Genomic DNA, 57,671 nt, shown 5'->3' with positions numbered 1-57,671 from the left:
GCGCAATATAATACCAACAAATTCATTGCATCCGGGAATAAATCCATCTCCATTGGCCAGGGCCAGGTCAACTAATTCATTGGCCCTAACAGCACTCCATTCCCCTAATCCGCAATCGGCACAAGCCTCTGACGGATCACGGAGATCATCTACCAATTTCCAAATTGCAAATTGAAGGTCTCCATAAGTATAAATTTCGGCACTAACCGGACTTTCAGATCCTACTATCTCTTGATTTAACAACCAGTTTACGGTATCAAAATTTTCAGGATATTCAAAGGCATCTGCTGGTAAGGAAGATGTGCTTAATAATACATCAACATTGTCATAACATCGCGTAGCGGCAATGCTAAGATCATCATCTATACACCATGCTTCATGACTTCCAGCCAAAAATCCTTCTGCAATATCTACATTTAAATAAGAATCCGGACCCTGCCCGGTGGTACAGAAAGAAATAGTTTCTGGCAGTGAAGCTTCAATAATATTAAGTGAATTAGTACAGGAAGGATTTTCTGATTCTTTCGAGCTTTTATGAAAAACTCCATCTAATTGTTGACTATCCTTATTTAGTTCTTCTATCTGGCAGGAAAACATTAATAGGACTACTCCTAGTAAAAGGTAAATCTTTTTCATTCTGTGGGATTTAAATGTTGGTTATATAATTAAAAGGGAAGATAAGAATTCCTAATTTTCATTAGACCAACACTTTAGGTCAATTCGATAAAGTGCAAATAATAATTGATAAATGGATAAGAAAAACCATTTATGTAGGAAATTTCGTAGTCATAATTGTATTCTGAATTTTCTAGGCTTTTCTAATTCTTCAACATCACCAGCGTTGTGACTATTTCTCTTCATTCAGGCCAATCGCAGGGTTGAATATCCCTGCCATAGTTCTGTTAGGTCTGGGGGATTCTGGGAATCATCGGACTAGTCAAATTGGAATATGTATACCATCTACAATGCAATGATGGCGGGGAATGGTAAATAACCTAATTATTTTTTGACCAGATCATTTATTTCCTGATTTCAAAACGAATAAAATCATATCAATTTAAAGCAGGCATTTGAAATACAACCTAAATGGTAATAAGCGATTGATAACTTTGTATTATAGATTCTTCCTTAATTCAGATATCGGTATTTAAATTTGTGATAGATGGTGTCTAATTTAAGGGACCTAAAAATTTCTTTAACTTTAAATACTACCATAAGCATATTTGCTAGTGCAGTACTGACGAAACTCTTTTTATTATATACAATGTGGTATTCAAAAATATATGAGAGATTACTCCATCTTTTTTTGTAATCGAAATGGCCTTTTGAAAAATCATAAAAATCAATATTGTTGGCAAAACACCATTCGAGGCTAAGGTAGGTGGTATAGTGACCAATTTTATAGTCACTGTAGTCAATATCAAAGACGGGATAAGCAAGTATTAACGAATCAGGTGTCAGGTAATTGATGTGTATGGAAACGGGTTTCTGATCGGCATAAAGAATGAATATCATTGCTTTTTTTTCTCTGACAAGTTCAAAAATAACTTCATTCAAATATTCCCAATAGAGGGGTTTTAACAGGTGATATGTCTCTTTTTTAGATTCAAAACGTTTTACAAGTAATTCTCGAAAACAATTTAAAACTTCATTGTATTTCTCTATGTCAACATCATTCCCGGTTAAAACTTCACTGGTGATTTCAAAGTGATTTTTGAGCTTGAGGAAAGACTTTTTAAAATTCCTTTTACTCTTGGAGCGAAAACGATAATTCAAGTAATCGGAAGCGCTGTTAAAAGGATTCAATTCTATGGCGTAGGCGTCATACTGTCTGATTTTTTTTAAGCCGAATGTAGAATTTTCAATGAAACCAGTTTTATGGTACGAAGGCACATCGTATATCAGATAGACTGCGTTTTTGAAAAGACTCAAATCTTCTGAGGGCTGAAAAACGTAAAACATCCCCTGGGATATTCTTTTACCAACATTAACATAAACACCAAATCGCATTTTAATAAATGTAATATTGGAAAACTCAGAAAAAGTAAAGGTTGCACCGCTATTGTTGAAATGCTTGTTCCAGGTTGAAACAAATTTTGGGCAATTAAATGGGTTATTTTCTATAGCCATTTAGGACAGTCACAAATTTTAAAGACTAAATTAGTTTTAATGTGGATAGGACCACTGCATTCGATCCGGATTTTCACGATGATATACAAAATTGTATCCACCTTCCTGCATAGGTTTTTGAAGGTCTCTTCAATCTCCGTTGTTTTAGCATAACTGCATAATATTTAACATAAAGAAACAGACCTAAACAAGAACTTATAAAGCGTTTTAATATACTATTTTCCGGATAGACTATATGGGTCCTATATTTGAATACAGCATTGGAAAATTTGATCTTATAATCAAAACTTCCCCAACCCAAATCTATCAATTGATAATCGTTCATAAAACACCATTCTATCTGCTTTACAAACATTTGCTTCCCTGGACTATAAGAAAAGAAATCCTTGTTGAAGGAGATAATTGCAGCGACAAAGATATTTTGGTAATGATAGTTAAGAGAAATACAAATAGGAACACCATTATTAAAATGGGCAAAAATAGAAGCCTTTTTTTCCAGAATCATTTGGTAAGCAGATTTCTCATATTGCTCCCACTTTTGCAGAGCACTATGCTTATGAGCTCTTCCTTTGAATCGCTCCTGAATGTATTCCTTTAACGTTTGCATCAGTGTATTGTATGTAGGAAGGTCAATTGATCCATAATACGTCTTAAAGGTTATTTGATAATCTCTTTCCAAACGTTGTATGTCCTGTCTCAGGTTCTTATATGGTTTTTTGCCCAATTGCTTACGAAGGAAAATATTGGAATCTCCATGATTCGGTAAATGAATTGCAAAACCCATCCAAAAAGAACGTTCTACACAGCTGTAACCTTTTTTAAGATCTTTTTTTGTGTAATTCAGGTATGGCGGAATCAACAAAACGACACCAACAGAGGAAGTATTGGTTTTTTTTTCACTTTGATCAATCTCTTCCTGATCCCTTGTTTTTCGAGCATAATATGGAGGGAGATTTCTGTTTTCGTAATAAGTGTAGTGAAAATTATAGGTAGTGAACATTGGTTGATGGAGAGAAATGATAGAGATTATTACGCTCGATGTTAAAATTAATAAAATAAAAAGGGCGAAAATATTTTCGCCCTTTAATATTAATATTTGATTCTAATTTCTAGTTATCAGAATATTCAAAATACATAGCCCAATTGCTGCCTGGGAAACTACAGCCGTCAGCCCAGATCGTCTCATCACAAGGAGAACATTCTAATGGGTAGGGTATGATAAGAGGTTGATTACCCGCTTTGTTCACAATAATACCCAAAATCTGCCCGCACTCTGGCTCAAAACCTTCACCGGCTTCTGCCATGGCAAGGATTTCATCGACACAGGCGTTCGAATACGCTCCCAGGCCGGCGATACTACCGGTTGAAATATCATCTAACAGTTTCCATATTGCCAGCTGTAGATCACCATAGGTAAAGACACCGCCCGCAGTACAGGGCTGCCCTACGATAGACTGATTCAACAAATAATTAACCTTGTCAAAATTCTCAGGATATTCAAAAGTTCCATCCGGCAAACTGCCTGTGCTTGAATATATATCTGCACCATCATAGCAGGTATTAATTTCTATACCCTTATCATTATCGACGCACCATGCTTCAAAGTCACCAGCCAGAGGACCTTCCGTAATAGAAATATTTAAATATGAGTTCGGACCTTGAACAGTGGTACAAAAATCTGCGATTTCTGGTAAATTATCCACAACAGACTCCACAGAATTGGTTGCACATACCACCACTCCATGTACAGCCAGCCATGGTCCGGTATTAGCTACTATAACCGTGTAGTTCTGATTACATTCTACCCCGTCATTTACATAGTCGAAGTTTCCAATTTTTGGATTTCCACTTTTGGTCATTTGAAAATATTCGGGAAGTGTTGCGACATCAACATGGGCTTCAGTTAAGCAATAGCCGTCTTCAGTAATGTTGTAAGTGATTACATAATCTTCGCCAACTTCATCTACAGATACGGTTCCTACAACCATATTCTGGCCAGCGATTAGGTCGCGTTCCGAACCAGAGCACCCATCCATTTCAAAAGTCAAACTTGATGCAGAAACGTTTCCTTTTTTAGAAGCTTTACCATCGACGGATGTCAATTCCTGTCCATCGAATTGCTCCACTTCACAGGAAACCAAAAGCAAGGAAGCAATAAACATAAAAGAGAGTAGTTTTTTCATAATATTATAGTTTTAATTTTTAGGTTGGTAATTCTTTTTCCAGATGTTCTCGTAACTATTAGAATCCCAATTCAGAGTAAAGGATCTTAATCTTCACAGTACCATCAAAAATATGTTAAAAAGGAGAAATATTGCTTAGTTATACCGACTTAATCGACTAACAACCAAATATTCAGACGAAAGAATCTTCCTGAACGTGAAAGGTAAGATATCAACTAAAAACCGCCGTTAATCACCCAAGTTTCTGGATCAATTATTCAACATCACCGGCATCACAAGCATGGTGACCTCTTCCCCTTCATCCAGGCCATCCACAGGGGTAAGTATCCCGGCTCTGTTAGGGAGGCTTAGTTCAAGGGCTACTTCCTCTGAGGATAGATTCCCCAGCATTTCCACCAGGAAGCGGGAATTAAACCCGATCTGCATGTCATCGCCCTGATAAGAGCAGGTGAGGCGTTCCTCGGCCTTATTGCTGTAGTCGATATCCTCTGCGCTAATATTCAGTTCGGCCCCGGCGATACGCAACCTGATCTGATGCGTAGTCCTGTTAGAGAAAATGGAAACCCTGCGAACTGAGCTCAGGAAATGGTTTCTGGCAATAGTGAGTTTGTTCGGGTTTTCTTTTGGGATAACTGCCTCATAATTGGGGTATTTCCCATCGATGAGTCGGCAGATCAATTCAATATTATCAAAACTGAATTTAGCATTACTGTCGTTGTATTCCACCTTCACCTGCTCTTCGCTTCCTGAAAGGATGCCTTTTAGCAGGTTCAGGGGTTTTTTAGGCATGATAAACTCGGCAACTTCAGATGCTTTTACATCATTCCGCCTGTATTTTACAAGCTTATGAGCATCGGTGGCCACAAAAGTCAGGTGTTCCGAAGAAAACTGGAAGAAAACCCCGCTCATTACTGGCCGGAGATCATCATTACCTGCTGCAAAAATGGTTTTGGTAATTGCCGTAGCCAGGATATCTCCCATAATCGAAGTTGAACTGGGACTACCCAACTCCACTGCTTTGGGAAACTCTGCTCCATCTGCATAAGCCAGAGCGTATTTTCCGTAATTGGAACTGATCTCTACCGTATTATTATCTTCAACAACAAAGGTCAGGGGTTGTTCAGGGAAGGTCTTTAAAGTATCCAGTAGCAGCCTGGCAGGAACAGCAATGGTTCCCTCGTTATCCGATTCTACCTCCAGCACTGCACTCATCGTAGTTTCCAGGTCCGACGCAGAAACTGTTAGCTCTCGCTTTTTTAATTCAAAGAGAAAATTATCCAGAATGGGCAGTGTATTGCTGCTATTGATCACTCCACCCAATACCTGTAGTTGTTTTAAAAGATATGTACTTGAAACAATAAATTTCACAAGTTTAGTTTTTTAGTTGTTTAAGAGGTCTGACTTATTTGATATCACTTTAAAAAAGACAAGAATCGACAGATTCCGATAGGCAATATTTACGACTAAATCACAATATAAGACCCAAAACAAATATATCCCAATTGAATTTTTCAGTAAAACTTACTTATCAACAGCTATCTTCCAAATTGCCTCTTTCTCCAGATCGAAAAAAGCAGAGAAACCAGGAGTACATAAAGCAAGGGAATACCAATGTTTATAAGCTGCCAGCGACTTTTATCCGTTACGATTTTTTCCCCGTCCAGCATCGGAATGAGAACACTGCGATTGCGAATGTTTATAAGTCCTGTATCATCCAGCAGAAAATTAAAGACATTAATGAGGAATTCCTTGTTTCCGTAATAATTATTTGTCCATTTATCATAACCCAATTCCAGTGGCCTGCCATTTCTCAATTGATTGGCTATAAGATCCCCATCTGAAACTACAATCATTTTATTTTCAATCCCCTTTTCAGTTTCACCTTCAAGCTTTAGCGGTTTGATTCGGTTGGCATAGGCCGAATTTAACTTCCCTTCAATCAATACTGAAAGAGGGTAGTTCCCTTCAGTGTATTTCTCCCTGTCAGGTGGTGAATTCAGAAGATCAAAACTTATCTGCCTCGGTGTTGTCAGCCTCCGGGATAAGGGTGAACTTTTTGCTAAAATCGATTTTTGATATTCATTCTCAAGGGTGTCTATGGTACTCGTAAACTGCAACCTCAGGGCTTCGATATTCGCATTGACCGGGTGGTCATTGGCCGTAAATACCATAGGATGATATACCCAGGGCAACGGATTGTATTCGGAAGCATTGCCTTCCCCGCTTGCCAGAACGATTTGTGTACAATAGAGGTCATCTACCAAATCTGAGTTAAGCCTTACACCGTATTTAAAAAAGAAATCATTCAAATTCAGGTCGCGTGGCAGTGCCATGGCCTTCCCCTCTTCATTAAAGAGGCTGTCGAGTTCCATGGCCACAGGATCAACCAGCCATAAAGAACGCCCTCCATTTACAATGTACTGGTCCAGAACGTATTTTTCTTCCTCGCTGAATGCTTCTGTGGGTTTGGCAATCAAAGCGAGGTCATAGGTCTTTAATTGATCGAAGACCCCCTGAGGGTTCCCCTCAACCGAATCAAGGGTGATGGCCCCAATATTGTAGTACTCTCTGATGGAGGTTAGTATATCGGCCAGATACCGGTCTTCCAGTTCGCCATTCCCTTTGATAACGGCAATTCGTTTTTTTTCAGGAATCACAAGTTTTGAAAAAGCATCTGCAAAGGCATATTCCAGGTTTTGTACCGAATTGTTTACCCTGTCCTCAACGCTTGTTCCCAATTTGTTTTTTAAGAGGGGAACTTTTACTGTACGATCCCGGTAGGTGACCATTGCCCAGGGGAACACGAGTTCCTGAGATACCTTGCCTTCTGATTCCGTAGTTACACTGGCAGGGGTAAGGCCAATTCGCTGCAATTGTTCAATGGTAGCTTCTGCCAGGGCAGGGTCTGCCAGGGGATCCTCAAAAGCGTATTTTATCTTATTGTTCTTATCAGAAAAATTTTCAAGGAGTTGTTCGGTTTCCAGCTTCAGTCGCTGGAATTCTGACGGCAGATCGCCTTCCAGTAGCACATCGACAATTACAGGAGAATCAAATTTCGCAATAACCTCCTCACTAGCCCTGGCCAGGGTAAACCTTTTGTCCTCCGTTAGGTCAATCCTCACAAACAAAAAGGATGATACCAGATTCAGCAGAATGAATATGCCGAGGCCAATTCCTATATGTACAAGGATCTTTTTCATATGCCTATGCACGCTGTTTGAGTTGGGTTACGGTGAGGTAGGAAAATAAAATCGAGATCGAAATAAAGTAAACCACATCCCGGGAATCGATGATACCTCTGCCAATTCGTTCATAATGCGCTTTCATTCCTATATTTTCAATAAAAAGAGATAAGCCACCATCGGAGATCAGGCCTGCGATCGACTCAAATCCGAGATATGCGAACAAGCATAAGACAATAGCGAGGAGAAATGCTACGATCTGATTTTCAGACAGGGTAGAGGTAAACAAACCAATGCTTGTATAGGCGAAGAGCAACAAGAGCATGCCAAAGTAGGATCCCATAACCAGACCCAGGTCGTAATTTCCCCCTTCTGTGCCCAGGGAGGAAATACTCCAAACGTATGTTAAGGTGGGTATCAGGGCCATCACTGCCAGGACAAAAATTCCAAGAAACTTTCCTGCTACTAAGTTCCCGGGGCTCAGGGGTTTCATCAAAAGCAACTCTAATGTCCCTAATTTTTTTTCTTCCGAAAAGCTCTTCATACTCAGCCCTGGAATCAGGATCAGAAAAATATAGGGTGAGAGCATAAAAAAGGCCGACAGATCGGCAAAACCATAGTCGAATACATTATAGGAACCTTTGAATACCCACAGGAACAGGCCATTGAGGAGCAGGAACAAGCCCAGTGCCAAAGGTCCGGTAGCCGTGGTAAAAAAGGATGTAATTTCTCTTTTGAAGATAGCAAGCATACGAATCAGTTTAAACTGTGGATTTTCTGAACACTCCAGGCCGCCGGTTTGTCAGCAAACAACTCTCTTGTCTTACCCCAAACTTCTTTAAAGAAGCCGGAGTTCCGGTAAGCCTCCAGATACTCTTCACTTTCCCACTGGCTATAGGTAAAGAAGATAGATGGCTCATGGGTATCCTGATAAAGCTCAAGCAGAGTACAGCCTTCAAAACTTCTTATTTTATCTTTAGTCGTGTCAAAAATGCGCTCAAAACTACTAATATTTTCCTTTTTGAATTCGAGCTTAACAATGCGTACGATCATCTATTTAAAATTTATGGTTACCGTATCCCTGTAGTCAAGTCCAAGCAGGGAAGAGGCACTGCCAACGGTATTAGGATCACTTTTATAAATGGCCAGTTCAATATAATCTGCAGAATTAAAAAGCGCCAGCAGGTCCCCGGGTCCTTTGCGCTGATTTTTATCGAGTTCAAAGTCGATAATATCACTGTAATTATTCTCTATCCTGCTGATTTTTTTATTTCTTGCCAGTAGCTCAAAATCCCGACCTTTCCTGTAAGCTTCAAAAAGGCTTTTTTGAATATTGGTTACCACGTTCCCGTAATTATCAATGTAGATCACACCGCCTGCAATAGTATTCCCGTTGTTGGTGATTCTTGGGGAAAAGTCCTTTAGTTGCCTGAGGTCATCGAATTTTTTCCCCACAACCTCCAAAGTGCCTCCTCTGGCAATATGACAGGCTACTTTTACAAAAACCTCGAGCACGGGAAAAGCTCCCGGTTGAGGGTTGGGAATCTTTAATTCTACTACCTTGTCTGGTTTGATCTCGGCGGTGATCAGGCTACTTACCCCATTGTTTGCAAGGATAAAGTAGTGACCGTCAACATAGACGGCGAGATGTTGATTTTCGGCAGTGCATTCTGCATCAACTCCCACTATATGAATGGTGCCTTTAGGGAAGGCCTTGTATGAATTTTTCAGGATATAAGCACATTCCTGTATGTTGAATGGACTAATGGCATGAGAAATATCAACAATTTTTGCATCTTCCAGCTCGGTGTATATCGTTCCTTTTATGGCGCCTACAAAATGGTCTTTATATCCAAAATCGGTAGTTAGGGTAATGATCGCCATGAAGCAATGTTGATATTTTTTTGGGTCTTCAAACCGTTTTATTCTTAAGTTTGTACGTCAAAATTAATCAAAAAAACAGCGTTGCGAAATTTATATTCACCCCATTACAAATAAGAACAAACTTCCTTGAACGAACTCACGCTAGAACTCACAGATATTAGTCCAAGAGAATTTTTTGGACAACAGAACGAACATATTGACCTGCTTAAGAAATATTTTCCCAAGCTAAAGATCGTTGCCCGAGGGAGTAAGATCAAGGTTTACGGAGATGATCAGTTGCTCGATGAATTTGATAAGCGCTTTCATATGTTGACGGCTCATTTTGCCAAGTACAACAAGTTGGATGAGAATGTGATCGAGAGGGTGCTCACCAGCAACGGAAAGGATGAACTATCGGCTCCGGCTGACAGTAATGATATCCTTGTCCATGGTGTAAGTGGCAGGTATATCAAGGCTCAGACCGTAAATCAGCGCCGTCTGGTAGATGCGATGTCCAAAAATGACATGGTCTTTGCAATTGGTCCTGCGGGAACCGGTAAGACCTATACGGGTGTGGCCCTGGCGGTTCGCGCTCTGAAAAACAAGGAGGTAAAAAGGATTATCCTCACGCGTCCGGCAGTGGAAGCAGGGGAGAACCTGGGCTTTTTACCCGGTGACCTTAAGGAAAAGCTCGATCCTTACATGCAACCTCTATACGACGCTTTACGCGATATGATCCCTTCAGAAAAACTGGCCCATTATATAGAAAACGGAACCATCCAGATCGCGCCAATGGCGTTTATGAGGGGGAGAACGCTAGACCATGCTTTTGTCATCCTCGATGAAGCCCAGAATACCACCCATGCCCAGATGAAGATGTTTCTGACCAGGATGGGGAAAAATGCCAAATTCCTGCTCACCGGTGATCCGGGACAAATCGATCTTCCGCGAAGGGTGATTTCAGGACTAAAGGAGGCCTTGTTAATCCTTAAAAATGTCCAGGGAATCCAGATGATCTACCTAGATGACAAAGACGTGATCCGTCATAAATTGGTAAAAAAGGTCATCGATGCGTATAAGAATATTGAGCATCAGAATTGAGAATACCTATGAGTAACAATACGATCGTCAGTACCAACTTTAGCTTTCCCGGACAAAAAAACGTGTACAAAGGCAAAGTAAGGGAGGTTTATACCCTGGAAAACGATATTCTGGTGATGATTGCTACAGACAGACTCTCGGCTTTTGATGTGGTCATGCCCAAAGGAATTCCTTACAAAGGGCAAATCCTTAACCAGATCGCGACAAAAATGATGGCGGCCACGGCCGATATTGTACCTAACTGGCTTCTTGCCACCCCTGACCCCAATGTGGCGGTTGGGTATGCCTGTGAGCCCTTTAAGGTAGAGATGGTGATCCGCGGATATTTATCGGGCCATGCCGCCAGGGAATACAAAAGTGGAAAACGATCAATATGTGGTGTTTCCATGCCTGAAGGGATGAAAGAGAATGATCGCTTCCCGGAGCCCATTATCACCCCTGCCACAAAAGCAGATAAGGGAGATCATGACGAGGACATTTCCAGAGAAGATATACTAAGGCGTGGTATTGTTTCTGAGGCAGACTATGAGATCCTTGAAAAATACACCAGGGCATTATTTCAGCGAGGCAGTGAAATTGCCGCTAAAAGGGGATTGATCCTGGTAGATACTAAATACGAATTTGGAATGCGTAAGGACGGTACCATTGTTCTTATTGACGAGATTCATACGCCCGACTCTTCGCGTTATTTTTATGCCGATGGCTATCAGCAACGGCAGGATAACAATGAACCCCAAAAGCAATTATCAAAAGAATTTGTCAGGCAGTGGCTTATACAGCATGGGTTCCAGGGCCTGGTAGGGCAGGAAGTGCCTGAAATGACTGATGAATACATCACTTCAGTTTCGGAGCGCTACATAGAATTGTATGAAAATATCACCGGAGAAGAGTTTGAGGCAGCAGATATTTCGGATATCCAAAAGCGGATCGGGGTAAATGTACTTAATTACCTCAGTGAAAAGCCTTAATGCTGATTTAGGCAGGGGGCATTTAGTCAGGATTTATTCTTAGGAAAACGCACTACTTTAGAAAATAAAAAAAAGACCACGTTATCGTGGTCTTTTTAGTAGCGAGAGGGAGACTTGAACTCCCGACCTCAGGGTTATGAATCCTGCGCTCTAACCGCCTGAGCTACCTCGCCATAGGTTTTGTAAGCGGCTGCAAATATAAAGTTTAATTTTGGCTACATCAAAATTAGGGTCTCAAAAAATAATTATGGGAGAATATTTTTTTATCATATAGAAATATATATATTGTCCGCAAGAAAATACCCCCAAATGTCCGATAAAACAAAGTTTGAGTTAGAATTCGTAATACAGTCTTCACCGCAATTGCTCTTTCAGTATCTCTCTACCCCCTCGGGGCTTTCAGAATGGTTTGCTGATAATGTCAATTCCAGAGGGGAACGCTTTAGTTTTATCTGGGACGGTTCTGAAGAAGAGGCAAAACTTCTGAAAAAGAAAAGTGATGAGTTTATTCGCTTTGCCTGGGAGCACGTGGAGGACGACGCCTATTTTGAGATGAGGATCATAGTTGATGAGATCACAAGTGATGTTTCCCTGTTTATCACTGATTTCGCCGAAGAGGATGAGATCGATGAAGCAAAAATGTTATGGGAAAATCAGATAGCGGATCTTAAACAGGTGTTAGGGTCCAAATAATAATTCATAAGAGAAGCACTATCTTTGGCCTTGAAATTTTCAAGGCTTTTTTTATGATTAATTACGAGGGGGATTTACTGGAGGATGATTCCTTATATCTCAGCGTGCAAAACAGAGGATTTTCCCATGCAGATGCGCTGACAGAAACAATACGAATACTTCCCGGAAAGATCTGTTTTTGGGAAGAACACTATCTCAGGCTAATGGCTTCCATGCGAATTCTCCGGATGGAAATCCCTATGAATTTTACCATGGAATTCCTGCAGGAGGAAATATTTAAGACGATTGAGGCATCCCAACTTTCCTCCGAACCTGTATTGGCAGAATTATATGTATTCGTAAACACTCCAGCAAATCAGGTGGGGGTAAAAAGAAATGTGAGCTATATTATCAGTTTAGAAGAACATAACTCGCATTTTTATCTGCATCCGGATACAGAATACAAAGTGGACCTATACAAGGATTTCTATGTACAGGCAGGAATGCTTTCCGGTTTGTCTTCTGTCAATAAAATATTGAATACAATCGGGCGAGTTTACGCTTCGGAAAATGGCTATAACGACTGTATTCTCCTCAACGATGAAAAAAACGTGGTGCAAACCCTGAAAGGAAATTTATATCTGGTAAGTGGGAAGGCAATCAAAACACCGCCCTTATCAGATGGATGTAAAAATGGAGTGATCAGAAAGAAAATTATTGAACTTGTTGGAAAAACTCCTGAATATGAGCTAATTGAGGCGTCTATTTCCCCATTTGAATTACAAAAGGCCGATGAGCTCTTTATTTCCAATATTGCTGAAGGTATTCAATCCATCACCCATTACAGAAAAGCGACCTATCAAACTGAAGTGGCAAAAAATATTTTGGGGAAGCTCAATGCTGTTGCCCGACTTAGTTAAGGCTTGGGTTTTCAGGGGCGTTTGACCAAAGGAGGTAATCCCCTCCCAATTCCATCATTTTTTCCTTCCAGAAGGAATTTGCCGATTTCTCAATGATCTGACTCTCGTAGTGATTCTTGACTACAATCCAGGATTTTGAAACCAGTTCCTGGTCGAGCTGAAGCGAAGACCATCCTGAATAACCCAGGAAAAAACGAATATCCTTAGGGGTAATAATCCCTTTGTTGATCAGGCTTATGGTGGTTTCAAAATCACCACCCCAGAATATCCCGTCTGAGATCTCTACACTGTCGTTGATCAGATGAGGGACTTTGTGGATAAAATAGAGGTTGTCCTGCTCTACGGGCCCACCATTAAAAACGGGAAAGGGAACCATGATCTCACTGATCAGTTCGCTAATATCGTAATCCAGGGGTTTGTTGAGGATAAAACCGACAGAGCCTTCTTCATTGTGTTCGGCGATCAGTACTACAGATCTGTTGAAGGAAACATCCCCTGTTAATGAAGGCTCGGCAATTAAAAGCTTTCCTTTCTTAGGTTTTAAACTTGTCATTTTGGGAAGTTCCTTTTTTCTAAAATAGAATAAAACTGTCTAACTACAAAAAATGGTAGAATAAAAAAAGCACCTCGGTTATGAGGTGCTTTAAATATATTGTACAGAACAAAAATTAGTTAACAGCGCTGCTCAAATCAGAACCAGCCTTGAATTTAACTACATTTTTTGCCTTAATTTGGATTGTTTTTCCAGTAGAAGGGTTTCTTCCTTCTCTAGCACTTCTTCTAGATACTGACCATGATCCGAATCCAACCAAAGAAACTCTGTTACCTTTTTTAAGAGATTTTTCAACATTTCCCAAAAAGGATTCCAATGATTTCTTAGCGGCTGCCTTTGTGATGCCAGCGTCAGCTGCCATAGCATCGATTAATTCTGTTTTGTTCATAATTTAAGTAAATTAATTGTTGTTAAACATTTTAAAGCTCCAACAAATTTATACGGATTTGCCGTTAACGCAAGTAAAATCAAGGGAAATCGAGGTTTTTGTTAATAACTTCAAGGGTTTGTTGATAAAGTGGTAATTTTTTAGCGGATTCTTTCAGGCCAACAATAACGGGACTTCAGACAACATGCGCATTATCTTCCAATTTTAGTCCGTTTAAGACTTCTCTGGCACTCATTTTTCGCTTCCCCGGCAATTGTATCTCTTCCATATCAATAAAACCATCACTGACTGCTATTCTTATCCTTGATTTTTCATTGAGAACCTTCCCGTGCTGATGCGTATGTTCCTCCTTAATATAATCAGCAGAATATACCTTTATATATATCTCTTCCTCTCCATTTACTAGAGTAGTCCAGGCGGCAGGGTAGGGGCTCAGGCCACGAATATGATCGTATATTGCTTTAAATGACTGGTCCCATTGGATCCGGGAATTTTCCCTGGTTAGTTTAGGGGCAGCATGAGGTGTCTTGAGATCTTTCTGATTATAGGTTTCTACATTATTTTCTGCAATCAATCTTACGGTTGATACGACGAGATCGGCCCCCAAGAGCATCAATCGATCATGGAGGGAACCCGCGTTGTCAGTTTCTTTAATCTCGCATTCCGCTTGCTGGATGATAGCTCCCGTATCTATTTTTTCGTCTATAAAGAATGTCGTCACCCCCGTTTTTGTCTCGCCGTTTATGATAGCCCAATTAATCGGTGCCGCCCCACGATAATCGGGGAGTAGGGAAGCATGCAGGTTAAAAGTGCCGTATTCGGGCATGGCCCATACAGGTTTTGGTAACATCCTGAAAGCTACAACAACCTGTAAATTGGCCTTTAAGGATTGAAGTTCATCAAGGAAATCTGAAGCCTTCAAATTGGTGGGCTGTAATAGTTTTAGCCCTTGCTCCACCGCATATTTCTTAACTGCCGATTGCCGGAGACTGCGTCCTCTTCCTGCAGGCCTGTCTGGAGAAGTGATTACACCTACCACTGTGTAGTTGTTTTCTACCAGGGCCGCTAATGAAGCCACTGCAAAATCCGGGGTTCCCATAAATACAATTCGCAATTTCCTCATTTCGTAAGTATATATTCATTCTTATTGGTTAATACGATCTTTCCCTCTTCCATAAGGTAGCGCAATTCTTTTAAAACTAATTCCTTATCCCGGCCAAGTGAATTAATCAGATTTTGAGGCGACAAAGCCCTTTTTTGAATTAACTCCAGAATATCCCTGTCGAGTTCTTTAATTTCCTGGTCTGTCACAGATGAATGGCTAAGACAAACATCGCAGGCGCCGCATGGCCGGAAATTTTCCTCTCCGAAATAGGACAACAGCTGTACCGACTTGCATTCGGTATCATTTTTCACATAGGCCAGCACTGCCCGGACATTCTCTACTTTAACCCTGTTGAGCTCTTTAATCTTGTGCGCAAATGAATTAATGGTCCGTTCATCTTCCCTGGGGACGAGGAAGGTGATGCTCATATCCTGTTGTTCGTTCTGAAATAATAGAATACCATCCTTCTCTGCTTTTTTAAGAACGGATAATACCTCTTCTTCTTTTACAGCCGATTTTTTGGCTATCAGGGTTGGATTAATTTTGGTTTCAAATTCAAATACACCACCATAGGTCCTAAGGAGGGTTTGAATCACTTTAATGCTTTTTGGATTAACGTCCAGATAATTAAAAATAGCAGCTTTGGTTGCCGTAAACTGAACAGAGGTCTTTTGAGAATAATGCTGTGATAGGGATATAACTGAGTTCTGATCGAGTAGTCGAAGTCCGTTATAGACCAGGGAGGGATTTAAGCCATAGGTCTCACAGAAATGATTGAAATTAAACGGAAAATCACGGGCCTCCTCAGTTCCATAAGCAATTTGGAAGTAATTGTTCAGTTTATTGTATAATAGCTTGATAAAGGCAACATCAGGGAGCACTGCAACAAATTGTTTTACAAGACGATTTTCATCTTCCGGATTTACCAAAAGGACTGCCTCTGCAGGATTTCCGTCTCGCCCGGCTCTGCCTGCCTCCTGGAAGTAACTTTCAATGCTTTCCGGTAATTCAAAATGGATCACTTTCCTTACATCAGCCTTGTCAATACCCATCCCAAAAGCGCTGGTCGCAACCATCACTTTTATTTTATCCTGCTTCCATGCCCTTAGTTTATCGTCTTTTTCATTGCGTGTCATTCCCCCGTGAAAAGGACTGGCACTGACGCCATGTTCTGTAAGCAGTCGGGAAAGCTCTTGGGTTTTACGCCTGCTCCGAACATAGACAATTGCCGATGGAGAATCCTTTTTAAACAGTTGTACGAGTTGCTGGTTCTTGTTTTCCTGTTTTTTTACTCTATAGATCAGATTGGGTCTTGAAAACGAATCCTTAACCACAAAAGGGGCGGGCATTTTCAGGTTATCTGTAATATCTGCAGCCACTTTTGAGGTGGCAGTAGCCGTTAGAGCAATACAAGGTACCTCTGGGTGCATTTCTCGAAGAACAGCACACTGAAGGTATGCGGGCCTGAAGTCAATACCCCATTGCGAGATACAATGGGCCTCGTCTATGGCAAACAGGCCCGGATTCATCTGCCCGATCCTCTCCTGCACCAGAGGTTGTTGCAATCGCTCAGGTGACAGATAAAGGAATTGATACCCCCCATACAGGCAATTATCCAATAAGGTTATTGTTTCTTCAAAGGAAATACCTCCAGTAAGTGCAATTGCCTTAATTCCTTTTTCCCGTAAACTGCTTACCTGGTCACGGATTAAGGCTACAAGGGGTGAGACTACAATACAAATGCCGTCAAGCATCAGGCCAGGAATCTGATAACAGACAGATTTACCGCCTCCTGTGGGAAGCAAAGCCAGGACATCTTCCCCATTAAGCACTGCGGAGATAATTTTTTCCTGAGATCCCCTGAAGGAATCATGCCCCCAGTAGGTTAACAGGATATCAGCGGGTGAATTTTTCACGAGGCAGGAATCACATTATTAATAATAAAATTAGCCCTTTCCTCTATACTTCCAATAGGGACTTCCAGGGAAGTGTATTGAAATTCTGAATACATATTCAATAACTCTTCATGTATTTCCATCGCCTGATCAAAAGTCTCAAGACGCTCATCATCTCTGGTATAAATTGCCTCCCAGGGGGGTAATACCACCAGTTGATCATACCTGTGATCTTTGCAATACCTTATAAATTCTTCAGGGTAGGACTGATTGAAATACCTCATATAGGCCAGTACATCAGGAAGGCCTCTGTCATAAAAAACCACTTCACGCTTCAATTCTTCCCCTGCCTTGAAGTGAGATAACCTTGCTTCCAATATATGCCGGTTAAAAAGAAAGGGATCATCCACAAATGTCAGGGGATTAGAATGCAAAGCTTCAGAATCAGCTGATTGTTTGGCTTTTGTAGTAAAATTTCTTACCACTTCGTGGAAGCAATAATAACCCTGTTCTTCCAGCAGGCTTATTACTGATGTCTTTCCGGTACCCGGCCCTCCTGTTATTACAATTCGTTTTGGCATTATCTCCCCATCTTCCCAACAAAAGTAAACAATACTCTTATGGCGGTAAAATATGATGATTCCCTTTATATTTGCAAAAAGAAATTGCATGAAGAATGATAGCTCCGATGAATTTTACAAGCGGTTAAAGGAAGAACTTCTCCGCACAAGCACCTGGCCTTCGGATTATTTGTATAAGTTTATTGTCCCCACCGACGATGATAAGATTAAAGCTATTGAACGTATTTTCGACAATACCGGTGCGGTTATCGAATCCAGAAAATCGAGTAAGGGAAAGTATACGAGCCTGTCGGTAACCGTAAATCTCGCTGATCCAGATGCCGTGATTAAAAATTACAGGGAAGTAGCCAAGGTAGAGGGTGTTATCTCCCTTTAAGATAGGTAATCTGCCATAATTTTAGTAATTTGCCATCGATTTAGAATTACTTCCAAGCTTGTTCACCAATTAAAATACAGCACTTTGAATTCCGTAGAAACTTTAGAATATAATACAGAACGACCATACCTGATAATTCCGGAATACGGGCGTCATTTTCAGAAAATGGTTGATTATGCCATGTCTATAAAAGACAGGGAAGAAAGAAATAAGGTAGCCCAATCGATTATTTCAGTGATGGGAAACCTTCAGCCGCACCTCAGGGATGTACCTGATTTTCAGCATAAATTGTGGGATCAGCTGTTCATCATGTCCGATTTTAAACTCGACGTGGACTCTCCATTCCCGATTACGAGTCAGGAATTGCTACAAGCCCGCCCAGAACCTCTCGAATATCCCCAGAACCATCCTAAGTACCGATTTTACGGGAATAATATAAAAAGGATGATCGATGTTGCTATTCAGTGGGAAAAGGGTGACAAGCGCGCCGGCCTTGAATACGCAATTGCCAACCATATGAAAAAGTGCTACCTGAACTGGAATAAGGATACGGTTGATGACAAAGTTATTTTTAAGCATTTATACGAGTTAAGTGACGGACAAATCGACCTTGCGTCAGATGGGGCAAATCTCACCGAAAGCGTGCAATTCCTGAAACAGAGAGTTACAAAAAGCAGCAGGCCCAGCGGATCCGGCAAAAAGGGACAACGCAGTAACAGAGGTAAGAAACGCTACTAATTTCTGCGTAATTCATGGGGACATTTAAAATAGAAGGCGGACACAAACTACACGGTAGTATTACGCCACAGGGGGCTAAAAATGAAGCGCTTCAGATCTTATGCGCCGTACTACTTACACCTGAAGAAGTTACCATCCACAACATACCGGACATAGTTGATGTCAATAAACTTATTGCGCTCCTGGAGGACCTGGGAGTAAAAATTCAGAAGAAAGGAAAAGGATCTTATTCGTTTAAGGCCGATGATGTTAACCTGGATTACCTGCTTTCAGACCAGTTTAAGCAGGACGGCAGGGGCCTTAGGGGCTCTATCATGCTGGTTGGACCCTTACTCGCCAGATTTGGCCAGGGATATATCCCAAAACCAGGAGGAGATAAAATAGGGCGAAGACGCCTCGACACCCATTTTGAGGGCTTTATCAAACTTGGGGCTAAATTCAGATACAATAAAGAAGAACATTTTTACGGTGTTGAAGCCAAAAAACTCAAGGGGACCTATATGCTCCTCGACGAAGCTTCTGTAACAGGTACTGCCAATATTGTAATGGCTTCTGTACTGGCCGAAGGAAAAACTACAATTTACAACGCAGCCTGCGAACCCTATCTCCAGCAACTTTGCAAGATGTTGAACAGGATGGGCGCAAAGATCAGTGGGATAGGTTCCAATCTACTTGAGATTGAAGGGGTAGATGCCCTGAAAGGTACCAGCCATACCATGTTGCCCGATATGATTGAAATTGGTAGTTGGATCGGCCTTGCTGCGATGACGAAGAGTGAACTCACCATTAAAGGCGTGAGCTGGGAAAATCTGGGCCAGATTCCTACAGCCTTTAGTAAACTGGGTATTACCATTGAGAAAAAAGGAGATGATATTTTTATTCCTGCCCATACGAGCGGATATAAGATCCATAATTATATTGACGGATCCATCTTAACTGTTGCCGATGCTCCCTGGCCGGGTTTAACTCCTGATTTGCTTAGCATTATTCTTGTCGTTGCCACTCAGGCCAAAGGAGAAGTACTCATCCACCAGAAAATGTTTGAAAGCCGTTTGTTCTTTGTCGACAAACTCATAGATATGGGCGCAAAGATTATTTTATGCGACCCGCACCGAGCTACGGTGATCGGTCACGATTTTAAATCGACCCTTAAAGCCACAACTATGGTATCTCCTGATATCAGGGCGGGCGTTTCCCTACTGATAGCTGCCCTTTCGGCCAAGGGAACCTCCACTATTCACAATATTGAACAAATTGACAGGGGATATGAGGACATAGATACCCGACTTAGGGCTATCGGGGCTCATATTACCAGAGTTTGATGAGTACTTCTTACAATAATCTTCCACTTGTACTTAACACGGTAGGGAATCAGAAGCGATTTGAACTACAACTTCCCGAAGGAGTGGCCTATGTTGAATATATGCAAAACAAGCAGGGGGTTATCTATCTAACTCATACAGAAGTCCCCGTACATCTTGAAGGAAAAGGAGTGGGGAGTGCATTGCTGAAAAAAGTATTCGCACATATCCGAAATCTCGGTGTGAAGCTGGCACCATTATGCCCCTTCGTGGCTTCTTACCTCAAGAGGCATCCGGATGAAGTAAAGGGGATGTTGGCTCCTGGATTCTTTATAGGAGATTAAGCGTGTGTAGTAAGGTAATTCCAAATAAACAAGGCCGTCCAAATTGCGGTCCTCAACCAATTCAGATTTGCTAATTCGACCAAAGTATTACGGGAAAACTCAGCCGCCGAAATGGCTTTATGCCTGGGTACAAAAATGGTAAAGGTGAGCAACCAGACCAACAGTACCAAGACAAATCCGGATACACTGTACATCGTTTTTTCCTGTTGCAAAAGAGAGCCGTAAAGCATGAGCTGACCCAACATCATGGGAATTACGAGCAGGGATATCCTAGGGGTATATTTTTTGTGCCATTGAATAAGTGCTTCTTCCGAATAATAAATAAAACCCGGATACACTATGAGCTGCACCATCCAGATAAGGACCATCAACCCAAAATCCAATAAAAGACGAATCGTTTCCAATAAGGTTATTTTTCAACCAGGGTTCCATCCGGATATTTAGCAAATCTGCCTTTTTCCCTGTCGTGTACCTGGTCTGGATAAGGCCAGGGCCAGCCGCCAAATTGGGTGAGCCTGTACTCCTGCATCGCCTGCTGAATCTCCTGGTCAGTATTCATTACAAAAGGACCGTATTTGGCGACAGGTTCATCAATGGGTTTGCCCTGCAACATCAAAAAATGAGCAGTTTCCAAACCATTATTGGTTACTTCCACCTCTTTGGAATTTAAGCCGATGCCATTTTCTGGTTTTATTCGCGTGCTATCTATAACACAGGAATCACCTTCATAAAAATACAGGGTGCGATTTACATAATCAGGAATTTCAGGAAAAGTAAAACTTGCACCGGGTTCGAGGTGCAGATTCCATATAGCTACATGATTTTCTTCCCTAGCCGCCCATGAATCGGGCGCTGGTGAGGGTGCGTTCTTTCCTTGGTAAGAACCGGCAATAAGGCGGACTGATACTCCTTCCAATGTCACTTCCGGAATTTCTTCGTGCCATAGCATTTTAAAATGGGGATCCACCATCTTGTTTTTTTTGGGAAGATTCAGCCATATCTGAAAAAGTTCAAGGGGGTTGTCTCTATCTTCCCGCAACAAGGGAAACATCTCGGAATGCTGTACTCCTCGGCCTGCAGTCATCCATTGAACGTCGCCCTGGCCAAAACGACCTGCGGCTCCCAGGGAATCGGAATGATCGCAAAATCCTTTGTTTACGATGGTAATGGTCTCAAAACCCCGATGGGGGTGATATGGAAAACCAGGCACCGTATGTCCGTGGTACATTCGCCACCCCTGAGCATTGAGGGTAAAATCATTCCCAAGATTTCGCCCTTCCAGGGATGCGGCCGGACCCATTTGTTCGTTTCCTTTTGGATAATGATCGAGGTGATATACGCAGAATAAAAAGGGATCTTCAGTTTCCCAGGGAAACCCCAGGGGTTTGATAAAACGGATAGAGTTGGCCATAGATTTTAAATAACTTTCAAAAATAAGGATTACCCAAGTTGGTGTGTCTTATAGATATGTTAATGGAAATGTCATGCACAAGGGCTTAGCTATGGGCATTATTGATCTCTACCCAGTTGCCCTCAGGGTCGAGAAGATAAATTTGACGTACCCCATCGCCTCGTACGGAAACAGCCCATTTGGTTCCTTCCCAATCCCAATAGGAAATATTAGTGTCCTTCAGGTATGCAATGAATTTGTCAAGATCTGAGATAGAGAGGCACAGATGTTCACTTTTTGATCTGTTTTTTTCCACTTTATCTTTTTTAATGAGGTGTAATTGTGCAGTCCCGTCAATACTAAACCATCTGAAGCCGGCGGCGTTGGAAGGGTGGGGGATGTCTTGTAGGCCCAGCACATCGGCGTAAAAATTGCCGGTTTTTTCAAGGTCTGATACGATCATGGAATAATGATCTATTCGGTACGAAAACGTCTGAGAATGACCTGCCAGGGGGATACAGAGCAATGCCAGGATGATAATGTATTTCATTTTATACTCGGTTTTATTATTATTTCTGTGTTCCTGTCTCTTCATAGGAAACAAAGGCAAACCTATTACTATCAGGTGCCCAGGAGGGTACATTGATAGTGCCCTGACCTCCCGTGAAACTACAGAGTGTGGATATCTCTCTACTCTGTAAATCGTAAAGTCGGACAGCTACCTTTTTTAATGCAGGGTGGGCCTGACCCTGATCCTCAAGATAGGAGAGGAAAACGAGATATTTCCCATCAGGGGAGGGGTGGGGGAACCAATTTGAATAGGCATCTTTTGTAAGCTGTTCTTTCCCGGACCCATCGGGTTTCATCCTCCAGAGCTCCATGCTTCCGGAGTGAAAGGAATTGTAATAGATATAGTTGCCGTCTGGACTGTACTCCGGCCCGTCATCGAGTCCCGGCTCATTGGTTAGTCGGGTTTCTTTTCCGCCATCAGTTCCTATGCTGTAAATATCATAATCGCCTTCTCTGTGCGCCGTATAGACCATGGATTTTCCATCCGGAGCCCAGCCATGCCAGTAGGAAGGGAATTCTGTTGTAACCAGTTTGGGTGTGCCCCCTTCAATTGGAAGGGTGTAGATCCGGGATGTCCCGTATTCAGCCCCTTCGATCAAATCGTTATTGCTGATGGCAATCGTTGTACCATCCGGAGAGATGCCGTGGTCGTTGTTACACTGTTTTGCGTTACCCGATTCAATGACTTCCCTGTGCTTTCCGTCGAGAGAAATCCGATAAAGCAGGCCCTCCTGGTTGATAATAAAATACGTCCCGTCACTGCTCCAGTTAGGAGCTTCAAAATGGGTATTTTCCTCCAGGATAAGATCTCTTTTCCCTGTTGTCAGATCATAAGTCTCGAGTCTGGAAATCACAGAATGCGTTTGAGTATGTCCTAGGTAGGATAGTGATACTAGCAGATATAATAGCAGTGTTTTGTTCATTACTTCTTAATCATGGCTATCTCAATCCCTGTTTTGGTTTCTTAGCTGTCTTCAAAATCTATACCCTTGTGACTACCATCACAGAAGGGTTTGTTATCCGAAGCCCCACAACGACAAAATGCGGTGGCCCTTTTCTTGGTTTCTGTTGTTCCATCTACCATGGTGATCTCCAATTCCCCGTGTACCATCAAAGGTCCGTTGGGAGTTACTTCTACTTTCTGACTCATATTACTTTTTTTATTTTCAGGTTTCTGTTTCTCATTTTTAATGCGATATGATAATGCACCGGAAGGACATCGGTCGATTTGCGACTGTAAAGCCTCTACCGAGGCGTTTTGCGGGTTGATCCACGGTTTATCATCGGGTTTGTATACCTCGGGTAAGGTTTTGACGCATACGGCCGCATGAATACATTTCCCGGGTTTCCAGATTACTGTGATCCCTTCATTCTGATATTCCTTGACTATTTCTTTCCCGGCCATCTTTTATTTATTATGCATTAAATTATCTATTTTCTTTTGTATCTCTTCTGCTTCCGCGTATTTGGCATCTCCTGCACTTCGATTTACTTTGGAAAGGTCAAACGCTTCTTTCATAACAGTTTTATACTGCGCCTGCAATTTTTCAACAGGGCTTTTCTTTTTAAATAATCCGAACATAGCTTTATTTTTTTTAGTTATTTCCAATCGGGGGAGGTCCTTCGGGAACCATAGGTTCATACACCTCTTCTCCTTTTCGTTCTTTGTACTCCGACTTTATTTTTTCGACCAGTTTTGGGCTTTCAAAAAGATCGGCCATTGTCATTCCAAGTGCCTTGGCCGCATGGACCATTCCTTTGTGCCCGATACTCATTCCTCCACATGCAACAACGGCCCATGAATGCCAGGGTGTATCTTTTGGCGCTACGGTTACGCTGAGATTAATATTGGGAACGTTCCAGCTAACATCCCCCACATCCGTGGAGCCTCCTCCCGGATTTTCCTTGGTAACCTCCATAGGTGATATATCACTATCCATTCCCAGTTGTGGTTTTCCGGTTTCCTGCTGTATGCGCCTTCCGAATTCTGTTTCTTCGTCCGTATAGGTGATAGGACCCAGCAATTCAAGGTTTTTTTGCATCACTGCGCCTCCGGCCCGATTTACCAATACTTCATAGATCCCGGAAATGAGCGAGATCTTGTAGTCTACATTTGCCAGGATAGCCGCTCCTTCTGCCATCGCCTTTACTCTTTCATAAACGGGCATCATTCCGCTTCTTTTTGTATCGCGTACACGCACCCAGAGTCGGGAGTAATCAGGAACTACATTGACCACCTGTCCACCATCCTGAATATGATAATGTATCCTTACTGTAGGTTTGATGTGTTCACGGTAGTAATTTATTCCTGTAGTGTATAGTTCAAGTGCATCTGAAGCACTTCTGCCGTTCCAGGGGTCTGCGGAAGCATGTGCGGCCTGTCCGAAAAATTCGACCTTAAAATCTATTAGGGCCAGGGTACTTTGGACATCGGCTTCGGTCTTTGCACTTGGGTGCCAGCTCAGGTTGACATCAACATCGTCCCATAAGCCTTCTTTCACCATCCATATTTTGCCAAAAAATTTCTCTTCAGCTGGTGTGCCAAAAAACTTCACCGTGCCCTTGAGTTTCCCTGTTTCAATTAATTCCTTTACTGCAATTGCGGCCCCGAGGCTCGCAGTCCCAAAGAGGTTATGGCCACACCCATGTCCGGCAGCACCATCTTCCAGAGGGGATTTGGTGGGCTGGGCCTTCTGTGAAATGCCCGGCAGGGCATCAAATTCTCCCAGTACACTTATTACCGGCTTTCCCGAACCGTAAGTGGCAACAAAAGCGGTGGGCATTCCCGCAACACCTCTTTCCACAGCAAAACCATTCGCCTGAGCGTAATCTGCAAGGATCTTTGAAGAATCATCCTCTTCAAAAGCTGTTTCGGCATGGGCCCAGATAGAATCACTGATTTGAATAAGCCTTGCCTGATGCTTTTCAATGCTGTTAACAATAGCTTTTTTGCTTGAGTTCATTTTTTGCCCGTGTATGGGGATTAGGAGGACAAAAAAACAAAGGGTAAAATAGTATTTCATGGTTATCTGGACTTATGGTTGTTAATTATTTTTTATGAATCAGAGGCATAGCGGTTTATGGGGCTTTACTTTACAGTGCCTCGGTCTTTAAATATAGTAAAAAGGACAGAACCATATAAGAGGAAATTCCTTTGATCAATATTCTCAGGAAAGGGCTGATTTATAGGTCTCCAGACAACGTTCCCTGGCTTCCTTATGATCTACCATCTTGGGGACATACTCATCTGTATCGACCTCAGGAACCCAATGCTTTATGTATTTTCGATCTTTATCAAATTTATCAATTTGGGTCATGGGATTAAAAATCCTAAAATAAGGAGCAGCATCCACGCCGCTGCCTGCGGCCCATTGCCAGTTACCCACATTGCTGCTGAGTTCATAATCGAGCAGTTTTTCTGCAAAATAGGCTTCTCCCCACCGCCAGTCGATCAGCAGATGTTTACAGAGAAAGCTCGCTACCAGCATGCGCACTCTGTTGTGCATATAACCGGTTGCGTTTAATTGTCGCATTCCCGCATCTACAAGGGCGTAACCCGTCTGCCCATTTTTCCATTTCTCAAACTCATCTTCTTTATTTCGCCAGGGGATGCGGTCATATTTTTTCTTAAAGGCTTCATTGGTGGTTCGCGGAAAATGCCAGAGGATCTGCATAAAAAACTCCCGCCAGATAAGCTCGTTCAGGAAGGTCTCGTTATTTTCAGCTTTGGCCTTTCTCACCATTTCCCTAATAGAGACTGTTCCGAATCTCAGGTGTGGTCCTAGGTGTGAAGTACCGTCTTTAGCAGGGAAATTCCTGGTTTTTTCATAGTCCTGTATGAGGGGAGAGGATACATCGTAATCGGGCACTTTTATATCAGATTCCTTAAATCCCATATCCTGCAGAGAGAGAAAAGGAAGATCCTTTTGCTTGTAATAATTATCTTCCTTGATGTTCTCCTTTGTGCCCTTTAAAGGATTTTCAGTTTTAAAGTGTTCTTTCCATTTCTTCATGTATGGAGTATACACTACATAGGGATCCCCATCGTCCTTTACTACCTCGCTTTTCTCAAAAATAACCTGATCCTTATACGTCTTAAATTCACAATCGACGGAATTCAGATAGTCTTTTATTTTTTCGTCACGTTCTTTTGCATAGGGCTCGTAGTCCCTGTTGCAATACACTGCTTTCAAATCAAAATCCTGATGAAGCTTTTTAAAAACTTCAAGGGGTTCATCGTAGTAAAAAGCACAAGATGAATCGTAATCCTTTTGCAAGCGATCCCGGAGGCCTTCCAGTCTTTTGTAGATAAAGCTCAGCCGCGGATCGTCTTCTGTTAATTCATGCAGTATCTGGGGGTCGAAGATAAAAATAGGAAGCACAGGGTATTCTCTATTAAGGGCTTGCATCAGACCTGTATTGTCTTCGAGCCTGAGATCCCTTCTGAACCAGAATACCGATACTTTCGCCATTTATGAAATATTTAAAGATGACATTCCACCATCCACACCCAAGATCTGACCCGTCATCCAGCTGCTGTCTTCTTTAAGGAGGAAGGCAGCCATTTTAGCAATATCCTCAGCCGTTCCAACCCGTTTAAGTGGGTGTCGTTCCGCCATCATTTCTTTTTTTCTATCGTTGCTGAGCAATCTTGAGGCCAAGGGAGTATCAACAAGCGAAGGGGCAATGACATTCACCCTTACCTTGGGGGTGTTCTCGGCAGCGAGGGCTTTTGCAAAGCCTTCAATGGCTCCCTTGGCAGCGGCTACACTAGTATGGAATGGCATTCCCATCCCAACGGCCACGGTACTAAAGAAAACCATGGAGGAACCTTCTGCCATTTTTGACATCACTTGTTTAACCACCTTCACCAGACTGAAGAAATTGATCTCCATATCTTCTCTGAAAGTTTCCAATCCCATCATTTTGAGGGGTTTGAGATTTATACTCCCCGGACAATATACAAAACCGTCAAGGGTTTCAGGTAATTTGTTGAGATCGAGTTCATCTTTGGTTACATCAAATTCAATATGGGTTACATTTAATGATGACAAGTCATCTGCTGTTCTCGATGCGACAAAGACCGAGTGAGTATCCTGCAGAAGTTTAACAAGTTCAAGTCCAATCCCGTGAGAGCCTCCAATCAGGAGTATATTTTTTGAGTTCATAGTTATATATATTCTATTTTAAATTGTTTTTCAATGCCTGGCAAACTGCCAAATCTGGATGTAAGTTGTTCTTCCCGATACCTGAAGATAGAGACGAGTTGTTTCTTTACTACAAGAGGTTGAGCAAGTCTTCCAAGAAATCCAAGGGGGAGTTTATAATCTATAATATCTTCCATTTCTATACCTCCCTCCACTTTATTAATAAAATGTTTGTGATGCCACAAAGAGTAGGGGCCAAAACGCTGTTCGTCCACAAAATAAGCCTCATCCTTTACATGTGTGATTTCAGTAACCCAACGCGTGGTAAATCCCGGAAAGGGACGAACCTTATATTGAATAATTTGTCCCGGGAACATAGGCCTGTCATCACCTGACAGTATTTCAAACCCCATTTCCGACGGGGTAATTTTGCTGAGGTTGGCCGGATTCGAAAGGAAGTCCCATGCAGTTTTTCTGCTAATGGGGAAGGCCTGTTTGGCCGAAAGTCTATACATGTCTGTTCATCAATTTGTTCAAAGTTAAGTTCATATTTGTTTAATAAAAAATAATAAATGTTAAACAAATAGTAAATTTAAGTCAACGTAATCCCTTTTACAAAGGATGTAAAAACCATAATTGAGCCCTTCGTATAATGGCTTTTTTAAGATTTCATATCTTATTTATGCGTAAATTTGAAAGAACCAAAACCTAGTGAAAAAATGAAAAAAATAATTTATTTCGCCTTAGCATTTGCGGTATGTATCCCTATGCTGGCACAAATCCAATCACCTCAGCCAAGTCCGGCTGCCAAAATCATGCAGCGGGTAGGGCTAACCGACGTGACCGTTGAGTATTCACGTCCCTCCATGCGGGGCAGAACCATATTTGGAGATTTAGTACCTTTTGATAAAATATGGAGAACCGGAGCCAATGCAAGAACTACGATAACTTTCAATACCGACATAATGGTAGGGGACAGATCACTTAAAGCCGGATCTTATGCCATCTTTACAAAACCCAGTGCTTCTTCTTGGGACGTATACTTTTACACCGAAACAGGCGGAGGAGGAACACCTCAAGAGTGGGATGAAAGCAAAGTTGCAGCCATGGTTAGCGCTGAAGTCATGACTATGGAGATGCCTGTAGAAACCTTTACTATCACCATTGACGACCTTCATAACAGCGGAGCCACCTTGGGAATGCTATGGGAGAACACTTATGTGGGAGTACCTTTTACAGTGCCTTCAAAGGAGATGACTATGAAAAGTATTGAATCTGTGATGGCCGGACCATCTGGGAACGATTATTTTGCTGCAGCTTCCTATTATTTTCAGGAAGGAGAAGACCTTGAACAAGCCAAAAAGTGGGTAGACAAGGCCGTATCTATGAACAGCAATGCCTTTTGGATGATGCGCTTACAGTCGCTGATCTACGCAAAAATGGGGGACAAGAAAGGCGCTATAGAAGCTGCCAAAAAATCCCTTGCCGTTGCTAAAGCTGCCAACAATGCCGACTACGTTAAGCTCAATGAAGATTCTTTAAAAGAATGGGGAGCCATGTAAAGGATTTAAAATAAAATCTAACTGAAAAACCCTTGCTCTGCAGGGGTTTTTTTATGTCTCTAAAGGAGGATTTCGCAAAATCCTGTCAAATCCTTCCAGGGCCATAGCGAGGAGGATTACCAGGGTGCAACCAAAGGCATTGAGCCAAAGGTATGACATCCAGTCGCCAAGGAATCCTACAATGACAATTACCTGAGTAATAATGGCCGCTACAAAAACAGCGTTCCCCTTGATAAACTTAAAGAAAAAAGCCAGGAGAAAAATTCCCAGTACATTCCCGTAAAATACCGATCCAATGATATTTACCAATTGGATAAGGTTATCAAAAAGGTCGGCCACACCCGCTATACAAATCGCTATAATTCCCCACATAAGGGTGAAGCCCTTTGAAACTTTAACGTAGTGCTTTTGGGTAAATTCTGTTTTCTTATTTCGTTTGTAGAGGTCCAGGGCAGTAATAGTTCCCAAAGCATTTAATTCGGAAGCAGTAGATGACATCGCCGCCGACAGTATTACAGCCAATAACAACCCGATTAGACCCTTAGGCAGATTGTTGAGGATAAAGTGAATAAATACATAATCCTTGTCATTGGTCTGGACCAGGTTATCGGCCTGTTCTATGAGAAGTTTAGCCCTTTCACGGTTTACTCTTTCTTTCTGATTGACCTCCAGAATTTGTTGTTTAGCCTCTACCGTTGCCGCGTATTCCTTTAATTTAAGGGCTGCGTAGAATTTATCCTGGGCCATCAATTTTTCTGTTTCAATCTCCCTGTGTCGATCCTCTAATTCCTGATAGTCCTCGGCAAATTCTGAATTCTCTACCGCAATTCGGGCAGCAGGATTAAAATTAATTGGAGAGGGGTTGTACTGATAAAAAACAAAAACCATGACCCCTACGAGCAGGATAAAAAACTGCATGGGAATTTTAAAGATCCCGTTGAATACCAGACCCAGCTGACTCTCCCTGACCGACTTTCCTGAAAGATACCGTTGCACCTGACTCTGGTCGGTGCCGAAATAGGCCAGGGCGAGAAAAAAACCACCGGTAATTCCGCTCCAGAAGGTGTACCTGCTTGAAGTGTTCAGGTCAAAATCAAGAATATTCAATTTTTCACTAGCCCCGGCAATTTTCAGCGCATTACTGAATGTCAATTCAGGGGGTAAAGCTCCTAGGATAAAAAAGAAAGCAATGAACATTCCCGTCATGATGATGATCATCTGCTGCTTTTGTGTTACACTTACCGCTTTGGTACCTCCTGATACTGTGTAAATAATGACCAGAATACCAATGATGATATTTAAGGTAAGCAGGTCCCAGCCGAGAACCGCTGAAAGGATAATTGATGGGGCATATATGGTAATTCCTGCTGCCAGACCACGTTGAATAAGGAATAAAATAGCAGCCAGGGAACGCGTTTTAAGGTCGAATCGTCTTTCGAGGAATTCGTAGGCAGTATATACTTTGAGTTTATGATAGAGAGGCACAAAAACCACACAGATTACAATCATGGCAAGGGGCAGGCCAAAATAAAACTGAACAAAGCCCATCCCGTCGTGGAATGCCTGACCGGGGGTTGAAAGAAAAGTAATCGCACTCGCCTGGGTAGCCATTACTGATAAACCTATCGTCCACCACCTTGCCTGATTTCCGCCAAGCACATAGTCGCTTACGTTCTTACTGCCTTTAGTTTTCCAAACCCCGTAGATTACGATAAATAACAAGGTTCCGGAGAGTACAAACCAGTCTAAATTCCCCATAAATCAGGCGTTAGAAATCATAATGAAGTAAAAGGTAAGGATATAAAGGGCATTGAGGATGATCACCAGGGAATATTCTCTCTTCCATTTTTTCACTTCGTCCATTACTTACCTTTTACGGGAGTTTGATTTTGCACCTTAGCCTTATTCTGGGACAGCATATTGGCGAATAGTTTAAAGGCTCCGGAGACGCCTGCTGGTAACTCCCTAAAAAAGCTGAGGCCGGTATAAATGTACGTTCCTTTTCCATAGGAGGCAATCAAAAGACTTCCTTCTTTTTCAGTTTCGCCCTGATCTGCCATAGCGAGCACAGGAGTGAATGCCTTATCCCATTGATCCGGGAAATACAGCCCGCGCTCCTGTATCCAGCCATTGAAATCCTTTTCTGTGATGGTATTTGGAAAGGTCATCAGTGGATGCTCAGGCTCGAGGATCTTTACAGGGGCGTCTTCATCTGTGACCCTGTCCCTGGAAACATGAATGGGGTAGGGGGCCAGATTATCAAACTTGAGTCCGCTTCGCCCCGAAGTATTGTATTGTACGATCAGGTTGCCCCCTTCTTTTACGTAGTCGAGCAACGCATCCTGTTTAAATTTCATCTCATCCACTACGTTGTAAGCCCTAATCCCCACAACAACGGCATCAAAAGGAGAAAGTGAACCTTTTTGAATATCCTCAGGGGAAATTGTATGGACCGTATATCCTATTTGCTCCAGACTTTGCGGGATATCGTCTCCAGCACCCATTATATATCCTATATTCTGGCCTGTTTTTTTGATATCCAGACGAACTACCTTAGTTTCAGAAGGGAGTAACACGGTCTGGGTAGGGATGTGGTCATAGGCGATAGTTATCAATTCCTTGCTCAGCGTCTCGTTATTAATGGTTAGTACAGGAGCAATGATTCCTTCACTTTCATTAGCGGGAGGGGTGATCACAAACCGGAAGATCTTTTCCTCTCCGTCCTTGTCTAGCTGAACCGGTATTTGCTGCCGGTCTGCCATCCATCCATCGGGGATATTCAGACTTAAGGTCCCTTGTACATTGTCTTTTAAAGCCTTTACTGCCACCGAGATTTCTTTCGCGGCCGCATCAGCAAAGATTAATACCTTATCCGGAATAGAGGCGGATGCCGCAGGAAGAATGTTAAACGGGCTATAGAGTTCCCCTTTATCTGGTCTGGAATATCGATAGATTAAAGGTCTTTCTATATTTAAGGTTACACCTTCAATTTCCAGTGTAAAAAGTGTGGTAAAAGCAGGGGGTGTTTTGGGTTTGCCAACTAAAGCGAAATCATCTATTTTGTACATCCCCAGGCTGCCTTTTTGCCTTAGCCAATAGGGACCTGAGTAGCTCATTTGTTCGGGAATCACAAGACGTAGGTCATAAGTTTTCCGGATGTTATTTCTAAGCACTTCTCCTGGTGCTAAACTTGTATTTTTACCGAGAGAAATCGATTTTAATAGAATTGAAGCATCACTTCTATTGATCACCTCAACATTCACGTTTTCAGTATTATCTGGATTTGAATAGGCTGATTCCGAAGAAGCTTCCAGGTAGAGGCCGGCTACACTTACGATTAGGTCTTTTAATTCTTCTGTTTTTATTTTTTTCCAGTGCTCATCCTTTATCTTTATCAGCAGATTATAGGCGGTGAGCAGGTCAGCTAAATGAGTTGAAGGATCCTTAAAATTAAAATTCTCCTCTACCCTGTAAAGAATTTCGCCTATGGCTTCTCCTCCATCGACCCGAGACCAGGAAGTATCTATTCCTTCAAAGAGGTTGGTAGGGTCCTTAGCAGGCATATCTCCTTTGAGCAATTCAATGTACTCCTGTTCTTCTCCTCTTGAAGTTAACCGGCCAAAGCCCTGACATAGGTGCTGACTACTGGCAATGGAGGCAATTTCGTTGTTAGACATCCCTAAAACGGGGTAATAAACCCCGGTATTGAGTTCAATCAATCTGGATTTATCAGCTTTTTCAAAATTTTCCTGACTTCCGTAAAACCACCAGGAAGTATTAAAGAATAACCTTTTTGGATTCCAGGGTTCCAGTTTACCGAGTTGATCGACATAAGCTTTAGGGTTGCCTGCAAGATCGAATGCTTCAACACTGAGAATAGCCGAAGAGGTATGGTGCCCGTGAGTTGATCCCGGCGTACGGTGATCAAATCGATTGATGATCACATCGGGTTTAAACTGTCGAATCAGATGAACCACGTCACCCAAAACGATTTCCTTATCCCATAATCTCAGGGTTTCGTCGGGATGTTTTGAGTAACCAAAGTCATTGGCCCGGGTAAAGAATTGTTTTCCACCGTCTACTCTTCGTGCGGCCAGAAGCTCCTGGGTACGCAAAACGCCCAGCAGTTCCCTCAATTCGGGCCCGATCAGATTTTGCCCACCATCGCCTCTTGTAACTGAGAGATAGGCAGTACGTGCATGTACCTTATTGGAGAGATATGAAATAAGGCGGGTATTCTCATCATCCGGATGCGCCGCAATATACATGGCAGATCCAAGAAAGTTGAGTTTTTGCAGGTTGTGGAATATGTCTGTTGAGGAAGGTCTGTCTGGTGCCTGGCCGTAATTTAATACTGAAACCAGCAGGAAACAAAGAAGCATTCTCAGTCGGTATCGCATGTTTGGTCGAATTGCTTATTGTTCAAAGATAGAAAGATATACAGGCTGTAAAAGGGTTTTTAGAACTTCTTTAACAGCTTAAATGGCATCGCTGCCATCATTATCAATATCCTCATCGGCGATTACACACACTGCTTTCTGCAGCATCAGGTTGTTGGGATAGGTGAGTAATTCCCCGTTTTCTCTCCTTAAATGAATGTGGTAGGCTTTAATATCTTCGATAAGATAGGTACCAGAAGTTTCGAGGTCCTTATCCATGATCTGAATTCGATCCCCAATTTTAAAGGGAAAGGAGAAAAACAGAATGATCCCTGCGGTGACATTGCTGAGGATAGACCACTGGGCAAATAAGGCCACTCCAATAACAGCAAAGACTGAGGATAGGATCAACCCGAGTTCCTTGATATTCACTCCCCATATAAGGATGAGGGCAAGAACCGCAAGAACCCAATAACCAAAGGAAATATACTTACTTACGAGTCGTATCCTGGCTTCGTTAAGGTCACTGATGCTACCAACTTTACGCACCGCCTTATACGTTATGAACCTGAGAATAAGGACCACCACCAGGGTGATCAATGAAGCTAACAGCTCATTTTTATAACTAAAAATTACATCCTCCATAAAACTTAGATTCCCAATGTATCGCGCAAAGATACATCCTCATTTCCATTTCTTCGCCAATACGGAGTTTTTAAGGACTTAATTTTTGTGGCCTGGGTTGTAAGCATTTTAGCAGATGGACCAAAACCACTGGGATAAGTGTCTGTCCAGCTTTCAATACTGTAAGGAAAGGCGGTTGTAAAGGATATTTTCAATTCTCTTTTTAATTCAGGGTAGGTGAGGGTGAAGACCGAGATTTCGTCATTTTGCTCAAGGCTAGCCTCGGCACTGTAAGCTTTTACAGGTTGGTGTACCAGCCGCAGGTATTCCAGGGAAGGGATTACTTTGAGCTCCCCTGTGGGAAGGTCTTTGGGTTGAATACGGAGCTTTGTCCACAACTCATTTTCCAGATGGGTTTTCGCGAACTGCAGGCTTTGATCACCTTCGGATTCAAAATAAGAGAAAGATTTAACTTCAAATTTCTCACGATTGTTCAGCTGGGCAAATACCTGTCCGCACCATTCCTGAATAGAGGAGGTAACTTTAATGGCATGCTGGTTATCGGCCACAGGATAAAAGGTACTGCTCATAATGGAATACGGATAAATTCCTGTAAGAAACTTTTTCGTGAAATTCAGTTTGAGCACCGGAATATTGGAAGGGGAACTCTGATCGGCTTTCACTTGTTTTCCAGGGGCAAAAGGCTCAGTCACATAGATCAGGACGGCTTCTCCATCTCTGATCTCACCGTATCGGGCCTGCTGTAGGTTATATGAGGTAATCTCGGCTTCTCCGGAGTACCAGAATTGCTTAAATTCTTTAGATAAAGGTTTTGGTTTATTGTTTTCTGAAACAGATCCTGCAGCTACTCCCGTAGTTTGAACAGCTATATTTTTCTGGTTTTCTGCACAAGATCCGAGAAGGACCAGAAAAAAAAGCCCTGAAATGATATTATAGAATTTAGTTTGAAGTACCATGCTTACAATTTTTTTGCAAAAGTACCCAAAGCTGGTCAGGAGGCCATATCCATTAACGTTTTGTAAACTAAATGAGTTGGTAGTCCCACCACATTAGAGTAAGACCCTCTGATTTCCTCTATAGCAATATTTCCCAGCCATTCCTGTATACCATAAGCTCCTGCCTTGTCAAAAGGTTTTAATGCTGTTGTATAATACTGAATCTCTTCCTCATCTAATTTCCTGAAAAGAACCTCTGTGGTGCAAGAAATAATTTTTTGTCTTTCATGAGTGGTAAAGCATACACTGGTGATTACCTCATGCCAGTCATAGGAAAGCTGGCGAAGCATTTCCGTAGCTTCAGCTGCATCCGCGGGTTTTGCCAGAGACACCCCTTTATGCCAGACTACGGTATCGGCAGTGATCAGGATTTCATTTTTTTTCAGATTCTGTTTGAGGTTGCTTGATTTTAATTGTGCGAGGTACTCTGAAATATCCCCGGCCTTTAGATGTTGAGGATAGGTTTCTTCCACCTTGTTGTGTACCTGTTCAAAGGACACCCCTATGTCCCTGAGTAGTTCCTGTCTTCTTGGAGATCCTGAACCCAGTAGTACCCTGAAGGATTCCAGCCTCTTGCTAAGTGGATTATTAATCATTTGCTGCACTGAAATTTTGGAACCAGTCGCCCCTTGCTTTTAGCACCTGCTCAACCACGTCACGAACACAGCCTTCCCCACCATTTTTATGGGATATATATTTACAGATGGCCTTAACCTCAGGAGTTGCATTTTGTGGGGCGCAGGCAAGCTTTACCTGTTGCATCGCGGGAATGTCTGGTATATCATCTCCCATGTACAAGACATGTTCGGGAAGGATGTGATTGTTTTCTAGGTATTCTTCCAGAATTTCAACTTTATTGTGAGCTCCCAGATTTATATCTTTAACCCCTAGGCCTTTAAGCCGCTGTCTTACCCCTTCATTTGTTCCTCCTGTTATGATACAAATGTTATACTCTTTTTGAATGGCTGTTTTAATGGCATAACCATCCTGTATGTTCATCGTCCTTAGCAGGTCTCCTTCGGAGGTGATCAGAACCCTGCCATCTGTTAGGACTCCATCCACATCGAAAACAAAGGTGGTAATCTGACTCAGGTAGGTTTTATAACTCTTTTCCATAGGTTGTCTGAATTGATTCACTTAGGGTTGAATAAATTTTTTGAAGACTGCTTTCTTTCAGCATTTCTAAATGTTCATCTATTGTTTCCTGATCTCCCCTCCTGGCCGGTCCTGTTTGGGCTTCATAGGGAGACAGGTTCATGATTTTATTACAACTTTCTCTTATTAGGGGCCTTAACAGATCAAAAGGCACCCCCTGATCTTCGCATATTTCAGAGGCCAGGTAAAACATATGATTACTAAAATTATTCGCAACAACGGCAGCAAGGTGCAATTGTCTGCGTTCTTCTGAATTGATGCGCTCTACCCGATTTGAAATGCAATAGGCCAGTTTTTCCAATAGCGAATAATCCTCCTCAATGCTAGCCTCAACGCAGAGGGGGATTTCCTGCATTTTTTCAGGAATGCTTCCACTCAGGGACTGTAAAGGATAAAGAACACCCCGGCGCAGCTCTGCAGGAAGGGCTTCCATGCTTACACTGCCTGCCGTATGAACCAGCATACCCTTTTTGATGTCTAATTGGTGTGCAACTTCGCTAATCGCATCGTCACTAATGGCAAGAATATATACATCAGCTTCCATCAGATTGTCAAATTTTCTGCTAACAGGGGTAGATTTTCCAAAATATTCCAGGGCCTGCGTATTTCTTCCCACCACCTGTGCCAGATCGACAGAGGGGTGTACGTTGAGAACATCAAACAGGAATCTGCTTATATTGCCCGTTCCGATTAAGATTACTTTAAGCATATCCAAAAGTACAATTTTTGAGAAGGATTGACTTTGTAAAGAATTAACAATATTGTTTAACTTTTTATAGCTTTTACGGCCCGCTTAAAAGGCAAAAAGGCCGTATTTTTGCGGCTGATATCTGGTAAAAGGATACGATAGATGATTGAGACGTTAAAAAAGATCCTGTTTTCAACCCGCCTGATGGCGGTATTATTTATTGTTTTTGCTGCTGCCATGGCCATTGGCACCTTTGTGGAGAGTATGTATAGCACTGAAACGGCAAAAATTTGGATCTATAACGCCAAGTGGTTTGAGGTGATCATGATATTTTTTGTGATCAATTTCCTTGGAAATATGTTCCGCTACCGCTTACTTCAATGGAAGAAGTGGCCCGTTCTGATGTTACACCTGTCATGGATTCTGATTATTATCGGAGCAGGTGTCACCCGATATATTGGCTATGAAGGTATGATGCCTATCCGTGAAGGAAATTCCGAAAATGTATTTTATTCTGATAAAACATATCTCACCGTCCTGGTCGATGGTGAAATGGAAGGCGAACTCAGGCGGAAACCACTTCAGGACGACCTGATCGTAACACCGGAAGCAATACAATCGACACTGCCATGGAAGGAAGATTTTAACGGGCAGGAATTCAAGATCAGCTACGCAGGATTTATCCAGGGCGCCAAAAGGGGCCTGATCCCGGATGAAAATGGCTCGAATTTCCTAAAGATTGTTGAGGCAGGAGACGGAAACAGACATGAACATTACCTGGCTGATGGAGAAATTGCCAATATCCACAATGTACTGTTTACGCTTAATAAAGAGACCGAAGGAGCGATTAATATTTTTACCGAAGGGGAGGAGTACCGTATAAGATCTTCTTTTGAAGGAAGCTTTATGCGCATGGCCGATCAGTTAGAGGGTACCCTTGAAATAGACAGTCTGCAGACCCTGCAACTAAGGTCCTTGTATTCGGTGGGTGCGATGCAATTCGTAATTCCCGAGCCCGTGGTTAAAGGGTCCTACGGGGTTGTCCCCATTCCGGAAGAAGAAAAAACGCCGAATTCCCAGGACGCCCTGATTCTATACATCAGCACGAATGGGGAAACCGTACGAAAAGAAGTACTGGGCGGGAAAGGCAGCAGTAGCTATATGGACAAATTTACCCTTGGCGGCCTCGATTTTACCCTGGGCTATGGTTCAAAGGTCTACGAGCTGCCATTTAGTATTACCCTAAACGATTTTATCGCGGAGAAATATCCCGGGACGGAAAAAGCATATGCTTCTTTTATGAGTAAGATCACTGTGGAAGATGATCGTCCGTTCGACTATGACATCTACATGAACCATGTGCTCGACCATGAGGGATATCGTTTTTTTCAGGCGAGTTTTGATCCTGATGAGAAAGGTACCGTACTCTCGGTAAATCACGACCGTATGGGTACCTGGATCACCTATACCGGTTATTTTCTGCTCTATCTGGGTCTCATGGGGATTATGTTTTTTGGAAAGACGAGGTTTAAAGACTTGGCTAATTCCCTGGAAAAACTCAGAAAGAAGAAGACAGCCATCGCTGGTATTTTGTTCTTTGCTCTGAGTATACCCCTGGGTGCGCAGGAAGAGCAGGCTGCCGCCGATCACACTCACATCGCGGGGCCCACAGAGGCTCAGCTCGACTCCTTGTTCACTTCTACGGTAATTGCCCAAGAACATGCAGCTAAATTCGGGAAGCTAATCATACAGGATGAAGGTGGCCGGATGAAACCTATCAACACCTTTGCTTCTGAATTGCTGCGTAAACTCAGTTTAAAGGACTCCTACAGGGATCTTAATGCAGATCAGGTCTTTTTATCCATGATGCTGAATCCGGCACTCTGGTACAATACGGATTTTATCGCCCTGGATAAAAAAGCCCAAAACGATAGTATTCGGAAAATCATAGGGGTACCTAAAGGTCAGAAATACATAAAAGCTACCGATTTTTTCGATTCCCAGGGCAGGAATAAATTGGGACCTTACCTCCAGGAGGCATTTGCCACGAATACCCCCAACAAATTCCAGCAGGATTTTAAGGATGCCTATTTCCGACTGAGTTTACTGGATCGTGCCCTCAGCGGAGAGATCCTTAAAATATTCCCCTTGCTGAACGATGAAAATAACAAATGGATCTCCGCCATGGAATACCGCAGCGGACAGTATCAGGTAAGTGATTCACTGTACGCGAATTTTATACAGAATGCAGTTCCTTATTACCTGATTTCCCTGAGAGAAGCAAAGCAAACTGGAGATTATTCAGAAGCAGACAAAATCCTCAAAGCTTTCGAGCAAAATCAAAAGAACCACGGCTCAGAAATACTCCCTTCAGCTAACAGGATTGAAGCCGAGGTCATCTATAATAAACTGGACATCTTTAACAGGCTTTATAAATATTACGCCCTGGTGGGAATTCTGATGTTTCTTGTACTTGTATTGCGCATCTTTAAAGACCGCGAAATCTGGCGTATTGCAACCTATTTTTTTAAAGGGGTAATCATATTGTTTTTTATCTGGCATACGGCCGGACTCATAATGAGATGGTATATCTCCGGACATGCGCCCTGGAGTGATGCCTATGAAAGTATTTTATATGTATCCTGGGCTACTCTGGCCATGGGCTTATCCCTGGGAAGAAAGAGCGATATGACTATTGCGGCAGCTACCTTTGTGACCTCCATGCTGCTATGGATCGCACATCAAAGCTGGGTAGATCCTTCGATTGCCAACCTGGTACCGGTACTCGATAGTTACTGGCTTATGATCCACGTAGCTGTCATCGTAGGGAGTTATGGACCCTTAACCGTTGGGATGATCCTTGGTGTAGTCTCCCTTCTTCTTATCATCCTTACCAATAAAAAGAACAAGGTAAAGATGGAGCACACCCTTAAGGAACTCACCATCATCAATGAACTTACCCTTACCGTGGGAGTTATCATGCTCACGATCGGGAATTTCCTTGGCGGGCAATGGGCCAATGAGAGTTGGGGTCGCTACTGGGGCTGGGACCCAAAGGAAACCTGGGCCCTGATCTCCATTTTGGTATACGCCTTTGTTATCCACACCAGGCTGGTACCGGGACTAAGAGGCAGGTGGCTTTTTAACTTCCTGAGCATCATTGCTTTTGCCAGTATTATGATGACCTATTTCGGTGTGAATTTCTACCTTGTTGGGCTACATAGTTATGCAAGCGGTGCCCAGGTGATCACCCCTGCTTTTATATGGTATACTGTAATAGGTGTATTTGTGCTGGGCGGAGTGAGTTATTGGCGGTATCAGGTGAATTACACAAAGCCCTAAGCTTCATATTAATAGTTGTATTTAGCAGTATAACTCCCTTTATCAGAGTTTTTATTACCTGTTCTTTTTTATACATTTAATCTTTAAATCTTCGGTTTAGGAAATGGGAAGAATAAAATTTAAATGGAATCTGGAGAAGATACTTGGTATTTCTGCCATGAGTATCAGCTTTATAACATTAGTCATATTTATTTTTCAAACCAACCTGATGAGTAAACAGAACTACTTGTCTATCCTACCATATCTTCAGGTTTCTACTTCTAATAATCTTTCCGAAAACAGTTATTCCTTACGCCTCTTAAACCATGGAGTTGGGCCTGCAATTATTGAATCCGTTACTATGATTTACGATGGAAAGCCTACAGATCTGACCGACCATAACAATGAAATTCTACCCTATTTGATTTCCCTGGATCCCGCCTTGGACAGCATTCAAAATTATTCAATAGCCACTCTGGATAAGGGTATAGCTATACCGGCAAATTCGGTATACTCTTTCCTGGAAGTGAAAAACTCACAGAAGGATTACCATTTGCTTACTTCTGCATTGATTAGATTGGAAAAGCAGGGTCTGGATTATGAAATAGTTTACCGATCAATTCAGAATGAACGCTGGATGGTCAACAATACTTCTGATGGCCCCATAAAACTCGATTAGAACAGCTTAATAGCGATGGGTTAGCAGACTGAAAGACAAGACCTTAAGATCCATATATTTTACTTTCAAGGCGGTTCTATTTTTCTGCTTCAAAAAAAATATGCATCTTTAGACCATTATGAAGCTATAGAAATTATGTTACGCTTAGATGTTCCCTCAATCATTTTCATGATTTGATTCATCCTGTACACCATGATGTACGGAAAGCAGATCCTTCAACACACATAATTTCTCATCGATGTCATCTACACAAAATATTACATTCAGGAAACTATACCGTTCTTTTCTCGTAGCAGTTACAGGTAAGGAAACTGAGTTTACTTCGGGTAGCATACGGAAAGCCATATTTATGTTGTCTATTCCTATGATCCTCGAAATGATGATGGAATCCATCTTTGCCATTGTCGATATTGCCTACGTATCACAGGTAAGTGTCAATGCAGTGGCTACCATCGGCCTTACCGAATCTGTCGTTACCCTGGTCTATGCCCTGGCTATAGGTTTAAGTATGGCGGCCACAGCCGTGGTAGCCCGTAGAATAGGGGAGAAGGATCAGGAAGGTGCTGCCCGGGCTGCAGTACAGGCTATATTCCTTGGAATTTTTATCGCTGTAATCATTGGCGTTTTCGGCCTGATGTATTCCAGGGAAATCCTTTCCCTGATGGGGGGGTCTCCCGACCTTATCGCTGAAGGCCACGGATATACAAAGTACCTTCTGGGAGGTAATATTACTATTGTCCTGCTTTTCTTGATCAACGCTATTTTCAGGGGGGCAGGGGATGCTTCCATCGCCATGTGGACCCTTATCCTGTCTAATGGCCTCAATATCATCCTGGATCCCATTTTTATTTTTGGACTGGGTCCGATTCCTGAATACGGGGTGATGGGCGCAGCCATCGCCACTAACATAGGGAGGGGAAGTGCCGTTATCTTTCAGCTTTACATCCTTTTCAAAGGAGGAAGTCAGATCAGGATAACAGTCTCGAACATTGTTCTGAGGTTTAAGATTATGCTCAATCTGATAAAAGTCTCCCTTGGCGGAATTGCTCAATTCCTTATAGGAACATCTAGTTGGGTATTTCTGATGAGGCTGATGGCTGAATTTGGAAGTGAGGCCCTGGCGGGTTATACCATTGCTATCAGGGTAATGATGTTCACCTTTATGCCGGCCTGGGGAATGAGCAATGCGGCTGCGACCCTTGTTGGGCAAAACCTGGGGGCCAAAAAGCCCGACAGGGCTGAAAAATCGGTATGGAAAACCGGGAAATACAATGCCATCTTTATGTTCTTTATTTCCCTGGTTTACCTCTTGTTTGCCAATTCTATCATAGGGTTATTTACCGACGTACCTACCGTAATTGAAAACGGCGCGCTTTGCCTGCAGGTCGTCGCAGCGGGCTATGTATTTTATGCCTACGGCATGGTGGTCACCCAGGCTTTTAACGGCGCAGGGGATACCCGGACACCTACCAAGATCAATTTTATAGCTTTCTGGCTTATTCAATTGCCCTTTGCCTATCTGGTTTCCCTCTATCTCGATTGGGGGGTGATGGGAGTATTCCTGGCGATCACCCTGGCCGAAGTACTGCTCTCCGTAATGGCGGTGATCTGGTTTAGAAAAGGGTACTGGAAGCAGACGGTGGTTTAAGCTAAATTTGTACCTTTAAACGATCAATCCTAATTGATATGACAACTAAGAAAAAAGGCCTGAATACGATCTGTACTCACGCAGGCGAATTAAAGGACACTGCCTTTAAAGGAGCTGTATCTCCTTTGTATATGAGTACTTCCTACGCCTTTGAGGATGTGGAAATAAAAAGGTACCCAAGATACTTCAATACGCCTAACCAGGTAGCCTTGTCTAAGAAAATTGCAGCACTCGAACACGCCGAAGAAGCCATGATCTTCGGTAGTGGTATGGCCGCAATCAGTACCGCCATCCTCGCTTTTCTAAAGGCAGGGGATCATATCATCCTGCAACGCATGCTATACGGAGGTACTTATCACCTGATCACGGAGCAATTTGAAAAATTTGGCATCAATTACAGCTTTATTGACGGATCGGATCCTGTGTCATTTGAAAAAGCAATAACCCCATCCACCAGAGTGGTTTATATAGAGACTCCTTCAAATCCCTTGCTGACCATTACCGATATAAAGGCATTTGCAGAGATTGCCCGGAAGCACGATATCATTTCAATGATTGACAACACTTTTGCGAGTCCGGTTAACCAGAATCCAATCGATTTTGGTATTGATGTAGTCATCCACAGTGCCACTAAATATATGGGAGGTCATTCGGATATCCTTGCAGGGGCTGTCGCTTCTTCTGCAGAAAATATGGAGCGTATCTTCCAGCTGGCTAAAAATCTGGGAGGAAGTCTCAGTGATTATACGGTGTGGTTGCTCGAACGCAGTATTAAAACCATGGGATTACGCGTGAAGGCTCAAAACGAAAATGCCCAGAAACTGGCCCAATTTCTCAGCGCACATCCGGATATCGACCATGTGTATTATCCGGGCTTATCCACGCATCCTGACCACGCTCTTGCCAGTTCACAGATGCACGGCTTTGGCGGAATGATGTCTTTTGAATTAAAAAATAATATCAATGCTTCCCATTTTCAGAAGTCGCTCAAATTAATCAAATCCTCTATGAGCCTGGCCGGGGTGGAAAGTACAGTGCTTTCTCCAACCCAAACCTCTCATGCACTATTATCGGAAGAAGAACGGCAAAAACAGGGTATCAGGGACGGACTAATCAGATTCTCGGTTGGAATCGAAGAAACAGACGACCTGAAAGCAGACTTAGAACAAGCCATCCTTACCGCAAAGAAGCAGCAGGAAGCTGTCACTTCACATTAATTTTCCAAAGATCAAGGTTTTATGAAATTAGATATTTTAGTTTTTGGTGCCCATCCGGATGATGCCGAACTGGGTGCAGGGGGAACTATAGCCAAAGAGATAGCCCTGGGGAAAAAGGTAGGTATTATCGATCTTACAAGAGGGGAGCTCGGAACCCGCGGGTCTGCCGAAATAAGAGATAAGGAAGCGGCAGCATCTGCGAAAATTCTCGGCCTGAGTGTGCGAGAGAATATGGAATTTGCAGATGGGTTTTTTCCTAACGACCAGAATCACCAGCTGGCCCTGATCAGGAAGATCAGAGCTTATAAACCCGAAATTGTCCTGTGCAACGCAATTGAAGATCGCCATATTGACCATGCCAGAGGCAGTGAGCTGGTGAGCAATGCCTGTTTCCTCAGCGGGTTGGTAAAAATAGATACCATGGCAGAAGGAGATGACCAATGGCAGGACCCATGGCGTCCAAAACAGGTATATCACTATATACAGTGGAAAAACCTCGAACCGGATTTTGTTGTAGACATCACTGGTTTTATGGATAAAAAGATGGAATCAATAATGGCGTATAGCTCACAGTTTTACGACCCAAATAGTAAAGAACCCAGTACTCCGATCAGCAGTAAGAACTTTACAGATAGTGTTACCTACCGGGCCAGGGATATGGGCCGAATTGTTGGAGTAGAATATGCTGAAGGATTTACGACAGAACGCTTTGTAGGGGTGAACAGCCTGAGTGATATTTTCTAGCTGGCCTGACTGTATTTGTCTTCGGCCTTTGGCAGCGTAAAATAGAAGGTACTTCCTTTTCTCAGGGCACTTTCAGCCCATATAGTACCTCCGTTTTTCTCAACCATCTCTTTGCAGAGGGAGAGGCCCAGACCTGTTCCTTTTTCGTTATTGGTTCCGTAGGTGGTAATATTGGAATTCTTCTTGAATAGATTTTCAACGGTTACCTTATCCATTCCTACCCCGGTATCCCTAACAGAAATTTCCCACTTATCATTTTTCTCCTGGGCTTTGATGGTAATCATACCATTTTCAGGAGTAAATTTAAGCGCATTGCTGATCAGGTTACGAACAACGATGTCTATCTGATTGCTGTCAGACCAGATCAAAGTATTGCCATTGAGTTCACTGACAATTTTTATTGATTTTGATTTGGCGAGCTCAGAAAGCAGATTGATATTTTCATCCACAAGGGTTTCCAGAGAGAACACAGCGGCCTTTGTTGTAGAACCGTTCATTTGTGAATTCCCCCAGGACAAGAGATTATTCAAGGTAAAGTAAATATGATCGACGTCGTTTTTAAGTTTAGGAATAAATTCAAAGAATTCCGATTTATTCATCTCACCGTCAGTGAACATTTGAAGCAGCCCTTGTAATGCCCCGATAGGACCCCGCAGGTCGTGTCCTATGATAGAAAATAACTTGGTCTTTGTCTCATTACTATCAGTGAGGGCAGCCTCATGGTCTTCCAGTTTTTCCTTCTTCGCTTTTAATTCGGTATTCAATCTTTTTTGAATCTTTTCGGCTCTTTTAATAAAGAAAGTAATGATAGAAAAGATGATAACGACAATAATACCGGCATATATAAGACCCCGCTGTTTGGCAAGTGCTTGTTGATTCGCCTCAATAAGTGCTTGTTTCTGCTGGTCGTATTCTGCCCTGGTTTTGAGCATGGTTAAACTCTTCTTGTTTTCATTCCGATGAAGGGTATCGCTGAGTTCCTGATAGATTTCGTGGAATGCCAGCGCCTTCCTGTATTCATTATTGTTTTTGTTTATGTTGTAAAGGGTTTTGGCACACTTCTGTGTTCCTTCCAGGAATTTTATACGATTGGAAATCTCATAAGCGTCCATAGCATAATTCTGTGCAAGGCTGTCTTTCCCCTGGCCCAGATATGCTTCTGCCATACCGTTAAAAAGATCGATCCTTCCCCTGTCATCGTCCAGATCTTCATGGAGCAGCTCTCCTTGGTGATACCAGTAGAGGGCCCACTGGTACTTTTGCTGCTTTAGGTAGACTTTACCCTTAATTTCATAGGCATACGCAAGCCAGTCCATCACTTCATTATCTTCAAAGATGGCAATACTCCTGTTCACATTGAACATGGCGTAGTCTAATTTCCCCATCTCAGCATAGAGTGAAGCCAGATTACTCATGGTCTGTGCTGAATTCACATCATCCCCGATCTGATCATTTAGCTTTTTTACCCTATCGTAGAATATCTGTGCCTGGTCATAGTCTTTCTGAGATGCATATAAGCCGGCAATATTCTCATTCATAATAGATAACATCTCCAGTTCTCCCTCTTCTTCGGCTATTTCAATCCCCTTTAGATAATTGTTGAGAGATTTGGCATAGTCACCTTTAAAAGCGTATTCCGAAGCGAGGTTATTTATTATTCGAAGGGTTAGCTCGCAGGCTTCAATATTTTTGGCAAGGATCAGGGCTTTGGTATAATTATTAATAGCGGCAACCCGCTCTCCTTTACCCGAATAATAGTCCCCTAATCCCAGGTATGATTCACTTTGGCCTTTAACATATTCGGCTTTCTGACTGTGAACCAGGGCTTGTTTGGAAATAGTGAGCAGGCTATCAGTCTTGTAAAAGCGAAAGTTCTTTCCTAATTTATTGAGTAGATTGATATATACTGTATCAGTAACTTGAAAACCCTTTTGAGCCTTGAGGTTTTGAATTTCAGACAACAGGCTTTTTGTGTCTTCCTGAGAAAATCCTGCCACGCTGAACAACATAGCCAGCAACAGGAAACTTACCTTTCTGGCAAGTATGTTCTGAAGCGTAGAAATTGAAGACGCAAGATGGCGCATACCTATTATATATATCAAGCAATAAAAATAAGCTTGAAGGCAGGTCGGTTCTAAAATTTGTTGTGAAATGCCTGATTTTGTGTGTTATATCGATATTTTAAGACTTTTGATCCCAAAAAAGCACTAATTATACTTTAATCCGGGGTAAAAAAATCAGGGGGGACGGTATTAGGATTTTATTTTAAAATATCAATTGTTTTATTTTGATGCAATAGGCAAAAAAAATTACCTTTGCCACCGCTTAGTTACGGTGGTTGTAGCTCAGTTGGTTAGAGCGCTGGATTGTGGTTCCAGAGGTCGCCGGTTCGAGCCCGGTCTTCCACCCAAAAACAAAAGAGTCCTGCTGTTAAAGGCAGGACTTTTTTTATTTATGATCAGAAACCATAGACTGGCCTCAATCTAAAAAGATTTTCTTATTTGGACATTTTGTCAACTACGACCCTTTCATTTCTGTTAGCAACTGCCCAGGCGGTGTGGAAGACCAACCTAGTCCGGTTGGTAAGAAGATCGTAATTGATCTTATCAGGAGTGTCGCCGGGACGATGGTAGTCGTCATGGGTTCCGTTGAAATAGAAAATTATAGGAATGTTGTTTTTCGCAAAATTATAATGGTCACTTCTGTAATAGAAGCGGTTGGGGTCATTCTCATCATTATAAGTATAATCCAGGGTGATGTTGGTATATTTTTCATTGATCGCTTCTGAAAGCTGATGCAGGTCGGAACTGAGTTTGTCAGATCCGATGAGATAAACATAGTTGCGATCTCCCTCTCTATTCGGATCTATTCGCCCAATCATATCAATATTGAGGTTGGCAACCGTTTGCTCTAAAGGAAAAACAGGGTCGTAATCGGTGTAATATCTGGAACCAAGCAGTCCTTTTTCTTCCCCGGTTACATGCAGGAAGACCACAGATCGCTTAGGACGCTGTCCGGCCTCAACAGCGAGCTGAAAGGCTTCAGCAATCTCAAGTAAGGCAACAGAGCCCGATCCATCATCGTCTGCTCCATTATTAATACTACCGTCCTTTGAAACCCCGATATGATCCAGATGTGAAGATATGACTAGATATTCATCCGGCTTTTCAGAACCTTTTATATAAGCTACCACGTTTTCTGTGGAGATGGCTTCATTGCTACTTTCAAGTGAAGCAACCAAATCTGTTTCCTGTACAAAAGCCCCTTTGAGGTCTTTTAACTTTGGAAATATTGCTGAAGCCATTACATCATTGACCAGGATTAAGGCCGGATTATCTGCGTCGGCTTTAAAGCCTAACCTTCCTCTGTCATTGCTTTTCATTCTCTTGTAGTAGCGCTCATATCGTTGAAAGTTATCAGAATCCACATACAATATAGCTTTCACACCCCTGGCTTTTGCCGCTTTCAGTCTTTTGTCGGAACCTTCAGACATATTTCCCCATGAGGATTTTTTATCAGACCCGCTCAGGAGGTAGGTCCCATCTTCGTTTACAGGTTCCCCTGCTTTTAGCAATACTACTTTCCCCCGAACATCCAAACCAGTATAATCTGAATATTCTGACTCATCAATCCCGAAGCCTGCGTAAACAACTTCTGTAAACTCACCTTCCAATGGGGTGAAGGTGATAAAATCCTCCCCCAGGGAATACTCCTTCCCATTGATTGACATGGAGCCATCCGGTAATTTTGCCATTTCCAGGGGTACGTTCTGAAAATAGTCCCCATCTGCCTTTGCAGCCGGGATATCGAGGTCCATATAGTGCTGTCTGAGGTAATTCACCGCTTTTTTCTGTCCCGGCTTGCCTGTTTCCCTACCTTCGAATTCATCTGAGGCATAGGTATACAAATGCTCCTTGAGTTCACTTTCGGTGATAGTGGCGGCATATACCACAGGATCAGAAGAGGTTGCTGTAGTCTCTGATGATGTTGTTGTTTTACTTGTGGAATGACATCCGGCCACAAGGAAGAGGCCGGCAAGAGAAAGATATTTTATCATGATGATTTTTTGAAAGTCGCCCAAAAATAAGTAAAACATTCTAAAAACAGAGATAAATGAATCATAAAACTATTTATGGAATCTTCGTTGTGACTTACTGATTTTCAATGTGTTTTATTCGACTTATAAAAGTAATTTATCTCCCGCCAGGGGTTTGTGTTTACAAAGAAAGAAATGTACTTTGCAAGTCTTAATTTATATCATATGAATGTTCAATGGGAAGGGGTAATGCCTGCCGTTACTACTAAGTTTACCGAGCAAGACACATTAGATCTGGATATGTTCCTGAAGAATATAAAAGCCCAGATCGGTGCCGGAGTTAGTGGTATAATCCTGGGGGGAACTCTCGGGGAGGCAAGTACCCTGGAGGAAAATGAAAAAGAAGTCCTGGTTAAGTCAACAGTTGAAGAGGTTTCGGGGAAAATTCCTGTGATTATGAATATCGCCGAACAGTCGACCCGTGGAGCCCTAAAGGCGGTTAGAAATGCGGAAAAGTATGGGGCTAACGGACTTATGGTGTTGCCTCCTATGCGTTACAAGGCAAATGCAACGGAAACAGTAACCTATTTCTCCGAGATTGCAAAGAGTACATCCCTGCCGATTATGATCTACAATAATCCGGTGGATTATGGAATAGAAGTAAGCCTGCCTATGTTCGAAGAATTAATTAATTTTTCCAATATTCAGGCCGTAAAAGAATCTACCCGGGACATCACGAATATAACCCGACTCAGGAATAGGTTTGGCGAGCGGCTGAGTATCCTTTGCGGGGTAGATACCCTGGCCTTGGAAAGCCTTTTAGCCGGCGCCGACGGATGGGTAGCCGGACTTGTTTGCGCCTTCCCCAGGGAAACGGTTTCTATTTACAAATGGGCTAAGGAAGGAAAACACAAGGAAGTCCTTGACCTCTACCGATGGTTTATGCCATTGCTAGAATTGGATATTAATCCTCAATTGGTGCAGAACATCAAAATGGCTGAGGTAGCTACAGGCCTGGGAACCGAAAATGTAAGAGCCCCGCGACTTCCCCTTCAGGGAGGAGAAAGGAAACGGGTACAGGAGATCATTGACGCTGCTATGGCATGCAGACCCGTCCTTTAAACTAAATTTTATTGTAATTCAAAGCTAAATGCAAGACGGAAAGAACATCATAGGATACGACCGAACCCGACGAGGTTCCGTTACTTTCAGGACTATAAACCCTATTCTCAACACCGAGAATGACACCATTTTCTATGAAGCCACTCCGGAGGAAGTAGAACAGGCTGTTACCCTTGCACATCAAGCGACCCATTTTTTTGGAGAAACAACCCACGAGGAAAGGGCAGAATTTCTCAGGGCAATTGCCGATGAGATCATGGCCCTAGGCGATGAGCTTATCACTATGTATTGTTCGGAAACAGGATTGCCTGAAGGAAGGGCAAAGGGGGAGCGGGGCCGAACCGTTAATCAATTAAAACTCTATGCCGGACTTCTCGATGATGGCTCTTATGTAGAAGCAAGTATTGATACGGCCAAGCCCGACAGAAAACCAATGCCGAAAGAAGATCTTCGAAAAATGATGTTTCCTCTGGGTCCTGTTGCTGTATTTGGGGCCAGCAATTTTCCTCTGGCGTATTCCTCTGCAGGAGGTGACACAGCAAGTGCTCTGGCCGCAGGCTGCCCTGTGATCGTTAAAGGTCACCCCATGCACGCCGGAACAGGAAACATGGTATCTTCTGCCATTGTTTCCGCCGCGAAGAAAAGTGCCATGCCGGAGGGTGTATTTTCGCATCTTAACAGTAAGGGATATGCCGTAGGAGAGGCCCTGGTAAAGCATCCGCTGATAAAAGCAGTGGGATTCACCGGGAGTCATGGGGGAGGACGCGCTCTGTTTAATATGGCTGCTGAACGAAAAGAGCCTATCCCCGTATTTGCGGAAATGGGCAGTGTTAATCCTGTAGTACTCCTTCCTGAAATCCTGAAAGAGAAAAAGGAAAAATGGGCAAAAACACTTGCAGGCTCAGTGACATTGGGGAGCGGGCAATTCTGCACCAACCCGGGGATCATGATGGGAATAAAAGGATCGGAGCTGGACCAGTTTACAGAAATACTGGCAAATGAGATCCTGGAAATTACTCCAAGCAGTATGCTTCACCCTGATATAGCTGAAAAGTATGACGAAGGAAAGAAGATGATGAAGGCCCAGGATGGAACCCAAGTTGTAGCCGAGTGGGGAGAGCAAACCCAATCGAATACCGGAAGACAGACCATATTAAAGGTAAAGGCATCACAATTCAGGGAAAACCCAAAACTCCACCAGGAAGTATTCGGGCCCTTTTCACTCCTGGTGGAATGTGTAAACATTGAAGACCTGGAGCGTTCCGTAGCCTTGATCGAAGGACAGCTTACGGCATCCATAATTGGCACAGCTGATGAACTCAAAGGATATGACTTTCTGATAGGTCAGTTACGGGATCGGGTAGGCCGACTCATCTTCAACGGGGTGCCAACGGGCGTTGAAGTTTGCGCTTCCATGCAACACGGAGGTCCCTATCCGTCAACAACTGACAGTCGGTTTACAGCGGTAGGCGAAGATGCTATCAAGCGCTGGTTACGACCAGTATGCTTTCAAAACTGCCCTGACGCATTGTTGCCAGTGGCTTTGCAGAACGCTAATCCGCTCAACCTTCTCAGAAGGGTAGATGGATCCCTTACGCATTCTAAAATTTAACAGCCCTTGGCACGCAGCACTTTTTACTGTTTAGACGGACACACCTGTGGAAATCCCGTGAGGCTTATCGTAAAAGGTGGACCTGCCCTCCAAGGGAAATCCATGAGCGAAAAGCGGCAGCATTTCCTACGGGAATTCGATTGGATTAGGAAAGGCCTGATGTTCGAACCCAGAGGTCACGACATGATGAGCGGGAGTATACTCTATCCCCCGGCAGATCCTGAGAACGATTTTGGAGTGTTGTTTATTGAAACCAGCGGCTGCCTGCCCATGTGCGGGCACGGGGCAATCGGCACCATTACCATGGCCATAGAGGAGAAAGTGATCCTGCCTAAAAAACCCGGAATAGTTCGGATGGAGACACCGGCCGGCCTCGTACAAGCAACTTATTCCATGGATAGGGGGAAGGTGAGCTGGGTAAAACTAAAAAATGTGCCTTCTTACCTAGCAGCTGAGAACTTTGAAATTGAATGTTCTGTCTTGGGCAGTCTTAAATTTGATGTGGCCTACGGAGGTAACTTTTACGCCATCATCGATCCGCAGAAAAACTTTTCAGGCCTAGAGCATTTCACTGCCTCTCAGCTGGTGCAGTTGAGTCCGGAAATCCGGGCCGGAATTAATAAAAAGTATCCTGATCAATTCATCCATCCGGATGATTCCACTATAAGGGATGTCAGTCACCTGATGTGGACCGGTGCGCCTTTGTCCTCAGAATCAAACGGAAGGAATGCCGTATTTTATGGAGATAAGGCTATAGACCGTTCACCTTGCGGCACGGGAACTTCGGCAAGGCTGGCACAATGGTTTGCTCAGGGAAGGATAAATGAAGAACAGGAGTTTATACACGAGAGTATTATTGGCTCTGCCTTTACGGCCACCGTTGAAGGCACAGGCCGGGTAGGGGAGTACCCCGCTATTGTTCCGGGAATAAAAGGATGGGCCAGATTAACCGGATACAACAGGATCACCCTCGATGAGGATGATCCGTTTGTCTGTGGTTTTCAGGTAATCTGATTAATCAATATCAGCCCAGTACTCTTCGCTCCATTCCCATAAACGGCTGATCATAGTGCCGAACCCCCGTAGCTTTGTACATGGCATTGGCCAGGGCACCCATTGCCGGAGGTAGTCCGGGTTCACCTAGTCCTGTGGGAGCGATTTCATTTTCTACGAAGAAGACCTCGATTTCCCTTGGTGCCTGTGAGTGGCGGATAAGTTTATAGGTGTCGAAATTCATTTCCTTAGGAGCTCCGTTTTCGAAGGTAAGCTGACTGTACATAGCATGTCCGATGCCATCAACCACCCCACCCTGAATCATATTCACAGCCCCATCTTTGTTGACTACAATTCCGCAGTCTACGGCACACCATACTTTCTGGACCACGGGATTACCGTTTTCCATGATCATATCGAATACTTCGGCTACATAGGTTGAATGGCAATAATAGGCGGCTACTCCACGGTGTACGCCTGGCATTGGCGTTCCCCAATCAGACTTTTCTTTTACCAGTTTGAGAACACCTGCATAGCGTTCTGCTTCGTAATCGTGTTCTGCACCAACCGGATCATTGATGGCACGATCAAAAAGTTCGAGTCTGAAATCGATAGGATCCTTTCCGGCCATTTCAGCCACTTCATCGAGGAAGGACTGTTCGGCACCTGCCGTAAAATTAGACCTGGGTGCACGCCATGCCCCGGTAGTGACATTGGTGGGTGCAGCTATTTTTTCAGCAGAATAGTTTTCTACGGTTCCTGCCGGGAACCGATTTGGGAATACGGGACCATCAGGTAAACCTGCCCCTTTCACGGAGAAAGCGATCAAGTTATTGTTTTCGTCCAATCCGGCCTTGTAAACCGATTTATAGGTAGGTCGGTAAGTCCCCTGTGTCATATCATCCTCGCGGGAATAGACCAGTTGAACCGGACCTCCAATTTTTTTAGATATGGCAGCTGCTTCCAGACCGAAATGAACATAAAGGCGTCTTCCAAATCCTCCTCCGATGCGCGTCATGTTCACGGTGATATTTTCGATCGGCATATTAAGTAATTTGGCTACTGAACCTTCCAGGGCCTCCGGGGTTTGTGTGGGGCCGACTAGTTCAGCGGCATCTGCCGTGACATTGGCAAAGAAATTCATCGGCTCAAGAGTATTATGAGCGATAAATGGCGCGGTGTAGGTTCGTTCTATCACCTTCGCAGCCCGCCTGAAAGCGGCTTCAGGATTTCCATCCCTGCGTTTTTCCTGTACCTCACCAGACGCCAGGGCTTCGTCGAGGCGTTCCCTGTGTTTGGCTGAACTTTCCAATTCTCCTGTGGTCTCCCAATTTACCCTCAGGGCCTTTTTAGCCTCCATCAGGGGCCAGGTTTCCTTACCTACGATGGCAATCAGCTGATGAAAGCCTTTTTCGTCAAACATTCCGGGTTCGTCAACAGAAATATCTATCACAAAGGCGTCATCAACTCCGTTCATGCCTTTGATCTCGTCTTGATTGAAATCTCCAACTTTCATTCCGAAGGCGGGCGGATGAGCGATCATGGCCAGTTTCATTCCATCTCTGTGGAAATCATAGCCAAATAAAGGTTCACCCGTAACGATCTTTTTACCATCCACGTTTTTCTGGCTGGTACCAATTAGCTTAAAGTCTTTTATCTCCTTGAGTTCAACTTCTTCTGGTATTTCAATACCTACGGCCTTTGAGGCAATATCTCCGTAGGACACGGAGCGTTCACCTTCTTTTTCCTTGATCAATCCTTCACTTGCGGTAAGGTCTGACACTTCAACGCCCCATTCTTTAGCAGCAGCTTCCAGGAGCATACGTCTTCCGGTAGCACCGGCCATTCTGAGGGCATTCCAACTCAGGCGAATGGAGAGGCTTCCCCCTGCAAACTGGTTCTGGTAGAATCCGGTATTGAGCGGTGCCTGTTCCACGACAACATGTTCCCATGGTACATCGAGTTCTTCTGCTACGATCATTGGCATGGAGGTACGGACATTCTGCCCGATCTCAGGATTGGGGGAGTAGATGGTTACCAGTCCGGTATCCCCGATTTTGATATACCCATTGATCTCATACCATTCCTCAGGGATAGGAAGGCCTTGTGCCAGTTCGGGGGAATTCGGTTTACAGGCGTTGAGCCAGCTAAAGCCGATCAGCATTCCACCTCCCGCGGCGGCAGATATTTTTATAAATGAACGTCTATTGTATTGTGTTTTTATCTTGGACATGACTTTTTGTATTTAGGATCAGGCAGTTTCTGAATTTGCAGCGGTTTTAATTGCCTGTTTAATTCGGACATAGGTACCGCAGCGGCAGATATTCCCATCCATGGCAGCGTCAATATCCTGATCGCTGGGATTGGGATTGTTTTTTAGCAGGGCCGCAGCAGACATGATCTGTCCGGCCTGGCAATACCCGCATTGGGGCACATCGTGTTCAAGCCACGCTTGTTGTACGGGATGGTCTGCGTTCTCAGACAAACCTTCGATAGTTGTAATGGATTGATTTCCAACGACAGCCACCGGTAGTTGGCATGAGCGTACAGCAGCATCACCCAGGTGGATGGTACAGGAACCGCACTGAGCAATTCCGCAGCCGTATTTGGTTCCGACCAGCTTGAGATGGTCTCTTAGTACCCAGAGCATTGGGGTTTTTGGATCCACGTCAACCTCTACCTGTTCTCCGTTGATCTTTAAAGAATAATTAGCCATAATAATATTGTAAGGAGTTGATCTGTTCAAGATACGGAATATTTCGATTTTTTTCATTTTTTGAACTTCTTATAATAGCAGGAGTTATTAACAGCCTAATAGTGCCTCCCCGGTTTCTCAAAACCAAACCTTTTACTCAATTCTTCGTAGGTAGGTAAGAACCTAAAACCTAATAACTATGATTTCTGATTGGCTGAAAATCGGCTTTAAATCCTTTTTTGGGATGATTTTAATGTTTTCGAGCTTCACGGGTTTCGGACATGAGCTCCGTGGAAAAATTTACGATTCATATCAGAATCCGGTTGCAGGAGTAGGAGTTTATAATAAGACCACGGAAGCATTTACCTATTCCGGTATTAACGGATATTTTGAATTCGATTCCATATCTGTGAATGATGTACTCTATTTCTACAGCTTAGGATTTAGGACTACAAGCAGGACAGTAGCCGAAGAAGATTTAGATAGTTCGGTGGCCATAGTACTTGAAGAAGCTCCTGTCTCCCTGGAGCAAATTGTACTGATATCAAAATTGGATGCCTTTAGCAGGATGGTCAGAATTGACACGGAACAAAACCCGGTACGATCATCCCAGGAGGTATTACGCCGGGTACCGGGTTTACTTATAGGTCAGCACGCAGGTGGCGGGAAGGCAGAACAGCTGTTCCTGAGGGGATTCGACCTGGATCATGGAACAGACATTTCTATATCTGTAGATGACATGCCGGTAAATATGGTTTCTCACGCTCATGGACAGGGTTATGCAGACCTTCATTTCCTAATTCCAGAGACCCTGGATAAGCTCGATTTTGAAAAAGGGCCCTACAAGGCGGAATACGGAAACTTTGCAACGGCAGGAAATGTATCCATCAAAACGAAAAAGAAAATAGACCAGAATAGAATCACTCTCGAAGCCGGAGATTTTAATACGCTACGGATGGTCGGACTTATGAAAATTTTGGAAACTACGAATACTCAGGCCTATGTTGCATCGGAGGGCGTATTAACTGATGGGTATTTTACTTCTCCCCAGAATTTCAATCGACTGAATCTTATGGGAAATTTTCATTTCAGTAAAGAGGGGGAATCGCTCCGGCTTGCTGCCTCTCATTTTCAGAGCCGTTGGGATGCCTCGGGGCAGATCCCACAGCGTGCAGTAGATCAGGGCATCATTGGGAGATTTGGCAGTATTGACGATACAGAGGGGGGCATGACATCAAGAACCAATCTATGGATGAACCATTACAAATCGATCGATGACCACCAAAGTGTAAAAACATCAGCCTATGTAACCGCCTATGATTTTGAACTGTACTCCAACTTTACCTTTTTTCTGGAAGATCCGGTTAATGGAGACCAGATCCGCCAAAAAGAAGACCGACTTATTTTAGGGGCGAAGACGGTATATTCGAAAAAAATTCACACAACAGAGGATGATTCACATGCAGAACTGGATCTGGGAACAGGCTTTAGATATGACAAAGTGAGCGATGTGGAACTTTCACGTACCAGGAACAGGACGGAAACACTTGAGAATCTGGCTCTGGGCCAGATTGATGAATTCAACGGTTTTGCTTTTGCCAATCTGGAATACCGTTTGGGGAAATGGACAATCAACCCGGCTTTGAGGGCAGACTATTTCAGTTTTCAGTATGAAAATGAGTTGACTGATACCTATGATTTGCAACGGAAGGCCAAGCTATTCCTTGCACCAAAATTAAATATACTTCATACGTTTTCACCAGACTTACAGGCCTACGCCAAAACAGGTTTTGGTTTTCATTCGAACGATACGCGGGTGGTCATTGCCAACAGGGGGGAGAAGGTATTGCCTTTGGCTTTTGGAAGCGACCTTGGAATCAACTGGAAACCGGATTCAAGGTTGGCAATTAACGCGGGAGTGTGGGGGTTATGGATGCAACAGGAGTTTGTATATGTAGGAGATGCCGGAATTGTTGAACCCAGTGGAAGAACCAGAAGGGTAGGAGCCGACCTGGGTATTCGGTATGAATTGAATGACAAATTATATATGTATGGCGATATCAATTACACTTATGCCCGCTTTACGGGAGCTGCAACGGGAGAGGATTTTATCCCTTTAGCCCCTGATTTAACATCGGCCGGCGGATTTACTTACGTGGGGTTCAAAAATGTAGAGGCTTCGTTACAATATCGATACATAAAAGACAGACCTGCCAATGAGGGTAATAGCATTGTAGCCGAAGGCTATTTTGTAACCGACCTGAACCTGAATTATACGTATAAGAATCTAAGCCTTGGCCTGGTGATCGAGAATTTGTTCGACACAGAATGGAATGAGACCCAGTTTGCTACTGTAAGTCGGTTGCGCAATGAACAGGAGGCCGTGGATGAAATTCATTTTACTCCAGGTACGCCGTTTTTTATCAGGGGTAGGTTAAGTTTCACTTTCTGATGAATGATCAATCCTATCGTTTTTAGGGCTATAATTCCAAAAAAATTCTTCAAAGTACAAAAAAAGCTTCCTATATTTGCAGCCGCTAAGGAGGAATGGCAGAGTGGTCGAATGCGGCAGTCTTGAAAACTGTTGAGGGTCACACCTCCGGGGGTTCGAATCCCTCTTCCTCCGCAAAAGAAAACCCGCAACGGATGTTGCGGGTTTTTTATTTCCTGAAGCCGCTGAAGCTTGCTTCAGCAAGGCGAAAGGGAATAAAAAAGCAACCAAGCGAAGCTTGGTCAGGGTTTTTATGCTTGCCCAGGATTACCTTATAGGGAT

53 protein-coding genes and 3 tRNA genes (1 of these 56 running past the window's edge) are annotated in these 57,671 nt (G+C 43.1%); 20 read left to right on the top strand and 36 right to left on the bottom strand.

Features of this window, described 5'->3' with window-relative positions; genetic code table 11:
- The 9 genes from ACA086_RS10875 to ACA086_RS10835 form a co-directional block, all read right to left on the bottom strand.
- Positions 1 to 636, bottom strand: partial view of a hypothetical protein gene (locus ACA086_RS10875; RefSeq protein WP_371003335.1) — the start only. It extends 1,119 nt beyond the left edge of the window; the window shows 636 of its 1,755 coding nt (coding positions 1–636); the start codon lies at positions 634 to 636; the stop codon falls past the left edge of the window.
- 492 nt (positions 637 to 1,128) lie between these two features.
- On the bottom strand, positions 1,129 to 2,130 hold the full coding sequence (locus ACA086_RS10870) for a GNAT family N-acetyltransferase (RefSeq protein WP_371003333.1): 1,002 nt from the start codon (positions 2,128 to 2,130) through the stop codon (positions 1,129 to 1,131).
- Between the two features lie 73 nt (positions 2,131 to 2,203).
- Positions 2,204 to 3,130 carry a GNAT family N-acetyltransferase gene (locus tag ACA086_RS10865; RefSeq protein WP_371003332.1) on the bottom strand — a complete coding sequence of 309 codons (927 nt, stop codon included), beginning with the start codon at positions 3,128 to 3,130 and terminating at the stop codon, positions 2,204 to 2,206.
- A gap of 109 nt (positions 3,131 to 3,239) precedes the next feature.
- A complete protein-coding gene (locus tag ACA086_RS10860) occupies positions 3,240 to 4,313 on the bottom strand; it encodes a hypothetical protein (RefSeq protein WP_371003331.1) in 1,074 nt (357 codons plus the stop codon).
- Positions 4,314 to 4,562: 249 nt separating this feature from the next.
- The gene (gene dnaN, locus ACA086_RS10855; RefSeq protein WP_371003330.1) at positions 4,563 to 5,681 is read right to left on the bottom strand and encodes a DNA polymerase III subunit beta; all 1,119 of its coding nucleotides are present in this window, start codon (positions 5,679 to 5,681) and stop codon (positions 4,563 to 4,565) included.
- A gap of 167 nt (positions 5,682 to 5,848) precedes the next feature.
- A complete protein-coding gene (gene gldG, locus ACA086_RS10850) occupies positions 5,849 to 7,513 on the bottom strand; it encodes a gliding motility-associated ABC transporter substrate-binding protein GldG (RefSeq protein ID WP_371003329.1) in 1,665 nt (554 codons plus the stop codon).
- 4 nt (positions 7,514 to 7,517) lie between these two features.
- On the bottom strand, positions 7,518 to 8,246 hold the full coding sequence (gldF, locus tag ACA086_RS10845; protein ID WP_371003328.1) for a gliding motility-associated ABC transporter permease subunit GldF: 729 nt from the start codon (positions 8,244 to 8,246) through the stop codon (positions 7,518 to 7,520).
- A gap of 5 nt (positions 8,247 to 8,251) precedes the next feature.
- Positions 8,252 to 8,548: a putative quinol monooxygenase gene (locus ACA086_RS10840; RefSeq protein WP_371003327.1), complete on the bottom strand. Its 297-nt coding sequence runs from the start codon at positions 8,546 to 8,548 to the stop codon at positions 8,252 to 8,254.
- Positions 8,549 to 9,379: an S-adenosyl-l-methionine hydroxide adenosyltransferase family protein gene (locus ACA086_RS10835; protein ID WP_369747620.1), complete on the bottom strand. Its 831-nt coding sequence runs from the start codon at positions 9,377 to 9,379 to the stop codon at positions 8,549 to 8,551. It abuts the gene before it with no gap.
- Between the two features lie 126 nt (positions 9,380 to 9,505).
- On the opposite strand from ACA086_RS10835, the gene ACA086_RS10830 reads away from it, so the two are divergent.
- Entirely contained in the window at positions 9,506 to 10,459 is a 954-nt protein-coding gene (locus ACA086_RS10830; RefSeq protein ID WP_369747621.1) for a PhoH family protein, read from the top strand.
- Between the two features lie 8 nt (positions 10,460 to 10,467).
- Positions 10,468 to 11,427: a phosphoribosylaminoimidazolesuccinocarboxamide synthase gene (locus tag ACA086_RS10825; RefSeq protein ID WP_371003325.1), complete on the top strand. Its 960-nt coding sequence runs from the start codon at positions 10,468 to 10,470 to the stop codon at positions 11,425 to 11,427.
- A gap of 99 nt (positions 11,428 to 11,526) precedes the next feature.
- Here ACA086_RS10825 and ACA086_RS10820 read toward each other — a convergent pair.
- Positions 11,527 to 11,600, bottom strand: a tRNA-Met gene (locus tag ACA086_RS10820).
- 136 nt (positions 11,601 to 11,736) lie between these two features.
- Between ACA086_RS10820 and ACA086_RS10815 the strand changes: the two genes are divergently transcribed.
- The gene (locus ACA086_RS10815) at positions 11,737 to 12,120 is read left to right on the top strand and encodes an START-like domain-containing protein (protein WP_369747623.1); all 384 of its coding nucleotides are present in this window, start codon (positions 11,737 to 11,739) and stop codon (positions 12,118 to 12,120) included.
- Positions 12,121 to 12,173: 53 nt separating this feature from the next.
- Entirely contained in the window at positions 12,174 to 13,019 is an 846-nt protein-coding gene (locus tag ACA086_RS10810) for an aminotransferase class IV (protein ID WP_371003323.1), read from the top strand.
- On the opposite strand, the gene ACA086_RS10805 is transcribed toward ACA086_RS10810, so the two are convergent.
- The 5 genes from ACA086_RS10805 to ACA086_RS10785 form a co-directional block, all read right to left on the bottom strand.
- Positions 13,012 to 13,572, bottom strand: a complete 561-nt coding sequence (locus tag ACA086_RS10805) for a YqgE/AlgH family protein (RefSeq protein WP_369747625.1) — start codon at positions 13,570 to 13,572, stop codon at positions 13,012 to 13,014. The two genes, ACA086_RS10810 and ACA086_RS10805, sit on opposite strands and share 8 nt — an antisense overlap.
- A gap of 115 nt (positions 13,573 to 13,687) precedes the next feature.
- Positions 13,688 to 13,960, bottom strand: coding sequence for an HU family DNA-binding protein (locus ACA086_RS10800; RefSeq protein WP_369747626.1), 273 nt, complete (start codon positions 13,958 to 13,960; stop codon positions 13,688 to 13,690).
- A gap of 175 nt (positions 13,961 to 14,135) precedes the next feature.
- Complete coding sequence (gene fmt, locus ACA086_RS10795) at positions 14,136 to 15,083, bottom strand: methionyl-tRNA formyltransferase (RefSeq protein ID WP_371003321.1); 948 nt, start codon at positions 15,081 to 15,083, stop codon at positions 14,136 to 14,138.
- Positions 15,080 to 16,981, bottom strand: coding sequence for an ATP-dependent DNA helicase RecQ (locus tag ACA086_RS10790; RefSeq protein ID WP_371003320.1), 1,902 nt, complete (start codon positions 16,979 to 16,981; stop codon positions 15,080 to 15,082). The genes fmt and ACA086_RS10790 overlap by 4 nt, the downstream gene beginning before the upstream one ends.
- Complete coding sequence (locus ACA086_RS10785; RefSeq protein ID WP_371003319.1) at positions 16,978 to 17,541, bottom strand: AAA family ATPase; 564 nt, start codon at positions 17,539 to 17,541, stop codon at positions 16,978 to 16,980. Before ACA086_RS10785 ends, ACA086_RS10790 begins: the two co-directional genes overlap by 4 nt.
- A gap of 88 nt (positions 17,542 to 17,629) precedes the next feature.
- Between ACA086_RS10785 and ACA086_RS10780 the strand changes: the two genes are divergently transcribed.
- The 4 genes from ACA086_RS10780 to ACA086_RS10765 all read left to right on the top strand — a co-directional run bounded on the left by ACA086_RS10780 (position 17,630) and on the right by ACA086_RS10765 (position 20,300).
- The gene (locus tag ACA086_RS10780) at positions 17,630 to 17,917 is read left to right on the top strand and encodes a DUF493 family protein (RefSeq protein WP_371003318.1); all 288 of its coding nucleotides are present in this window, start codon (positions 17,630 to 17,632) and stop codon (positions 17,915 to 17,917) included.
- An 84-nt stretch (positions 17,918 to 18,001) separates the two neighbouring features.
- Positions 18,002 to 18,655 carry a DUF4290 domain-containing protein gene (locus ACA086_RS10775; RefSeq protein WP_371003317.1) on the top strand — a complete coding sequence of 218 codons (654 nt, stop codon included), beginning with the start codon at positions 18,002 to 18,004 and terminating at the stop codon, positions 18,653 to 18,655.
- 14 nt (positions 18,656 to 18,669) lie between these two features.
- A complete protein-coding gene (gene murA, locus ACA086_RS10770) occupies positions 18,670 to 19,977 on the top strand; it encodes a UDP-N-acetylglucosamine 1-carboxyvinyltransferase (protein WP_371003316.1) in 1,308 nt (435 codons plus the stop codon).
- Positions 19,977 to 20,300 (top strand): GNAT family N-acetyltransferase, encoded by a 324-nt coding sequence (locus ACA086_RS10765; protein WP_371003315.1) that lies wholly within the window; start codon positions 19,977 to 19,979, stop codon positions 20,298 to 20,300. Before murA ends, ACA086_RS10765 begins: the two co-directional genes overlap by 1 nt.
- Here ACA086_RS10765 and ACA086_RS10760 read toward each other — a convergent pair.
- The 10 genes from ACA086_RS10760 to ACA086_RS10715 all read right to left on the bottom strand — a co-directional run bounded on the left by ACA086_RS10760 (position 20,297) and on the right by ACA086_RS10715 (position 27,922).
- Positions 20,297 to 20,704, bottom strand: a complete 408-nt coding sequence (locus ACA086_RS10760; protein ID WP_371003314.1) for a hypothetical protein — start codon at positions 20,702 to 20,704, stop codon at positions 20,297 to 20,299. The two genes, ACA086_RS10765 and ACA086_RS10760, sit on opposite strands and share 4 nt — an antisense overlap.
- A gap of 5 nt (positions 20,705 to 20,709) precedes the next feature.
- On the bottom strand, positions 20,710 to 21,711 hold the full coding sequence (locus ACA086_RS10755) for a pirin family protein (protein WP_371003313.1): 1,002 nt from the start codon (positions 21,709 to 21,711) through the stop codon (positions 20,710 to 20,712).
- A gap of 85 nt (positions 21,712 to 21,796) precedes the next feature.
- Positions 21,797 to 22,240: a VOC family protein gene (locus ACA086_RS10750; protein ID WP_371003312.1), complete on the bottom strand. Its 444-nt coding sequence runs from the start codon at positions 22,238 to 22,240 to the stop codon at positions 21,797 to 21,799.
- 19 nt (positions 22,241 to 22,259) lie between these two features.
- On the bottom strand, positions 22,260 to 23,114 hold the full coding sequence (locus ACA086_RS10745; protein WP_371003310.1) for a TolB family protein: 855 nt from the start codon (positions 23,112 to 23,114) through the stop codon (positions 22,260 to 22,262).
- A 110-nt stretch (positions 23,115 to 23,224) separates the two neighbouring features.
- A complete protein-coding gene (locus ACA086_RS10740; RefSeq protein WP_371003309.1) occupies positions 23,225 to 23,665 on the bottom strand; it encodes a (4Fe-4S)-binding protein in 441 nt (146 codons plus the stop codon).
- A 3-nt stretch (positions 23,666 to 23,668) separates the two neighbouring features.
- Positions 23,669 to 23,842 (bottom strand): Lacal_2735 family protein, encoded by a 174-nt coding sequence (locus ACA086_RS10735; RefSeq protein WP_371003308.1) that lies wholly within the window; start codon positions 23,840 to 23,842, stop codon positions 23,669 to 23,671.
- Positions 23,843 to 23,855: 13 nt separating this feature from the next.
- The gene (locus ACA086_RS10730) at positions 23,856 to 25,223 is read right to left on the bottom strand and encodes an amidohydrolase (RefSeq protein WP_371003307.1); all 1,368 of its coding nucleotides are present in this window, start codon (positions 25,221 to 25,223) and stop codon (positions 23,856 to 23,858) included.
- Positions 25,224 to 25,427: 204 nt separating this feature from the next.
- Entirely contained in the window at positions 25,428 to 26,732 is a 1,305-nt protein-coding gene (locus ACA086_RS10725) for a deoxyribodipyrimidine photo-lyase (protein WP_371003306.1), read from the bottom strand.
- Complete coding sequence (locus ACA086_RS10720; RefSeq protein WP_371003305.1) at positions 26,733 to 27,428, bottom strand: SDR family NAD(P)-dependent oxidoreductase; 696 nt, start codon at positions 27,426 to 27,428, stop codon at positions 26,733 to 26,735.
- 2 nt (positions 27,429 to 27,430) lie between these two features.
- Positions 27,431 to 27,922: a cell division inhibitor gene (locus tag ACA086_RS10715; protein ID WP_371003304.1), complete on the bottom strand. Its 492-nt coding sequence runs from the start codon at positions 27,920 to 27,922 to the stop codon at positions 27,431 to 27,433.
- Positions 27,923 to 28,126: 204 nt separating this feature from the next.
- Between ACA086_RS10715 and ACA086_RS10710 the strand changes: the two genes are divergently transcribed.
- The gene (locus ACA086_RS10710) at positions 28,127 to 28,969 is read left to right on the top strand and encodes a DUF2911 domain-containing protein (RefSeq protein ID WP_371003303.1); all 843 of its coding nucleotides are present in this window, start codon (positions 28,127 to 28,129) and stop codon (positions 28,967 to 28,969) included.
- A 51-nt stretch (positions 28,970 to 29,020) separates the two neighbouring features.
- Here ACA086_RS10710 and ACA086_RS10705 read toward each other — a convergent pair whose 3' ends face one another.
- The 7 genes from ACA086_RS10705 to ACA086_RS10675 form a co-directional block, all read right to left on the bottom strand.
- Positions 29,021 to 30,727: a sodium:solute symporter gene (locus ACA086_RS10705; RefSeq protein WP_371003302.1), complete on the bottom strand. Its 1,707-nt coding sequence runs from the start codon at positions 30,725 to 30,727 to the stop codon at positions 29,021 to 29,023.
- Between the two features lie 104 nt (positions 30,728 to 30,831).
- The gene (locus ACA086_RS10700) at positions 30,832 to 33,369 is read right to left on the bottom strand and encodes a PIG-L family deacetylase (RefSeq protein ID WP_371003301.1); all 2,538 of its coding nucleotides are present in this window, start codon (positions 33,367 to 33,369) and stop codon (positions 30,832 to 30,834) included.
- A gap of 78 nt (positions 33,370 to 33,447) precedes the next feature.
- Positions 33,448 to 33,993 (bottom strand): mechanosensitive ion channel domain-containing protein, encoded by a 546-nt coding sequence (locus ACA086_RS10695; protein WP_371003300.1) that lies wholly within the window; start codon positions 33,991 to 33,993, stop codon positions 33,448 to 33,450.
- A gap of 5 nt (positions 33,994 to 33,998) precedes the next feature.
- Positions 33,999 to 34,949 carry a septum formation inhibitor Maf gene (locus ACA086_RS10690; RefSeq protein ID WP_371003299.1) on the bottom strand — a complete coding sequence of 317 codons (951 nt, stop codon included), beginning with the start codon at positions 34,947 to 34,949 and terminating at the stop codon, positions 33,999 to 34,001.
- A 35-nt stretch (positions 34,950 to 34,984) separates the two neighbouring features.
- Entirely contained in the window at positions 34,985 to 35,584 is a 600-nt protein-coding gene (locus ACA086_RS10685) for a Maf family nucleotide pyrophosphatase (protein ID WP_371003298.1), read from the bottom strand.
- Complete coding sequence (locus ACA086_RS10680; protein ID WP_371003297.1) at positions 35,577 to 36,104, bottom strand: KdsC family phosphatase; 528 nt, start codon at positions 36,102 to 36,104, stop codon at positions 35,577 to 35,579. The genes ACA086_RS10685 and ACA086_RS10680 overlap by 8 nt, the downstream gene beginning before the upstream one ends.
- Entirely contained in the window at positions 36,088 to 36,852 is a 765-nt protein-coding gene (locus tag ACA086_RS10675) for a Rossmann-like and DUF2520 domain-containing protein (protein WP_371003296.1), read from the bottom strand. Before ACA086_RS10675 ends, ACA086_RS10680 begins: the two co-directional genes overlap by 17 nt.
- A 141-nt stretch (positions 36,853 to 36,993) precedes the next feature.
- On the opposite strand from ACA086_RS10675, the gene ccsA reads away from it, so the two are divergent.
- The 5 genes from ccsA to bshB1 all read left to right on the top strand — a co-directional run bounded on the left by ccsA (position 36,994) and on the right by bshB1 (position 44,440).
- On the top strand, positions 36,994 to 40,173 hold the full coding sequence (gene ccsA, locus ACA086_RS10670; protein WP_371003295.1) for a cytochrome c biogenesis protein CcsA: 3,180 nt from the start codon (positions 36,994 to 36,996) through the stop codon (positions 40,171 to 40,173).
- Between the two features lie 103 nt (positions 40,174 to 40,276).
- Positions 40,277 to 40,831 (top strand): hypothetical protein, encoded by a 555-nt coding sequence (locus tag ACA086_RS10665; protein WP_371003294.1) that lies wholly within the window; start codon positions 40,277 to 40,279, stop codon positions 40,829 to 40,831.
- Between the two features lie 238 nt (positions 40,832 to 41,069).
- Complete coding sequence (locus ACA086_RS10660; RefSeq protein WP_371003293.1) at positions 41,070 to 42,479, top strand: MATE family efflux transporter; 1,410 nt, start codon at positions 41,070 to 41,072, stop codon at positions 42,477 to 42,479.
- 38 nt (positions 42,480 to 42,517) lie between these two features.
- Positions 42,518 to 43,696 carry a PLP-dependent aspartate aminotransferase family protein gene (locus tag ACA086_RS10655; protein WP_371003291.1) on the top strand — a complete coding sequence of 393 codons (1,179 nt, stop codon included), beginning with the start codon at positions 42,518 to 42,520 and terminating at the stop codon, positions 43,694 to 43,696.
- A 21-nt stretch (positions 43,697 to 43,717) separates the two neighbouring features.
- The gene (gene bshB1 / locus ACA086_RS10650; RefSeq protein ID WP_371003290.1) at positions 43,718 to 44,440 is read left to right on the top strand and encodes a bacillithiol biosynthesis deacetylase BshB1; all 723 of its coding nucleotides are present in this window, start codon (positions 43,718 to 43,720) and stop codon (positions 44,438 to 44,440) included.
- Here the strand turns inward: bshB1 and ACA086_RS10645 are convergent.
- Positions 44,437 to 46,524: an ATP-binding protein gene (locus ACA086_RS10645; protein WP_371003289.1), complete on the bottom strand. Its 2,088-nt coding sequence runs from the start codon at positions 46,522 to 46,524 to the stop codon at positions 44,437 to 44,439. The two genes, bshB1 and ACA086_RS10645, sit on opposite strands and share 4 nt — an antisense overlap.
- 249 nt (positions 46,525 to 46,773) lie before the next feature.
- Here ACA086_RS10645 and ACA086_RS10640 point away from each other — a divergent pair.
- Positions 46,774 to 46,849, top strand: a tRNA-His gene (locus tag ACA086_RS10640).
- Positions 46,850 to 46,937: 88 nt separating this feature from the next.
- Here the strand turns inward: ACA086_RS10640 and ACA086_RS10635 are convergent.
- Positions 46,938 to 48,497 (bottom strand): M28 family peptidase, encoded by a 1,560-nt coding sequence (locus tag ACA086_RS10635; protein ID WP_371003288.1) that lies wholly within the window; start codon positions 48,495 to 48,497, stop codon positions 46,938 to 46,940.
- Positions 48,498 to 48,701: 204 nt separating this feature from the next.
- Between ACA086_RS10635 and ACA086_RS10630 the strand changes: the two genes are divergently transcribed.
- Genes ACA086_RS10630 through ACA086_RS10620 form a run of 3 tightly spaced genes read left to right on the top strand, consistent with a single transcriptional unit; the run spans position 48,702 to position 52,224 of the window.
- Entirely contained in the window at positions 48,702 to 49,598 is an 897-nt protein-coding gene (locus ACA086_RS10630; RefSeq protein ID WP_371003287.1) for a dihydrodipicolinate synthase family protein, read from the top strand.
- Positions 49,599 to 49,626: 28 nt separating this feature from the next.
- On the top strand, positions 49,627 to 51,210 hold the full coding sequence (locus tag ACA086_RS10625) for an aldehyde dehydrogenase (NADP(+)) (protein WP_371003286.1): 1,584 nt from the start codon (positions 49,627 to 49,629) through the stop codon (positions 51,208 to 51,210).
- A 6-nt stretch (positions 51,211 to 51,216) separates the two neighbouring features.
- Positions 51,217 to 52,224, top strand: coding sequence for a 4-hydroxyproline epimerase (locus ACA086_RS10620; RefSeq protein WP_371003285.1), 1,008 nt, complete (start codon positions 51,217 to 51,219; stop codon positions 52,222 to 52,224).
- 10 nt (positions 52,225 to 52,234) lie between these two features.
- Here the strand turns inward: ACA086_RS10620 and ACA086_RS10615 are convergent, their stop codons facing one another.
- Together ACA086_RS10615 and ACA086_RS10610 are read right to left on the bottom strand one after the other, a co-directional pair.
- On the bottom strand, positions 52,235 to 54,436 hold the full coding sequence (locus tag ACA086_RS10615; RefSeq protein ID WP_371003284.1) for a molybdopterin cofactor-binding domain-containing protein: 2,202 nt from the start codon (positions 54,434 to 54,436) through the stop codon (positions 52,235 to 52,237).
- An 18-nt stretch (positions 54,437 to 54,454) separates the two neighbouring features.
- Positions 54,455 to 54,919 carry a (2Fe-2S)-binding protein gene (locus tag ACA086_RS10610; RefSeq protein ID WP_371003423.1) on the bottom strand — a complete coding sequence of 155 codons (465 nt, stop codon included), beginning with the start codon at positions 54,917 to 54,919 and terminating at the stop codon, positions 54,455 to 54,457.
- 178 nt (positions 54,920 to 55,097) lie between these two features.
- Here ACA086_RS10610 and ACA086_RS10605 point away from each other — a divergent pair, with 178 nt between their 5' ends.
- Together ACA086_RS10605 and ACA086_RS10600 are read left to right on the top strand one after the other, a co-directional pair.
- Entirely contained in the window at positions 55,098 to 57,350 is a 2,253-nt protein-coding gene (locus ACA086_RS10605) for a TonB-dependent receptor (RefSeq protein ID WP_371003283.1), read from the top strand.
- A gap of 89 nt (positions 57,351 to 57,439) precedes the next feature.
- Positions 57,440 to 57,524 (top strand) — tRNA-Ser (locus ACA086_RS10600).
- Positions 57,525 to 57,671 lie beyond the last annotated feature (147 nt).

This window comes from Muriicola sp. E247, from assembly GCF_041358175.1.
GTDB lineage: Bacteria > Bacteroidota > Bacteroidia > Flavobacteriales > Flavobacteriaceae > Muriicola.
Note: the sequence above shows the minus strand (reverse complement) of the source record. Positions and strands in the feature narration are given on the sequence as shown.

Bases quoted from the DNA above. Each gene is read 5' to 3' on its own strand.
- ACA086_RS10870 (WP_371003333.1), bottom strand. From the start codon at position 2,130: ATGGCTATAGAAAATAACCCATTTAATTGCCCAAAATTTGTTTCAACC.
- ACA086_RS10865 (WP_371003332.1), bottom strand. From the start codon at position 3,130: ATGTTCACTACCTATAATTTTCACTACACTTATTACGAAAACAGAAAT.
- ACA086_RS10860 (WP_371003331.1), bottom strand. From the start codon at position 4,313: ATGAAAAAACTACTCTCTTTTATGTTTATTGCTTCCTTGCTTTTGGTT.
- gldG (WP_371003329.1), bottom strand. From the start codon at position 7,513: ATGAAAAAGATCCTTGTACATATAGGAATTGGCCTCGGCATATTCATT.
- gldF (WP_371003328.1), bottom strand. From the start codon at position 8,246: ATGCTTGCTATCTTCAAAAGAGAAATTACATCCTTTTTTACCACGGCT.
- ACA086_RS10840 (WP_371003327.1), bottom strand. From the start codon at position 8,548: ATGATCGTACGCATTGTTAAGCTCGAATTCAAAAAGGAAAATATTAGT.
- ACA086_RS10835 (WP_369747620.1), bottom strand. From the start codon at position 9,379: ATGGCGATCATTACCCTAACTACCGATTTTGGATATAAAGACCATTTT.
- ACA086_RS10825 (WP_371003325.1), top strand. From the start codon at position 10,468: ATGAGTAACAATACGATCGTCAGTACCAACTTTAGCTTTCCCGGACAA.
- ACA086_RS10815 (WP_369747623.1), top strand. From the start codon at position 11,737: ATGTCCGATAAAACAAAGTTTGAGTTAGAATTCGTAATACAGTCTTCA.
- ACA086_RS10810 (WP_371003323.1), top strand. From the start codon at position 12,174: ATGATTAATTACGAGGGGGATTTACTGGAGGATGATTCCTTATATCTC.
- ACA086_RS10805 (WP_369747625.1), bottom strand. From the start codon at position 13,572: ATGACAAGTTTAAAACCTAAGAAAGGAAAGCTTTTAATTGCCGAGCCT.
- ACA086_RS10800 (WP_369747626.1), bottom strand. From the start codon at position 13,960: ATGAACAAAACAGAATTAATCGATGCTATGGCAGCTGACGCTGGCATC.
- fmt (WP_371003321.1), bottom strand. From the start codon at position 15,083: ATGAGGAAATTGCGAATTGTATTTATGGGAACCCCGGATTTTGCAGTG.
- ACA086_RS10785 (WP_371003319.1), bottom strand. From the start codon at position 17,541: ATGCCAAAACGAATTGTAATAACAGGAGGGCCGGGTACCGGAAAGACA.
- ACA086_RS10780 (WP_371003318.1), top strand. From the start codon at position 17,630: ATGAAGAATGATAGCTCCGATGAATTTTACAAGCGGTTAAAGGAAGAA.
- murA (WP_371003316.1), top strand. From the start codon at position 18,670: ATGGGGACATTTAAAATAGAAGGCGGACACAAACTACACGGTAGTATT.
- ACA086_RS10765 (WP_371003315.1), top strand. From the start codon at position 19,977: ATGAGTACTTCTTACAATAATCTTCCACTTGTACTTAACACGGTAGGG.
- ACA086_RS10755 (WP_371003313.1), bottom strand. From the start codon at position 21,711: ATGGCCAACTCTATCCGTTTTATCAAACCCCTGGGGTTTCCCTGGGAA.
- ACA086_RS10750 (WP_371003312.1), bottom strand. From the start codon at position 22,240: ATGAAATACATTATCATCCTGGCATTGCTCTGTATCCCCCTGGCAGGT.
- ACA086_RS10740 (WP_371003309.1), bottom strand. From the start codon at position 23,665: ATGGCCGGGAAAGAAATAGTCAAGGAATATCAGAATGAAGGGATCACA.
- ACA086_RS10735 (WP_371003308.1), bottom strand. From the start codon at position 23,842: ATGTTCGGATTATTTAAAAAGAAAAGCCCTGTTGAAAAATTGCAGGCG.
- ACA086_RS10730 (WP_371003307.1), bottom strand. From the start codon at position 25,223: ATGAACTCAAGCAAAAAAGCTATTGTTAACAGCATTGAAAAGCATCAG.
- ACA086_RS10725 (WP_371003306.1), bottom strand. From the start codon at position 26,732: ATGGCGAAAGTATCGGTATTCTGGTTCAGAAGGGATCTCAGGCTCGAA.
- ACA086_RS10720 (WP_371003305.1), bottom strand. From the start codon at position 27,428: ATGAACTCAAAAAATATACTCCTGATTGGAGGCTCTCACGGGATTGGA.
- ACA086_RS10715 (WP_371003304.1), bottom strand. From the start codon at position 27,922: ATGTATAGACTTTCGGCCAAACAGGCCTTCCCCATTAGCAGAAAAACT.
- ACA086_RS10710 (WP_371003303.1), top strand. From the start codon at position 28,127: ATGAAAAAAATAATTTATTTCGCCTTAGCATTTGCGGTATGTATCCCT.
- ACA086_RS10705 (WP_371003302.1), bottom strand. From the start codon at position 30,727: ATGGGGAATTTAGACTGGTTTGTACTCTCCGGAACCTTGTTATTTATC.
- ACA086_RS10700 (WP_371003301.1), bottom strand. From the start codon at position 33,369: ATGCGATACCGACTGAGAATGCTTCTTTGTTTCCTGCTGGTTTCAGTA.
- ACA086_RS10695 (WP_371003300.1), bottom strand. From the start codon at position 33,993: ATGGAGGATGTAATTTTTAGTTATAAAAATGAGCTGTTAGCTTCATTG.
- ACA086_RS10690 (WP_371003299.1), bottom strand. From the start codon at position 34,949: ATGGTACTTCAAACTAAATTCTATAATATCATTTCAGGGCTTTTTTTT.
- ACA086_RS10685 (WP_371003298.1), bottom strand. From the start codon at position 35,584: ATGATTAATAATCCACTTAGCAAGAGGCTGGAATCCTTCAGGGTACTA.
- ACA086_RS10680 (WP_371003297.1), bottom strand. From the start codon at position 36,104: ATGGAAAAGAGTTATAAAACCTACCTGAGTCAGATTACCACCTTTGTT.
- ACA086_RS10675 (WP_371003296.1), bottom strand. From the start codon at position 36,852: ATGCTTAAAGTAATCTTAATCGGAACGGGCAATATAAGCAGATTCCTG.
- ccsA (WP_371003295.1), top strand. From the start codon at position 36,994: ATGATTGAGACGTTAAAAAAGATCCTGTTTTCAACCCGCCTGATGGCG.
- ACA086_RS10665 (WP_371003294.1), top strand. From the start codon at position 40,277: ATGGGAAGAATAAAATTTAAATGGAATCTGGAGAAGATACTTGGTATT.
- ACA086_RS10660 (WP_371003293.1), top strand. From the start codon at position 41,070: ATGTCATCTACACAAAATATTACATTCAGGAAACTATACCGTTCTTTT.
- ACA086_RS10655 (WP_371003291.1), top strand. From the start codon at position 42,518: ATGACAACTAAGAAAAAAGGCCTGAATACGATCTGTACTCACGCAGGC.
- bshB1 (WP_371003290.1), top strand. From the start codon at position 43,718: ATGAAATTAGATATTTTAGTTTTTGGTGCCCATCCGGATGATGCCGAA.
- ACA086_RS10645 (WP_371003289.1), bottom strand. From the start codon at position 46,524: ATGCGCCATCTTGCGTCTTCAATTTCTACGCTTCAGAACATACTTGCC.
- ACA086_RS10635 (WP_371003288.1), bottom strand. From the start codon at position 48,497: ATGATAAAATATCTTTCTCTTGCCGGCCTCTTCCTTGTGGCCGGATGT.
- ACA086_RS10630 (WP_371003287.1), top strand. From the start codon at position 48,702: ATGAATGTTCAATGGGAAGGGGTAATGCCTGCCGTTACTACTAAGTTT.
- ACA086_RS10625 (WP_371003286.1), top strand. From the start codon at position 49,627: ATGCAAGACGGAAAGAACATCATAGGATACGACCGAACCCGACGAGGT.
- ACA086_RS10615 (WP_371003284.1), bottom strand. From the start codon at position 54,436: ATGTCCAAGATAAAAACACAATACAATAGACGTTCATTTATAAAAATA.
- ACA086_RS10610 (WP_371003423.1), bottom strand. From the start codon at position 54,919: ATGGCTAATTATTCTTTAAAGATCAACGGAGAACAGGTAGAGGTTGAC.
- ACA086_RS10605 (WP_371003283.1), top strand. From the start codon at position 55,098: ATGATTTCTGATTGGCTGAAAATCGGCTTTAAATCCTTTTTTGGGATG.